Here is a 55,303-nt window from a genome sequence, read left to right on the forward strand (position 1 = left end):
TGGTTCATACCGACGAAGGGCAGAAAACGCTGGCGGACATCGTCGAGATGTCGGCCGACGAAAGCCCCTATTGGCTGGCCTTGATCAACGGCAGCCAAGTGCTCATGGAGCGCGTGAAAGACAAGACACTGGACATTGCCAGAAACGTTTTCGACGTGGTGGACAAATTCCTCGAGGAGCACGCGGCCACGCCGGCTACCAACGCGTTGATCGGCTTGTTGCAGGCACTACCGCCAGAGAGATCCGCTGATGTGCTGGTGCGGCGCATGCGCCACGTGCTCGAAATCCGCTTCAACGCCACCATTGTTCTTTACGAACTCGCGGTCGCCGATTTCCAGCGCTTCCTTTGGGAATTCCAGGGATTCCAGACGCTGGGCGCGGAGCGCATGCGCGGCTGGCAACTGTCTTCGCCCACGGTGATTCATGTGGAAGGGGCAGCACGCGTCGTGTTTTACGACTGGGTCAAGGTTGGCGAAACCACTTTCCGTGAACTGGATCAGGCACCTCCCCAACGACCGGCTTTGCCACCGAAGCGTCCTATCCGGTTGGAAGGGAATCCCTTTGTCAATGCGGTGAATCGTGTGCGGGGGCCGGGGGGGTACGTTTTTACAGGAGTGGGGGGATATCTGGCTTGGAAAGGTCTAAAAGACGCAGGTACCGAGTTCAATATGGCAAGAAACGATGCAGCAAACTTTGCGAGCTTTCTTGGAGCTGGCAGCGCTCTCATTGGCACCGGAATTGAAATGTCGGCAACAGCAGTCGCGTTCGGTGCCGAAAAGCGTATCAACGCGACTCTGGCAGCCAGTGTCAGGGTATTTTCCGCCAAGTACGGTGTTGCCATGTTCGGTGCCGGAGGCGCCGGCCTTGCGGCATTGGCTGACACCGTTCGTGCAGGTAACGCGTTAAGCGACAGCAACACCGTGCAAGCTAGTATGTATCTGACTTCAGGTCTCGCCGGAGGTGTTATGGCGCTCGCTGCGTGGGGCGGGGGCACGGCAACCGTGGCGACTATAGTTGGCGGCACCGGCCCGGCCGCCGCAGTACTGGGTCTCACACCGGCAGGATGGGTCGTGGTGGGCCTGATTGCCTTGGGCGTGGGCATCGCCTTTTCCGTCGGAGCGGATCTTACGAAACATGGGCCAGTGGAGATATGGCTCAAACACAGCGCGTGGGGCGCCAATCACCGCCATTACACCAACAGCGAGGAACTCGATGCCATCCACGGTCTCTATTTCCGCCCGCGCCTAAGCGCGGAATGGGACCAAGCCTCCGGTTATGAGGTCGGCACGCTACGTATCCATTGCCAACTGCCCGGCGTTAACGATCGGCCTGGCGAGCGTTTCCAGGCACGCCTGAAGGTCACCCTTCGGGGCAATCTGCTAACGCGGATCGACGGCCCGATTATGCATCCCATGGGAAGCAATCCCATCAATTACAAAGCTCAATGCTTAGTCACCGCCCTTGGCCATACCGGCAGCGAGTGCGGCTGGGCTATCCAGATGCATGAGGACTCTGTGGTAGCGCTGGAGTACCTGTATCGGCCTGCACCGGAAACGCAGCCTGGTTTAGTCATCGATCAGGCTGGTGCACCAGCCCCGTTGGTATTCACCTCTAGCGGCTTGTTCCGTGGCCCGATCGATCCAGCCAAGCTGGAGCCGGTACGAGCGCCCAAATGAGCGATGCAATCAAACGGTTGCCGGGCAACCTGCGCCTGGGTGGCACGAAGCTGTATCACGGTCAGTGCACAGGCGCATCACCGCAGCCGGATGGCGTGCGGAGAGTCAATATGCAGTGTGTGGAGTTGGAGACCTATGCCAACTTCACGCGTGGAGGAAGCGCAGGATTCGTTGGAATGTCGGTCATTGTGACCATTGCAACCACGATCCTAGGTATTTCCATTGTTGGTCTGGACGAGATGACTGTCCAAATCGCGATGAATATGCTGATTTGCGCTCCACTTCTGACTGGAATGGCTTTTTTGTTTTACTACGCAAGCGGCGCGCACCGCTGCCGCGGCGGCTTCATCCGCATCCATCGCGGCACCCGCAAGCTGTACTTCATCTACCCCAACGACCTCACGCGCTTGCATGTGCTCGACTGGGATCAGCTCGAAGTCCTCGCCGGCTATATCCCTATCGTCTCGGCCAGCGGCTATGCCAGCCGTCATCCCCTCTACCTGATCGGCGTCGATCACGCCATGACCCCGCCCACCGAGATCTGCGCGGCAGCCGGCAATCTCGGCATGGTCGACGGCGATCGCTCCGCTCGATCGTTGTGGGCGTATCTGCAAGCCTTTATGGCACACGGCCCGGAAGGCTTGCCCGAGCCCCCGCCGTTGCCCCCCCGGCTCAGCCGCGGGCAGGCCACGTTGCAACCCTACCGCGACTGGTACGCCGGCTTGCGTCGCACGTTGGCCAGGCCATACGGCAAGCTCTGGGCACCTGTCACCATTCCCCTGTGGCTTGGCTGGCTACTGATCAACGCCTTTCCCGACAGCGTTGGGGCCTGGCTGCAATACCACGTGCCTTATGCCACGTTCTCGAACGAGATCGACGAACTTTGCGGCTTTGCCGAGACACGCAAGCCAGTGATCCGCGTCAACTGCGAGATCATCGAACCATGACAACGACAGTCAAGAACAGGCTGCCATCTGGCTTGTCGATGCACCAGCGGCTGTGCTTACTACGGTAGTGGCACAAACCATCCAACAGTGATCCGCATCAACCGATCCAGATTCGGCAAATACGCGTATTGAGCGCGCGGACGTCGCCGCGCGCATGCCCTTCCAGTTTCTCGCCCCGCCAATCAGAACGCGTGCAGCGGCAGGTTCACGACCAGACGGTACTCGCGGTTCGTCGCGTCCGAGTAGTGAGCCGAACCGTTGTGCCACATCGCGATGAACGTGACCTTCGTGTCCTTCAGCTTGCCGCTCTGGAACGTGTACGACGGGATGAAGCCGAACTCGTGGTGACGGCCCTGCACCGGCGCGCCGTTGCTCCAGTAGATGCTCGACTTGCTCGGGTCGTTCGCCGCCCCCGCGCTGCCGTCCGCCCCCCAGCCCGTCACGCCCCAGACCATCGCCTTGAAGCCCGGCAGGCCCGCTTCCTTGCCGTAGAACGTGTAACGCAGCTGCAGCGATTTTTCGTGCGGCGCGTTGTAGTCGACGTCCATCGAGTTGGTCAGGAAGATGCCGTTCGTTTCGTTCAGGTAGTCGAAGAACTGGTCGCCGAGCACCTGCTGGAAGCCGAGCAGCAGCTCGTGCGGGCCGTGCTGTGCGGCCACTGACAGGCTGTATGCGTTGTTGTCGATCTTGCCCTGCAGCGCATCGCCCGTGTCGTGCGTCGAGTAGACGTTGCCGAAGCCGGTCCACTTGATCGTCTGCGGGCTGCCGATGCTGTGCTTCACCGACGCGTAGTACTGGTGCCACACGTCGTCGGCCTGGTTCGCGTACAGCGCAACTTCGCCGTTCGGCGAGTAGTCCCACGTGCCGCCGACGTACGACAGGCGATTGACGCGCGTGCCGCCGTACTGCGTCGTCAGGTTCGTGAGCGTCGTGTGACCGCGCGCGTCGGTCTTCGTGAAGCTGCCGGCCTCGAGCATCACGTTCTTGAATTCATTGCTGACGATCGTCGCACCGAGGAACGTCGGCGGCAGCGCACGGTTGTCGTGCTGCTCCATGAACGGGTTGTCGACGGCCTGCAGACCGTACTTGACCACCGTGTTCGAGATCCGCGCCTTGATGTCGTAGATGCCGGGGTATGCCCACGCCAGCTGGTTGCCGCCGCCGCCGCCCTTCGCGATGTGCACCATGCTGCCGGCACCCTGGCCGCCGTCGAGCTTGAGTGCCGCATACAGCGATGCGTCGAAGCCGATCCCGATCAGGCCCGTCGTGTAGCCCGACTCGAAGTTCGCCATCGCGCCCTGGACCCATGCGTGGCGATGCGGGCCGCCCTTGCTGTCGAGGACGTCCGAGTAGTTGCGGAACAGGAAGTCGAGGTGGCTGTCGGCGATGAAGCCCTTCGACTTCGACTGCGCCGACGGCTCATCGGGCGGCGTGACGGCCTGGGTCGCTTCGGCGTTGACAATGGCGTTCTGCGTCGGTGCGCCCGTGCCGTTGGCCGGTGCGGCCTGCGCGACCGTCAGCGGCGCGGGGGCCGCGTCGTCGGCGTGCGCGACGCCCGTCAACGAGACGCCGGCGAGTGCCGGCAGTCCCCATGCGAGCAGCATCTTCGATGCCGTCCCGATCGTCTTCTGCTTTTTCATCGTAATTCTCGTCTTGTGTTGATATCGTCCACGCCGGTTGCGATCCGCTTCCGGCCCCCCGGCGAGCCCGGCTAAGGACGCGCCTGTACCCGCGGCGCGAAGATCGTTCGCGCCGCACCTACCCCTGTTGACCTGCCTTGGTTATGTTTGCTGCGTCACTTCACATCACGCCGCGCCCGCGCGGATGCATGCGACGCGCGCCGCCGACCCCCGCCGAACTTCCGGCAGCGGCACGTCCTGCGCACACGCGTCGATCGCGACCGGGCAGCGCGTGCGGAATGCGCAGCCGGACGGCGGGTTGAGCGGCGAGGGCATCTCGCCCGCCAGCAGCATCGGACGGCGAGCACGCTCGCGCGCCGGCTCCGGCGTCGGCGCCGCATCGAGCAGCGCCTTCGTGTACGGGTGTTGAGGCACGCCGTACACGTCATGCCGCGTGCCGAACTCCATCACGCGGCCGAGATACATCACGAGCACACGCTGGCTGATCGCCTTGACCACCGCCAGATCGTGCGCGACGAACAGATAGGACAACGACAGTTCTCGCTGCAGGTCGCGCAGCAGGTTCACGATCTGCGCCTGGATCGACACGTCGAGCGCCGATACCGGTTCGTCGCAGATCACGAGCTTCGGCTCGCCGATCAGCGCACGTGCAATTCCGACGCGCTGGCACTGCCCGCCGGAAAATTCATGGGGATAACGCAACAGGTGATGCGCGTTCAGGCCGACGCGTTCGAGCATCGCGATCACGCGGCGGCGCACTTCGGTGCGGCCGAGGCCGGACTGGTGCGTGACGAGCGGCTCCGCGACGACCTGTTCGATCGTCATGCGCGGGTCGAGCGACGCAAGCGGATCCTGGAAGATCATCTGCACTTCGCGCCGCATCGCGTTGCCGCGCAGGTGATCGGGCGTGACGGCTTCGCCGCGCCATTTCACGGTGCCGGCCGTCATCGGCACGAGGCCGATCAACGCGCGCGCGAGCGTCGACTTCCCACAGCCCGATTCGCCGACGAGCCCCACCGTCTCGCCGCGTTTCACGTCGAACGACACGCCGTCGACCGCGCGCAGCGTGCCCTTCGGCGACCACGGATAGCCGCCGAGCGGCACGCGGAAATGCACCTTCAGATTGTCGACGGACAGCAGCGTGTCGTCCGTCGCGCCGGCATCGCGGCGTTCATTGACGCTCATCGCAAACCTCCCGTCAGATCGGCCACGGGCCGGTGGCATGCGCGCACCGCGCCCACGGCGCCATAGGTTTCGAGCGCGGGGCGCGCGGCGCCGCAGCGTTCTTCCGCATACGTGCAGCGCTTCGCGAACGCGCAGCCGGCCGGCGCGGTGCCGGGCATCGGCGGATTGCCGGGAATCGCGACGAGCGGCGTGTCGTCCGCGTCGGTCAGGCGCGGCAGCGCATTGAGCAGGCCGATCGTGTACGGATGCGACGGCGCCGCGAAGATCGATTCGGCCGGCGCATGTTCGACGGTGCGGCCCGCATACATGACCATCACGTCGTCCGCGAGGCCGGCGACCACGCCCATGTCGTGCGTGATCAACACGATCGCGGTGCCGCGCTCGCGGTTCAGCTCGCGCAGCAGGTCGATGATCTGCGCCTGCACGGTCACGTCGAGCGCGGTGGTCGGCTCGTCGGCGATCAGGATTTCCGGCTCGGACAGCAGCGCCATCGCGATCATCACGCGCTGCCGCATGCCGCCCGAGAACTCGTGCGGATACATGCGGATGCGGCGTGCCGCATCGGGAATGCGCACCGATTCGAGCGCCTCGATCGCGCGCTTGGTCGCTTCCTTGCGCGACAGCTTGCGATGCAGCTGCAGCGTCTCGGTCATCTGCCGCTCGATCGTGAGGAACGGATTGAGCGACGTCATCGGATCCTGGAAGATCATCGCGATCCGGTCGCCGCGCACCGCGTTCAGTGCGCGCGTATCCATCTCGAGCAGGTTGTCGCCGCGGTAGCGGGCGGCGCCCGTCGTCGCGCCGTTGCCGGCCAGCAGGCCGAGCAGCGCCATCACGGTCTGGCTCTTGCCCGAGCCCGATTCGCCGACGATGCCGAGCGTCTTGCCAGCTTCGAGCGAGAATGACACGCCGCTCACGGCGTCGATCGGCGGCGCATCCTTGCGCGTGAAGCGCACGCCGAGGTTGTCGACTTCCAGCAGTGCTGTCATGTCAGCCTCCGCCGGGCCGCCCGGTACTTCGATGGAAACGCCCGGGGGGGCTGCGCGCCCCCGGGCGAGCGAAGCGAACGTGGGAGTTGTTTCATCGTCAGCGATCCTTCGGGTCGAGCGCGTCACGCAGGCCGTCGCCAACGAAGTTCACGCAATAGAGCGTCACGCACAGCATGACGGCCGGAGCCAGCAGCAGCCACGGCATCGATTCCAGTTTCTGCGCGCCGTCCTGGATCAGCACGCCCCAGCTCGTCATCGGTTCCTGCACGCCGAGGCCGAGGAACGACAGCACCGATTCGGTCAGCACGATGTTCGGCACCGAGACCGTCGCGTACACGACGACCACGCCGAGCAGGTTCGGCACGACGTGGCGCAGCACGATCGACGCCGGCGACACGCCGATCGCACGCGCCGCATCGACGAACTCGCGGTTGCGCAGCGACAGCGTCTGGCCGCGCACCACACGCGCCATGTCGATCCACGAGAACGCGCTGATGGTCAGCACGACCAGCATGAACGAGCGGCCGAACAGGGTCATCATCAGGATCGCGATCAGCAGGTACGGGATCGCATACATCATGTCGACGACGCGCATCATCAAGGAGTCGACGCGGCCGCCCGCGAAGCCCGCGGTCGCGCCCCACGCGACGCCGAACAGGCCCGACACGAGCGTGCCGAGCAGGCCGACCTCGATCGACACGCGGCCGCCGATCAGCGTGCGCACGAGCAGATCACGGCCAAGCTCGTCGGTGCCGAACCAGTGCTGGTTCGCCCAGGTCGGCGGCAGGCTGATCGAGCCCCAGTCGCTCGCGGCGGGATCGGCCGCGAGCAGCCACGGGCCGACGAAGCAAGCGAGCGTGATCAGCGCGAGCAGCACGAGGCTGAGCACCGCTGCGCGGTTGTGAAGGAAGCGCGCGAACGCAAGCTCGAGCGGCGAGCGCGAACGCGGCGGCGAATCGGTCTGCACGGGCAGGCCGACGACAGGAGTAGTCGGAGTCATCGCTGTGCCTCGCTCAATAGCGGATGCGCGGATCGAGCCATGCGTACGCAAGGTCGACCAGCAGGTTGAACAGCACGGCGCAGACGGTCGTCAGCACGACGAGGCCGAGCACCAGCGTGTAATCGCGGTTGATGGCACCGTTCACGACGAGCTGCCCGAGGCCCGGCAGCGCGAACACCGATTCGGTGACGACGGCCGCCGTGATCGACGTGATGCAGACCGTGCCGAACAGCGACACGACCGGCATCAGCGCGGGCTTCAGTGCGTGGCGCAGCACGATCGTCGAGCCCGGCAGGCCCTTCGCGCGCGCGGTGCGGATGTAGTTGCTCGACAGCGTCTCGATCATCGAGCCGCGCATCACGCGTGCGAGCAGCGACACGTTGATGAGGGTCAGCAGCGCGATCGGCAGCAGCCGGTAGCGCCAGCCGCCGTCGCCCCAGCCGCCGGCCGGCAGCCAGCCGTTGCCTTCCGACGTCTTCAGCAGGATCGCGAAGATCCACACCATGACGGGACCGAGCACGAACGGCGGCACGACGTTGCCGAAGTTGCCGATCAGCATCACGAAGCGGTCGATCGCGCTGTCGCGGCGCACGGCCGCGACGGTGCCGAGCAGCACGCCGAACACGATCGAGATCGGGATCGACACGCCGCCCACGCCGAGGCTCACGGGCAGCGCCTTCTTCACGAGATCGTTCACCGACCAGTCGACGTAACGGAACGACGGGCCGAGATCACCGTGCAGCAGCGAGCCGAGATACATCAGGTACTGCTTCCACAGCGGCTCGTCGAGGTGGTATTTCGCGTTCAGGTTCGCGAGCGTCGCGGCGGACAGCTGCTTCTCCGTATCGAACGGACCGCCGGGCGTGAAATGCAGCAGCAGGTAGCAGACGGTGATGACCGCGAGGATGGTCGGCACCGCCCACAACGTGCGCCTCAATGCGTAGGCCAGCATGATCGCTCCGCTCAGTGCTTGATCAGGTACATGTCCTGCGAAGCACGCATGTCGATCACGTTCTTCAGCGAGTAGCCGCCCACGTAGGACTTCACGAGACGGTCGGCCGAGTACTGGAACAGCGGCACCATCGGCGTGTCGTTCATCGCTGCGTCGTGCGCCTGCGTGAGCAGTGCGGCGCGCGCCTTGTCGTCGAGCTTCTGGTTGCCTTCCTCGACGTACGTGTCGACCTGCTTGTTGCAGTAGCCGACGGTGTTCTGCGAGCTGCCGCAGCGGATCAGGTCGAAGAAGGTCATCGCGTCGTTGTAGTCGGCGAACCAGCCGTCGCGAGCGATCTGCACCTTGCCGTCATGACGCTCCTTCATCAGCACCTTGAACTCGACGTTCTCGAGCTTCGTGTTGACGCCGAGCTTCGTACGCCATTCCGATGCGGTGAACAGCGCGACCTTCTTGTGCAGGTCGTTGGTGTTGTACGTCAGCGTGAACGACAGCGGCTTCGCATCCGAGTAGCCGGCCTGCTTCAGCAGGTTCTTCGCGGTTTCGACGCGCTTGGCCATCGGCCACGCCGCCCATTCCGGCGTGAACGACTGCACGCCCTTCGTGCCGTTCGGCATCAGGCCGTACATCGGCTTCTCGCCGGCCTGCGTGAGCTTCTGCGTCAGCACGTCGCGATCGATCACCATCGACAGCGCCTGGCGCACGCGCTTGTCCTTCAGCGCCGCGTCGCTGTTGTTCAGGTAGTAGTAGTACGTCGCGAGCTGCAGGCCCGGGCGCAGTTCGCCGCCGAACTGCTTGCTGACCTGCTGGAAGATGCCCGACGGGATCGAGTAGCTGTAGTCGATCTGGCCGGCCTGGTACATGCGCATCGCGGTTTCGTCGCTTTCGATCGGCAGGTACGTGACCTTGTTGATCACGACCTTCGGCGCGTTCCAGTACTTCGCGTCCTTCGACACGACGATACGGTTGTTCGGCTGCCAGTCGACGAGCTGGTATGCGCCGTTGCTGACGATGTTGCCCGGGCGCGTCCATGCGTCGCCGAACTTCGCGACGACGTCCTTGTTCACCGGCACGAGCGGCGCCATCGCGGTCAGTTCGGGGAAGAACGCGACGGGCACGTCGGTCGTCACTTCCAGCGTGTACGGATCGACGGCGCGCACGCCGAGCGTCGACGGCGCGGCCTTGCCCGCAATGATGTCCTTCGAGTTCTTCACGAACTCGACGAGGATCGTGTATTTCGAGCCGGTCTTCGGATCGACGAGGCGCTGCCACGAATAAACGAAATCGGCGGCCGTCACCGGCTGGCCGTTGCTCCACTTCGCGTCATGGCGAAGCTTGAAGATCCACGTCTGCGGCGTCTTGCGTTCCCACGACAGCGCGACGCCCGGCACGACCTGGCCGGATGCATCGATGCGGGCCAGCCCTTCGAACAGGTCGAGGCCGATCGTGTTGCCGGTCCACGATTCGATGTGCGCGGGGTCGAGCGACTCGACTTCGGCGGGCACCTGTCGCGTCAGATCCTGTTGAGGAGCGAGCGCGACGTTCGACGGGACGGTAACGGCGTGGGCAACAGGCGTCGTCAGGGCGAGCGCGGCCAGCACGGCCGACATGGCATGCAAGGATTTCATCGTGGCTGTCTAGAGAAGGTTGGTTCGGGGCGTCGCGCGGCGGATGCCGCGGATTACGCGTGAGACGCTGACGGGTACAGCGATTGAGGAGGCCCGTGATTCTCGTATTGCATATTAGTATTCCTTACGTTTCTTTCGACAGGCATCCCGTCTTGGAAACGAAGGAATACCTGTGCGTTAGAACAGCCTTGGTGTACCGACCCAGACCACCACCGACTCCACTTTCGCGGTGTTGACCCAGCTGTGCGGCACCGTCGACTGATAGTGCGAGCTGTCGCCGGCCTGCAGGACGAACGTCTTGCCTTCCAGCGTCAGCGACACTTCCCCTTCAATCACATACAGGAACTCCTCTCCTGCATGCGTCGTCACCTCCGACCGCTTCTGCCCCGGCGGCATCCTCACGAGGATCGCCTCCAGCTGGCGCCCTTCGGATACGTTCGTCAGCCGCGCGAACAGGTTCGCCGAATCGGCAAACCCGAAGAAGCGCAACTGCTCGCCTCGGCAGACCGAGCGCTCTTCACTCGGCGTATCCACGAAGTACTGCACCGTCACACCGAGCGCGTGCGCGATACCGGCCAGCGATGTCAGGGACGGTGACGCGAGCCCGCGCTCGACTTGAGACAGAAACGGCTTCGAAATCCCCGCGGCGGTAGCGGTGTCGTCGAGCGTGCGCTTGAGTCGTTGGCGCAACGCGCGAATCTTGCTGCCCAGTGCGGCGGCAGCGTCTGCAGACCGCGAGTTTTCAGTGGGGGGAACCATAGCAGGCCGAAAAGTGATCGTCAAAAAATGTTTGATGGAAAATAACTAAGTTAGATCGATATAGCTTAGTCTTCGGGTTCGCACACGTCTTCGGTGTTGAGCCCGGTGCGCTAAACAGGGCACGAGGCGAGCGAAACGACGCGCTATCTTGCCAGACTCGCCCGCTTCACAGGCAAGCTGCAAGCGGCTCTCCGGGAATCTTCGGAGGACCTGCGCGGATTCTTACAAATAGATGATGAGACGAATGTTCCTGAAAGCTGCTGCCAAATCGGGAGTTTCCCTAGGTAGCACACACCTGTCGCACCGGACCGGCAACCGTTACCATGCGCGCGCCGGTCGGGGACCTTCCCCGCCCCACCAGGCGGTGTCCGACCCCGGCCCGGGCTAATCCGCCCGACTGTTCCATCGCCAGCGCAAAGCTTACCCGGCCCATTGCGCACAGGCGCCAGTTCGACCCCAAGACGACGCGCGATCCGTGCCGTCCGTTTCAACCGAGATTGATGATGCATGCACCTGTTTCACAAACCCGATCGTTCACGACGGTCTTCCTCATCGAAATGTGGGAGCGCTTCGGCTACTACGGCATGGCCGCGCTCCTGGTCCTCTTCATGGTCGACCGGCTCGGTTTCACCGACAGCCATGCGAACCTGACCTGGGGTGCGTTCACCGCACTCGTCTATGCCGCGCCGTCGATCGGCGGCTGGATCGGCGACAAGGTGCTCGGCGCCCGCCGCACGATGATCATCGGCGCGTCCGTGCTGTGCGCCGGCTACCTGATGCTCGCGGTACCGAACGATCACCTGACGTACATGTATGCGTCGCTCGGCGTGATCGTCGTCGGCAACGGCCTGTTCAAGGCCAACGCGGCGAACCTCGTGCGCCGCATCTACGAAGGCGACGACGCGCGCATCGACAGCGCGTTCACGATCTACTACATGGCGGTCAACATCGGCTCGACGGTGTCGATGCTCGCGACGCCGTGGATCAAGGATCACTGGGGCTGGCACACCGCGTTCGCAGTCTGCTGCGGCGGCATGCTGCTCGCGATCCTCAACTTCATGCTGATGCACCGCACGCTCGCGCACGTCGGCTCGAAGCCGGACGACGAACCGATCCGCTGGAAGCGCCTCGGCGCGGTCGCGCTGGGTGGCGTCGCGCTCGCGCTGGTCACGCTGTACGTGCTGCAGCACAAGCAGCTCGCGGTCGCCAGCGTGTGGACGGCAGCGTTCGCGATCCTCGCGATCTTCGCATACATGATCGCGAAGTCGGAGCGCTCGGAGCGCGCGGGCCTGATCGCGGCACTCGTGCTGATCGGACAGGTGATCCTGTTCTTCATCTTCTACGTGCAGATGTCGACGTCGCTGACGCTGTTCGCGCTGCGCAACGTCGATCCGCGCTTCATGCTGTTCGGCACGACGCTGTTCACGTGGAGCGCCGCGCAGTTCCAGGCGCTGAACCCGATCTGGATCATGCTGCTGAGCCCGGTGCTCGTGCTGATCTACAACGGCATCGCGAAGGGCGGCCGTGACCTGCCGGTCGCGGCGAAGTACGCGCTCGGTTTCGGCGCGGTCGCCGCGGGCTACCTGGTGTTCACGATCAGCGGCCGCTACGCGGTCGACGGCCGCGTGTCGTCGTGGTTCATGGTGTGGGGCTACGGCCTCTACTCGCTCGGCGAACTGCTGGTGAGCGGCCTCGGCCTCGCGATGATCGCCCGCTACGTGCCGGCGCGCATGAGCGGCTTCATGATGGGCGCGTATTTCGTCGCGACGGGCGTGTCGCAGTACCTGGGCAGCGTCGTCGCGAACTTCGCGCAGATGCCGTCGCACGACCTGCCGGCTACCGATTCGCTGCCGCTCTACCTGTCGCTGTTCGAGAAGCTCGGCTGGCTCGCCGCGATCGGCATGGTGCTCGCGCTGCTGCTGCTGCCGCTGATGAACCGCCTGTCGCGCCAGCATCAACGCTGCGCGGAAGAGCGCCGCGAAGAGGCACTGCAGGCGCAGGGCGTCGCCACGGCGCAGTAAGTAATATCCCTCGGCGTGCGGCCTGCACGCCACATTCTCCCGCCAGGCACGCGAACGCGTCCTACACTGGTTGCAGGACGTGCATCTGCTTCGCACGATGCGCACTGGCGGGAGAAAGCCATGAAAAGCAAGACAACGCGGCTGCTGAGAATACTGTCGGACATTCGGCACGCTCAGCGCTGCACCGCGATGCGCGCCGCCCGGGCCGCAGCCGAAGCCGACGCGGTTCTCGCAGAGCCTGACGATCCGGCGCAGGACGAACGCGACGACACCGAATCCGACGACGCAACCGCCGTTCCCCGCTCCCGTATCGGCTCACCTCACTGACGCCGCGCGGCACATTCCGTGCCGCACGCGCCGCCTTTCGCACCGCTCACGCAGCCGCACTGCGCCACCGCGCGATCCACGTTCCCGAACCGGCCACGGCCATCATCAGCCCGAGCGCGCATGCGTCGGCCACGAGGCCCACGCCGACATGCCGCAGATCGGCGCTGCGCACGACCGGATGCAGCAGCGAATCGACGACGAGCGAGATCGCCGCGCCCGCAACGAAGCAGATCAGCCCGCGCTGGCCGACCGCCACGACGGGCCGCACGCCCTGCGCTATCCGCGCGATCCAGCCGAAGCGCACGCAATCGGCCATCAGCCACGCGACGGCCGCGAAGCTCACGACACGCGGCAGTGCGAGGTCGCGCTTGAGCACGCCTTCGGGCAGCGGCAACCCCGAGAACAGCTTGTAGCTTGCGCAACCGAGCACGACCGCGCACGCGAGCCCGGTTGCCGCCGCGCCCCAGCGCCCGAGCGCGAGGTGCCGGTAAAACGGCTGGCAGCGCGCCAGCACGCCGGCGACGAAAATCAGCTGCCATGCGAACGGGTTGAAGCTCCAGCGGAAGCCGTCGGTGTCCAGCAGCTCGGGGCCGAGCCAGCCCGCCGCGATCCACGATGCGGCGCTGAGCGCGACCAGCAGCCACGGATGACGCCGCGCGAACGGCACGAGCACCGGCGACGCGAGCGCGAACAGCACGTACATCGGCAGCACCGACGCGAGATACGGCTGGCGCTGGAATGTCAGCAGTTCGGCTGCGCCCGTGAGCGGCGACGCGAGCATCACGCTGACGTCGTCGAGTGCGAGGTTCGGCGCGTCGATCCCGTAGTGATCGAGCACGGCCGACACGACGAGCATCAGCGTCGACGTCGCGAGAAACGCGCGGTAGATCTGCATCGCGCGACGCACGAAGCGCTGCTGCGCGGCACGCGCACCGTGCCGTTCGGCGATCGCGCCGTACGCGCTCGCGGTCGCGAAGCCGCCGAGAAACACGAACACCTCGGCCGCATCGCACAGCGCGAACGCGTGCAGCGTCACGCGCGACAGCACGCTCGCGCCGATGTGATCGACGACGATCATCAACAGCACGAGCCCGCGGAAGAAGTCGATTTCGATCAGGCGGCCGCCGCGCGACGGCTGAACCGTGGCGGCAGGCGGCGGGCTCAACGACATGAGCGCACCTGCGCGACGGCGGTGCGACGCGCACCGGGGAAGGAATCGGGAAGGAGAAGGCGAGCGCGATCGGCGGCGATACGCGTATGCTCGCATCGCGCCAACCCGGCCGGCCAGGCACGGAGATGACCGTTCATTGAAAAGCTGCATACGAAGGGAAGTCGGTCAGGCCAGTCTAATGGCCGATCCAGGCAGACCCTAAGTAACAAAGTGCAACCGAATCTTCTGTTCGATTACACGCCCGAGCCTTGTGGAGAGAAGCGGTCAGCGTCGCCAGATTCACGTCAGCGCGACGCCAGTTTGCGGTCAGCCTCGCTGCATGCGCGTGCCGAGCGATCGATGCCCGACCGCTGGATGATGCGCGATGCGCGGCACGTTCCGTGCGGCCGCAGCATCGCGACCGGTGCTTATCCGCGTGCGGGCAGGCGCCGCATCAGCATCGCGCTGTGCCACGCGGTGAGCGCGACGGCAACCCAGATCGGGCCGTAGGTCGCGAGCTTCGCGACGCTCAGCGTCTCGCCGAGCAGCAGCAGCGACACGGCGACGAGCAGCACGGGCTCGACGTAGCCGAGGATCCCGAACAGCGCCATCGGCAGCATCCGGCTCGCCTTCAGGTAGCTCGCGAGCGCGAGCGTGCTGAGGATGCCGAGCCCCGGCAACAGCACGGCCCACAGCACCGGATGCACGGCGACGCGCGTCGTGCTCGTCGAAACCATCGCGAACGCGATCGGGCACAGCAGCGCGATCTCGACCGCGAACGCGGCCAGCGAATCGGCGTTGATCCGCCGGCGCAGCACGAAATACGGCGGATAGCCGAGCGCGACGACGAGCGTCGGCCACGCGAACGCGCGCGTCGCCCACACTTCATGCGCGACGCCGAGCGCGGCGCACGCGACCGCCGCCCATTGCAGCGGATCGAGCCGTTCGTGATAGTAGAAGCGGCCGACGAGCACCATCGTCAGCGGCAGCAAGAAATAGCCGAGCGATACTTCGAGCATGCGGCCGTGCAACGGCGCCCACAGGAACAACCACAGCTGCACGCCGAGCAGCGCCGCGCTCACCGGCAGCGCGATCAGCAGGCGCCAGTCGCGCACGGTGCGCCGCGCGAGCTCGACGAGCGCCGGCCAGCGGCCGCGCAGCGCGATCAACGCAAGCGCGCCCGGCGCGGTCCACAAGACGCGCCACGCGAAGATGTCGAGCCCCGTGAGCGGCGCGAGCAGTTTCGCGTAAGCCGACATCAGCGCGAACAGCGTCGACGCCATCACCGACAGCATGAGGCCGCGCCCGGCTTCCGGATACCCCGTCATGATTGTTCCGCGCCTCTTACTGCTGCTGGAAACGCTCGAAGCGCCGTTCGGTCTGGCGCTCCTCGAACGTCACTTCGGTGACGCGCGCGGCCGGCGGCCCGTGCCGCAGCCACGCGAGCATCCGGTCGATCTGCGCGCCGGGGCCCTGGATCATCGCCTCGACGGTGCCGTCCTCGAGATTCGCGACCCAGCCGCGCAGTTTCAGCGCATGCGCTTCGCGCACCGTCGCATGACGAAAGCCGACGCCCTGCACGACGCCGCGCACCCGCACGTAGTAGGTCTCGATCCGTTCGTCCAGCTCATTGCGGCTCATCGCGTCGCCCTCCCGTTGCATTCAAGCCCGGCATTGTAGTCGCGTCGGCCGCTTCGCACACGCGCCGGCCAGGCGTCGCCGCGCGCGCCGACCACGTACAATCTCGCCGATGCTCAACCGCCGCGCCGCCCGCGCGCGGCCCTGAAGGAAACGCATGACTGATACCTCCCGCGATCTCGTTCTCGTCACCGGCGCGTCCGGTTTCGTCGGCTCGGCCGTCGCACGCATCGCGCAGCAGAAAGGCTATGCGGTGCGCGTGCTCGTGCGCCCGACCAGCCCGCGCACGAACGTCGCGGATCTCGATGCCGAGATCGTCACCGGCGACATGCGCGACGAGGCGTCGATGCGCGCCGCGCTGCGCGGCGTGCGCTACCTGCTGCACGTGGCGGCCGACTACCGGCTGTGGGCGCCCGATCCCGACGAGATCGAGCGCGCGAACCTCGAGGGCGCGGTCGCGACGATGCGCGCGGCCCGCGCGGAAGGCGTCGAGCGAATCGTCTACACGAGCAGCGTTGCGACGCTGAAGGTGACGAGCGCCGGCGATCCGTCCGACGAGAACCGGCCGCTCACGGCCGAGCAGGCGATCGGCGTGTACAAGCGCAGCAAGGTGCTCGCGGAGCGCGCGGTCGAGCGGATGATCGCCGACGAGGGGCTGCCGGCCGTGATCGTCAATCCGTCGACGCCGATCGGCCCGCGCGACGTGAAGCCGACGCCGACCGGCCGCATCATCGTCGAAGCCGCGCTCGGCAAGATTCCCGCGTTCGTCGATACGGGGCTGAACCTCGTGCACGTCGACGACGTCGCACACGGCCACTTCCTCGCGCTCGAGCGCGGCCGGATCGGCGAGCGCTACATCCTCGGCGGCGAGAACCTGCCGCTGCAGCAGATGCTCGCGGACATCGCGCAGATGACGGGCCGCAAGGCGCCGACGATCGCGCTGCCGCGCTGGCCGCTGTACCCGCTCGCGGTCGGCGCCGAAGCGGTCGCGAAGTTCACGAAGAAGGAACCGTTCGTCACCGTGGACGGGCTGCGGATGTCGAAGAACAAGATGTATTTCACGTCCGCGAAGGCCGAACGCGAACTCGGCTACCGCGCGCGTCCGTACCGCGAAGGGCTGCGCGATGCGCTCGACTGGTTCGGCTCGGCGGGCTACCTGAAGTAACACAAAGCGGCGCACCTCGCGCCGCTTTGCGCACTTTGTTACACGACCCGCGCGGCCCGGCACCGGCGCAGCGGGTAAAATCGCGGGTCTTACGCAGAGAAGACACGCATGAACCTGAACGATCAGATCGCTTCGCTCACCACGGGCGTCGATCAGCTCCTCCACGATCACCACGCCGCCCAGCAGGCGGCCCGCAGCGCGGAAGCCTTCGCGCGCGCCGCCGCATCGGAAGCCCAGGCCGCAGCCGAACGTCACGCCGCCGCCGAAACCGAAGCGCAGGCCGCCGCGCAGCGCCACACGGCCGCTGCCGCCGACGCCGACGCCGCGCAACAGCGCCATGCCGACGCGACCGCCGCCGCCGAAGCCGCCGCCCAACGTCATACGGATGCTGCCGCGCAGGCCGAAGCGGCCGTGCAGCGCCATGCGGAAGCCACCGCGCTGACCGAAGCGCTCGCGCAGCGTCACGCGGATGCCGAAGCCGCATCGCAGCGCCACGCGGCTGCGATCGCCGAAGCCGAAGCTGCTGCGCAGCGCCATCACGCCGCCGCGACCGAAGCCGATGCCGCCGCGCAACGTCATGCGGCCGCGACCGTCGAAGCCGGGGCCGCCGCGAAGCGTCACGCGGAAGCGACCACCGAGGCCGAAGCCGCCGCACAGCGTCACACAGCCGCGATCGCGGAAGCCGAGGCGCTTGCGCAACGTCACATGCAAGCAATCGCCGAGGCCGAAGCCACCGCGCAGCGTCACGCCGATGCGGCCGCCGAGGCCGAAGCCGTCACGCAGCGCCACGCGGAAGCGATCGCGCAGGCCGAAGCCGCCGCGCAACGCCACGCCGACGCGACCGCCGAGGCCGAGGCCGTCACGCAACGCCATGCCGCGGCGATCGCACAGGCCGAAGCGGCCGCGCAGCACCATGCGAAGGCCATCGCCGACGCCGAGGCGCTGGTCGAGGCCGTCGTCAAGGAAGCCGCGACGCACACGGCAGCGGCAACGGCCGTAGCCGCCGAAGTCGTCGCCCCGGCGTCGTCGGACACGCCGGCGGCGGAAACCGTCGTGAGCGCAATGGCACCGGCCGAGGCCGAAACGGCCGACGTTTCCGACGCACCGGCCGACGCGGGAACCGCGATCGTCCCGGCCGCACAAGCCGAACCTGCGGTGGAAACCGAAACCGCTGCTGCGCCGGCCGACAAGGCGACGCTGCACGTCGCGCGCCCGTCGCAGAACGAACTCACGCTGACCGTCAACGGCCAGTCGATCACGCTGAATCCGGAGCAACTGGGCCAGCTGATCGAGGAACTCGCGCATGCACGCGCGTCGATGCAGCCGGAGCCGCCGCCCGGCATCCCGGCCGGCTGGCGTTTCGTGACGACGAAGAACCCGATGATGGCCGTGCAGAAGCAGTCGAACGGCGACCGCCTGCTGGTCGCGCGCCACACCGGCTACGGCTGGGTGCCGTTCACGTTCTCGCCGGACGTCGTGATCCAGATGTACATGATGCTGACCCAGCGGTAAGCACACGCGCTGGCGGCAGCCCCCGCCAAAAACGAAACAGCCCGACCGGTTTGCACCGATCGGGCTGTTTCGTTTGCCGGCTGCCGGGAGGCACGCCTCCCGGAACACGCTCAGCGATCCACCGGCGCCTGCACGCGCGCCTTCCACTGGCCGCCCTTGCCGCGCCAGTAGCGCCACGCAGACGCGAACGTCGCGCCGACGTAGAACAGCGCGACGAGCGGCAGCGCGGGCGCCCACAGCGGCGAGCGCCGGTAGTAGCGCAGCATCGGCGCATACGCGGCGCACATCGACGCCCACGCGAGCCAGGCCGGCCACGCACGCGCGCCGTACGCGAGCGCCGCGACGGGCGGCACGAGATAGATGATCGTCATCCCGAGCAGCGTGCCGGCCAGCAGCAGCGGCGAATAGTGCAGCTGCGTGAACGCGGTGCGCGCGATCATGTTCCAGATGTCGCGCCAGCTGTCGTACGGGCGCAACGACACGCTGCGGTCAGCCAGGTCGAGACGGATCGGATGGCGGCCGCTGCCGCGATGCTTGATCTGCGCGGCCAGGCTGCAGTCGTCGATCAGCGCGCCGCGGATCGACTCGATGCCGCCCGCTTCCTCGAGCGCCGTGCGCTTCACGAGCATGCAGCCGCCGGCGGCGCCGGCCGTGCGGTTGCGCGGGTTGTTGATCCACGAGAACGGGTACAGCTTCGCGAAGAAGAACACGAACGCCGGGATCAGCGCCTTTTCCCAGAACGAATCGCAACGCAGCCGCACCATCAGCGACACGAGATCGCGGTTCTCGGCCTGCGCGCGCGTCACGAGCTGCGCGACGGCATCGGGCGGATGGCCGATGTCGGCGTCCGTCAGCAGCAGGTAGTCGGCCGGCAGGCCAAGCGTCTGCACCGCGGCGATCCCCTGCGACTGCGCCCACACCTTGCCCGACCAGCCGGCCGGCAGCGGCTTCGCGGCCAGCACCGTCAGCCGGTCGGCGCGGTTGATCGCGAGCGCGGCCGCGCGGGCCGCGTCGGCAGTGCCATCGTCGCTGTGGTCGTCGACAATGATCAGATGAAATCCGCCCGGGTAATCCTGCTCGAGCAGCGAGGTCGCTGCGCGAGCGATCACGTCGGCTTCGTTACGCGCCGGCACGACCGCAACGACGGCCGGCCAGCCAGCCTCGGCAGCCGCCCCGCGTGCCTCGGGCGGCAGCGGCCGCGCAGGCTGCGCACGCCAGAAACCGCCGCGCGCGACGAGCAGCACGATCCAGATCATCAGCGACAGGCCGGACACCAGGAAAGCAATCACCAGCATCATCGGCATGCCTCCTGCCGGACGCCGGCATGCCCGATATCAATAGGGGTCAGGAACAAAACGCCCGAAACCGCACCGGCGGACGGGCAATACGCGTAAGAATCGACGGTCATCGAATGGCCTTGAAATGAGCGCGACGCCGGGCAGCCGGAGCGGCCGCCCGCGAAACCGCGTAGTTTACTGGGTTCCGCGCACGCCAGCGCCGACGCGGCTCTCCCGCAATTGCAACAGCGCCGACACAGCACCAGAGCAAGGACGGCGCGATAGGGTTAAAATGCGCGATTAATTCGGGGTTCCGGGGCCTGGCCGGCCGGTTCGTTCCTGCCTTCATAACATCAAGCCGGGGCGAGCGAGCAGGTGCCAGCTCCTTGAACCCCGGCGTCTGTCGTCGGAGTTCGCTCACCTATGCGAGTCATCCTTGCCCAGCCCCGCGGCTTTTGTGCGGGGGTTGTCCGCGCGATCGAAATCGTCGATCGCGCGCTGCAACAGCACGGTGCGCCGGTTTATGTACGCCATGAAATCGTGCATAACCGGCACGTCGTAGAAAATCTGCGTAATAAAGGGGCACGATTCGTTGAGGAACTCGACGAGGTGCCGCACGGCGCTGTCGCGATCTTCAGCGCGCACGGTGTCGCCCAAACGGTCGAGCGCGACGCGGAAACGCGCGGGCTCGACGTGCTCGACGCGACCTGCCCGCTCGTCACGAAAGTGCACGTGCAGGGCCGCCAGTATGTCGGGGCGGGCCGCCGGCTGATCCTGATCGGCCACGCGGGCCACCCGGAAGTCGAGGGTACGATCGGCCAGATTCCGGCCGAGGTGATCCTCGTGCAGAGCGAAGCCGAAGTCGATACGCTGACGCTGCCCGTCGACACGCCGGTCGCGTACATCACGCAGACCACGCTGTCGGTCGACGATACGCGCGGCATCATCGAAGCGCTGCAGCGCCGGTTCACCGACATCGTCGGCCCGGACACGCGTGACATCTGCTACGCGACGCAAAATCGCCAGGCCGCCGTGCGCGAGCTGAGCGAACAGGTTGACGTGCTGCTCGTCGTCGGTGCGACGAACAGCTCGAACTCGAACCGCCTGCGCGAGATCGGCACCGAAAGCGGTGTGCCGAGCTATCTCGTCGCCGACGGCTCGGAAGTCAAGGCCGAATGGTTCGCGGGTGTGCAGACGGTCGGCCTGACGGCCGGCGCGTCGGCGCCCGAAGAGATGGTCGAGGATGTAATTGGCGCGCTGCGCGCGCTGGGGCCCGTCGATGTCGCGACGATGGCGGGCCGTGAGGAAAAAGTCGAATTCAAGCTGCCGGCGAAGCTCACGCAAGCTGTCGCCCGCGAAGTTTAAGGAGGACATCCCTTGTCTATTCCGCTGCTCCAGCAAGTCCGTGTCGGCGCCTACATCGTGCGCCAGCACCTGTCCGGCAACAAACGCTATCCGCTCGCGCTGATGCTCGAGCCGCTGTTCCGCTGCAACCTCGCGTGCAACGGCTGCGGCAAGATCGATTATCCGGATCCGATCCTGAACCAGCGCCTGTCCGTCGAGGAATGCCTGCAGGCCGTCGACGAGTGCGGCGCGCCCGTCGTGTCGATCGCCGGTGGCGAACCGCTGCTCCACAAGGAGATGCCGGAAATCGTCAAGGGCATCATGAAGCGCAAGAAGTTCGTGTACCTGTGCACGAACGCGCTGCTGATGGAAAAGAAGATGGACGACTACGAGCCGAGCCCGTATTTCGTCTGGTCGGTCCACCTCGACGGTGACAAGGAAGCGCACGATCACTCGGTGTCGCAGGACGGCGTGTACGACAAGGCCGTCGCGGCAATCAAGGAAGCGAAGCGCCGCGGCTTCCGCGTGAACATCAACTGCACGCTGTTCAACGATGCAGTGCCGGAGCGCGTCGCGAAGTTCTTCGACACGCTGGGCCCGATCGGCGTCGACGGCATCACGGTGTCGCCGGGTTACGCGTACGAACGCGCGCCGGATCAGCAGCACTTCCTGAACCGCGACAAGACGAAGAACCTGTTCCGCGAAATCCTGAAACGCGGCGAAGGCGGCAAGCGCTGGTCGTTCAGCCAGTCGTCGCTGTTCCTCGACTTCCTGGCCGGCAACCAGACGTACAAGTGCACGCCGTGGGGCAACCCGGCGCGTACGGTGTTCGGCTGGCAGAAGCCGTGCTACCTGGTCGGCGAAGGTTACGTGAAGACCTTCAAGGAACTGATGGAAACGACGGAGTGGGACAACTACGGCGTCGGCAACTACGAGAAGTGCGCGGACTGCATGGTCCACTGCGGCTTCGAAGCCACCGCCGTGATGGACACGATCTCGAACCCGCTGAAGGCGCTGCGCGTGAGCCGCAAGGGCATCAAGACCGACGGCCCGTTCGCGCCGGACATCTCGATCGCGAAGCAGCGTCCGGCCGAGTACGTGTTCTCGCGCCACGTCGAGATCAAGCTCGAGGAAATCCAGCGCGCCGGCAAGGGCAAGCTGCAGAAGCCGGCCAAGCCGGCAACCGCGGCTTAAGCGCGGTTGGCCACGCGGAGGCTTGCGCCTCCGCGCCGGCAGGTATCGAAAAAGCGCCACGGAGTTCGCTCCGTGGCGCTTTTGTTTTTCCGGACGCGGTGTCGCGCATTGCGCTTGCGCGCAGCGTGCCGGGGGCGAACGCCGGTTGCCTAGCTTCGCGACTCCGCCGCCGCGATCAGCTGCCACGCGGTCGGGCCCGGATCGCGTGCCGGGTCGGACGGCGGATCGAGATCGTGGCGATGCGCTTCGTCGGATGGCAATGCCTGCGACTTCGCGATGCCGATCTCGTCGCCGCATACGGTGCATCGATAAATGCCCGCAACGGTCACCTGACTGCCCGGTGACAGGTTCTCGCTGAATGCGCGACCGCTTCCGCACGTGAAGTAGCCGCCGATCCTGTATAGCGCCATCGCTCCTCCTGACCAAAACGAATGCGTTCACGTCGACACGCACGATCGTCGCAAACGCGAGGATGGACCGTCATCGACCGAACGCATCCGGGCTCCAGTGATGACATTAGACGGCGAGCGTCGGCACGATGAAATGGGACGCGTATGAAACACGCCCCACGGCCGGTCACTCAATGCAGAACGGCGGGCGCGCGCATCTTCGCCGCCGCCTGCGCGACCAGTGCCGGCTGTTCGGCCGACGCGAACGTGCAGACATGACGCCACAGCTCGGCGAGCCGATGCCGGGTGAGCGTCGCGACGCAGGCGTCGTTCGCGGCGAGCACGGGTTCGAGTACCGCGCATTCGTCGTCGTACAGCGTCCATGCGCCGCTTTGCGCGGCGCGCGCCACGCTCGCGTCGAGCGCGCGCTCCGCGTCGACGCACAGGTCGATGCTCGCTTCGGGAGAAACCGCATCGTCGAGCGCGAGAAAAACCAGATACACGCTCGTGCGCAGCCGCATCAGCAACGTTTCGCTGCCGTGCTCGCCGCGCAGCGCGACGAGCGCCATGTGGCATTTCAGCGAGATGTCGCGTGCATGCGCGGGCGGCAGCGGCAGCAGCCATTCGCGGGTCAATGGCGGATGGCGACGGACTTTCCGGGCGGCCTTCATGATTCGGCCTCGCTCGCGGCCCCGTCGTCCGCCGCAAATGCCGGCCACGCGGAGCGGCACGCGACGGCGCCGCGGCCCGCGCCGCGAAGGCCGCTCGCGCGGCGCCGACCGCCGTGCACATCGGCCCGCTGCCGCGTCGCGCATGCTTCCGGCAGCCTGCGTATCGCCGACGCGCACAACGCGCCGGCCAACCGGTTGGGGCATGCCATGTTCGTCTCCTGCATCAGAACGTGTTCTCGCCCTTCAGGTAGTACGCGGTTTTCACGAAGAACGCCTTCACCGGATGACCGCCCTGCGCGTCGCGGGCTGCCTGCGCTTGCATCGCGGCCTTCTCTTCGCGCGAACGGTCTGGCACCGGATCGTGCACACGCTGGAGCGCGCGCTGCATCTCGAGCGGATAGTTCTGGTTGCCGACCGACGTCGCGCGATAACCGGCACGTGTCATCTGCATCAGCTGCGCATCGGTTTCGGCACGCGCCGCCGACCAGGTCATCCGCGCGGCATTCGGGGTGTCGCCGGTACCCATCGACTGCGCAAAACCGACGGCGGGCAGCGCAGCGAGTGCGCAGGAAAGAACAGCAACGGGAACGAGGGATCGCATAGTGGCCTCCAGATGGTTGTCCCCGCATCGATCGTTCATCGTCGATGCGTTGAAATCATCGTATGCCGCGCCGCATGCCGCTTGAATAGACGAATCCGCAATTGATATTTTCGGCTTCGGAATCGGGCGCGCGAGTCGTGTCATTCGCGAATCCCGTCGAAATGGAATTTCTTTATTCCATTCAACGACCTGATCGCATTTTTGCGAGCGATCAGAAGCGCCATGCCCACCGCTTTTTCAATTTCCGAAATGACGTGTTGCCGGTGCGATTCCGGCCGGCACCCGTGCCGGCAGGGCTTCCGGCGTGATATCGCGCACGCGGATAGCGTGACAATGATTTCATCGGATCAAACGGTTCTTCTGATACAGGACAAATCATCTGCTTCGGATTGCCGGATCGCGACACGACGGTCGCAGCAAGGACGCGCGATAATCACGCATCGGCCGTTTCGCACGGCATCTCACGCATTCCTTTTTTATCGAGTCCTTCCATGGCAGCCCTCGACACCACCGCCATCGCCAGCTGGCATGCACACGTCTATTTCGATGCGGCCAGCCGCGACGCAGCCTGGGCATTTCGCCAGGTCGTCGACGAACGGTTCGGCGCGGTCATCGAACTCGGCCGCTTTCACGAGCGCCTCGTCGGCCCGCATCCGGCCTGGTCGTACCAGATTGCGTTCGACGCCGCGCGATTCGACGACATCGTGCCGTGGCTCGTACTGAACCACGGCGCGCTCGACATCTTCCTGCATCCGAATACGAACGACGAACTGCGCGACCATCGCGATTGCGCGGTGTGGATCGGGAAGTCGTATGCACTGAATCTCGACGCGCTGGCCGGATAAGGGCCCGCGGCGACCAGCGACCAGCGACCGGCGACGGCGACGGCGACGGCGACGGCGACGGCGACGCAGCCGGCGATCGCGATCAATCGATGTCGTTCGCGCGCTCGATTCCGGCCATCCGTTCGAGATTCGCATTCACGCGGCCGAGCAACGCCGCCAGCTGTTCTCGCTCCGCGTCGCTCAACCCCGCCAGCGCCTGCTCGCTCGCACCGTCCATCACGGCCCGCCCCTTCGCAAGCCCCTTCGTCGCCGAATCCGTCAGCGAGATCAGGCGGCTACGCCGGTCGTCCGGATCGGGCACGCGCAGCACGAGGCCGTCGCGCTCCATCCGGTTCAGCAACTGCGCCATGCTCGGCTGCTCGACCTGCGCACGCCGCGCGAGCTCCGTCTGCGACAGCGCGCCCGCCTTCTTCAACGACACCAGCACCGGGACCTGGCTCATCGCGAAACCCAGTTCACGCAGCGGCCGATCGACCACGCGCGCGAACAGCCGGTAAGTGAAGCCGATCAGCGGCAACGGATTCGTCTTCGTCGTCTCGGGAGCACTCATATTGACATTCCATAGGTGGCTATGATTTTATATAGGCACCTATATTATCAAACCGTGAGCGCACCATGAAGCCGGGTTTCCGCATTGCCATCGTCGGGGGTGGGCCGGGCGGCCTCACGCTCGCCCGCCTGCTGACCCTCGGCGGAATCGACGCAGTCGTGTACGAACGCGACGCGCATCCGCTCGAACGCCCGCAGGGCGGCACGCTGGACCTGCACGAGGAGTCGGGCCTGCTGGCGCTCGCGCAGGCAGGCCTCACCGGCGCGTTCCTGGCCGTCGCGCGCTACGAGGATCAGAGCTCGCGCCTGCTCGATCGCGCGGGCCGCGTGCTGTTCGACGACGACGGCGCCGGCGGCAACCGGCCCGAGGTCGACCGCACCGCGTTGCGCGCGCTGCTGCTCGACGCATTGCCGCCGGGCTGCGTGCAATGGGACCGCCCGGTACGCGAGGTCCGGATGGCGTCCGACGGGCGCGCGACGCTCGTGTTCGAGCACGGGACGGAGGGACCGTTCGACCTCGTGGTCGGCGCCGACGGCGCATGGTCGCGCCTTCGCCCGCTGCTGTCGCCGTACCAGCCGCAGTACAGCGGCCTCACGTTCATCGAATTCGGCATCGACGACATCGATCGCCAGCATCCCGCGCTGTCGCAGCTCGTCGGCCGCGGCAAGATCGGCGTGCACGGGAACGGCAAGGCAATCATCGCGCAACGCAACGGGCATGCGCACGTGCGCGGCTATGCGATCTTTCGCGTGCCGCTCGACTGGGTCGCACGGCGCTTCGACTGCGCATCACCCGAGGCGATGCGTGCCGCGCTGATCGCCGAATTCGACGGCTTCGCCGACGCCTTCCACGACCTGTTTCGCGCCAGCGGCGACCGCTTCGCCAACCGGCCGATCGTCGCGCTGCCGGTCGGACATTGCTGGGCGCATCGTCGCGGTGTCACGCTGATCGGCGACGCCGCGCATGTGATGTCGCCGTTCGGCGGCGAAGGCGTAAACAACGCGATGCGGGACGCAGCCGAACTCGCGGCCGGCCTCATCGCCCACGCCGATCGCGACGCGGCCGTCGCGGCATTCGAGCAGCAGATGTTCGTGCGCGTGACCGAATCGGCACGGGGAGCGGCCGACGCCGCCGCCACCCAGCTTTCGCACGACGCCGAAGCCCTGACCCTCGCGCGGTATCGCGCCCTGCACGCGGCTTGAGCGGCGCGCACATCGCGCGCCGGCATCCACGTTTCGGGTTGGCGTGAAACGTCTCGCGGTGGCGCGCCCATACAGTGGGTTTCCGTTATCGACGCTTCCGGAAACCCGCCATGACACCCGCAGACACCGACGCCGACGCCCGGCGCATCCATGAAAACTGGCACGCGGCCGTCGTCGCCCGCGACCTCGACGCGCTGATGGCGCTGTATGCCGACGACGCGGTGCTCGAAACGCCGCTCGTCGTCGTCACGCTGCCCGCGCACGGCTCCGGCGTGCTGCACGGCAAAGCCGCGATCGGCGAATTCTTCGCGGCCGGCCTGCGCAATCCGGGCAGCCGGCTTGGACGCTGGTACCGGACCGGACTGTTCTTCTCGAACGGCCGCCAGCTGACATGGGAATATCCGCGCGCCACACCGGACGGCGATCAGGTCGATCTCGTCGAAGTGATGGATCTGCGCGACGGGCTGATCGCGCATCATCGCGTGTATTGGGGATGGGTCGGCTTTCTCGCGCTGCGGGCCGCCACGCCGTCGCCCGGCCGCGCATGACGGCCGCCGCGCCGGACCGGGCCGCCGCCCGTCGCGTGCTCGCCGCGACCTGCGTGAGCTACACGCTCGTGCTGCTCGACGCGTCCATCGTCAACGTCGCGCTCACCGACATCGCACACACGTTCGGCAGCCATGTGGCCGGCCTGCAGTGGATAGTGAACGCTTACACGCTCGCGTTCGCAAGCCTGCTGCTGACGGGCGGCACGCTCGGCGACCGGTTCGGCGACCGCACGGTCTATGTCGCCGGGCTCGCGGTATTCGTCGTCGCGTCGGCGCTGTGCGGCATCGCGCCGACCCTCCCGGCACTTGCCGCCGCCCGCGCGTTGCAAGGCGTCGGCAGCGCGATGCTGGTGCCCTGCTCGCTCGCGCTGATCAACCGCGCCTTCCCCGAGCCGGCCGCGCGCGCGTCGGCGATCAGCCTGTGGATGGGGTGCGGCGGCATCGCCATGGCGTCCGGCCCGCTGATCGGCGGGCTGCTGATCCACCTGTCCGGATGGCGCAGCCTCTTCTTCGTGAACCTGCCGCTCGGGCTCGCCGGCATCTGGCTCGGCCGCACGGTCGCGCGCGCCGCCGTCGACCGGTCGCGGCATTTCGACTGGGGCGGCCAGGCCGCGGCCATCGTCGCGATCGCGGCGCTGATCGGTACGCTGATCGAAGGCCCGTCGCTCGGCTGGCGCTCGGCGCCGATCGTCGGCGGGGCCGTGACGAGCGTCGCCGCATGGATCGCGTTCGTCGCGATCGAAGCGCGACGCCGCGAACCGATGCTGCCGCTCGCGTTCTTCCGCAACCGGTTGTTCGCGGGGTCGACATTCGTGTCGATGGTGTCGGCGTTCGTGTTCTACGGCCTGCTGTTCGTGCTCAGCCTGTTCTATCGGCAGGTTCGCGGCGCGAGCCCGCTCGACACGGGGCTCGCGTTCCTGCCGATGACTGCGATGGTCGCGCTCGGCGGGCTGTGTTCGGGGCGGATCGTGGCACGCTTCGGCGCACGCGGCACGATGTGCGCGGCGTTCGGGCTCTATGCGGCCGGCGCGCTCGGGATGACGGGCATCGGTGCAACGACGCCCGCGTGGCTCGCCGTCGCGCCGATGCTCGCGATCGGCTTCGCGTCGGGATTCATCTCGCCGGCCGCGACATCGCCGGCGCTCGGGACGGTCGACCGGCGCCGCGCCGGCGTGGCGGCAGCCGCGCTGAACGCGGCGCGGCAGAGCGGATCGGCGCTCGGCGTGGCGGACTTCGGCGCGTGCATCGCGACGCTGCAGCCGTTTCCGGCTGCGATGCGGGTAGCGCTGGTCATGGCGATCGCGTTGTCGGCGCTCGCCGCGGCAACGTGGTGGATCACGGCCGGGCGGGCACCGGCAACCGGCGCAACGGCCGCGCACCTGCAAGCCGCCACGCGCCGTTAGCGAATGCGCCAGCCGATGCGCCGCCCGAGCGTGGTCATCGGCTCACCGCCGCGTTCCGGTCACGCGACATACATCGCGACACTGACGAACTGGCACAGGCTGCCGGCCAGTACGAAAAGGTGCCAGATGCCATGCCCGTGGCGGATGCGTTCGTCGTTGATGAAGAAGTAGATCCCCGCGCTGTAGATCAGGCCGCCGGCCAAGAGCCACGCGGTACCGACCGGCGGCAGCGCGTGGATCAGCGGCCGCACCGCGACGAGCGCGAGCCAGCCCATGGCCACGTACAGGATCATCGACAGCAAGCGCGTACGCCGCCCGAGCGTCAACTCCTGCACGATGCCGAACACGGCGAGCCCCCAGCTCACGCCGAACAGCGACCAGCCCCACGGGCCGCGCAGCGTGACGAGTGTGAACGGCGTATAGCTGCCGGCGATCAGCAGGTAGATTGCCGAGTGGTCGCATTTCTGCAGGATCGCCTTCAGGCGCGGGTTGCGCACGCTGTGATACAGCGTCGAGATCGCGTAAAGCAGGAACAGCATCGCGCCGTACACGCTGAAGCTCACCACCTTGTACGGATCGCCTTCGAGCGCGCCCATCGTCACGAGCGCCACGAGGCCTGCCACCGACAGCACCGCGCCGATGAGATGGGAAATACTGTTGAAACGCTCACCGACATGCACGACGTGTTCTCCTGCGGGTCCATCGGGAAAAGAGATAACCCTATGATACCGGCGGCCGGATTTCGCCGTGCTGCGCTCGGGCAAACGGCGACGCGGCCGCTGCGCCGCCGCTCCAAAGAAAAAAGCGCCGCGATCTCCATCGCGGCGCTTCCCTTTCGATTACCGAACGGCTTGAACAGCCCGGTTCAACAGCACTTCCCCGCCCCCGACCCGTACCGCGCATTCTGGCGTTCGCGGAAAAATTCCTCGTACGTCATCGGCTCGCGGTCCGGATGGGTTTCGCGCATGTGCGCGACGTAGGTGTCGTAGTCGGGCAGGCCGACCATCAGCCGCAACGCCTGCCCGAGGTAACGCCCCGCGCTGCGCAGGTCGCTGCCAAGATCGCTGAACATCGCGGCCTCCCCTTAGCGTCCGCTGCCGAGCGCCTGCGCGGCCGGCATCGCTTCGTACGGCGTCTCGCGCACGGTCGGCTTCGACTCGCGGCGCGCGCGCAGCACGGCGATGACGCCGTACACCGCGATCGCCACGACGACGAAGATGAACAACCCGGCCAGCGCCGCATCGATGTAGTCGTTGAAGATGATCCGCTGCATCTGCGCGATCGACTTCGCCGGGGCGAGCACCTTGCCTTCGTCCACCGCGGCCTGCAGCTTCGCGGCGTGCGCGAGGAAGCTGACCTTCGGGTTCGAGTCGAAAATCTTCTGCCAGCCGGCCGTCAGCGTGCAGATCAGCAGCCACGCCGTCGGCACGATCGTCACCCACGCATAGCGCTCGCGCTTCATCTTGAACAGCACGACGGTACCGAGCACCAGCGCGATCGCGGCGAGCATCTGGTTCGAGATGCCGAACAGCGGCCACAGCGTGTTGATGCCGCCGAGCGGATCGACCACGCCCTGGTACAGGAAGTAGCCCCACGCGGCCACGCACAGCGCGGTGGCGACGAGGTTCGCGGGCAGCGACTCCGTACGCTTGAGCGCCGGATGGAACGTGCCGAGCAGGTCCTGCAGCATGAAGCGGCCCGCACGCGTACCGGCGTCGACGGCCGTCAGGATGAACAGCGCTTCGAACAGGATCGCGAAGTGATACCAGAACGCCATCATCGCTTCGCCGCCGATCACCTGGTGCAGGATGTGCGCCATGCCGACGGCCAGCGTCGGCGCGCCGCCCGCGCGCGCGATGATCGTCGTTTCGCCGACGGCCTTCGCGGTCTGCGTCAGCATGTCGGGCGTCAGCACGAAGCCCCACTGCGTGACGGTGTTCGCGACGGCCTCAGGCGTCGAGCCGAGCACGGCGGCCGGCGCGTTCATCGCGAAGTAGATGCCCGGCTCGATCACGCAGGCGGCGACCAACGCCATGATCGCGACGAACGATTCCATCAGCATCGCGCCGTAACCGATGAAGCGCGCGTTGGTTTCGTTGTCGATCAGCTTCGGCGTCGTGCCCGACGAGATCAGTGCGTGGAAGCCCGACACCGCGCCGCATGCGATCGTGATGAACAGGAACGGGAACAGGTTGCCCGACCACACCGGGCCCGTGCCGTCGACGAACTTCGTCAGCGCGGGCATCTTCAGTTCCGGTGCGACGACCAGGATGCCGATCGCGAGGCCGAGGATCGTGCCGATCTTCAGGAACGTCGACAGGTAGTCGCGCGGCGCGAGCAGCAGCCACACCGGCAGCACCGACGCGACGAAGCCGTAGCCGATCAGGATCCACGTGAGCTGCGTGCCGGTGAACGTGAACCACGCGGCAAGCGTCGGCGAATCGTGCACATGCTGGCCGAACGCGATCGACGCCATCAGCAGCACGAAGCCGATGATCGACACTTCGCCGATGCGGCCCGGACGGATGTAGCGCGTATAGACGCCCATGAACAGCGCGATCGGAATCGTCGCGGCGACGGTGAACGTGCCCCACGGCGAGTTGGTCAGTGCCTTCACGACGATCAGCGCGAGCACCGCGAGGATGATCACCATGATCAGGAACGCGCCGAACAGCGCGATCACGCCGGGCACCGTGCCAAGCTCCATCTTGACGAGATCGCCGAGCGAGCGGCCGTCGCGGCGCGTCGAGATGAACAGCACGATGAAGTCCTGCACCGCGCCGGCGAACACGACGCCGGCCAGGATCCACAGCATGCCGGGCGTGTAGCCCATCTGCGCGGCGAGCACGGGCCCGACGAGCGGGCCGGCGCCGGCAATCGCGGCGAAGTGATGACCGAACAACACGTACTTGTTGGTCGGCACGTAGTCGAGGCCGTCGTTGTACTTCACCGCCGGCGTCATTCGCAGCCCGTCGAGCTGCATGACCTTGCTGGCGATGAAACGGCTGTAGAAGCGATACGCGATCAGATACACGCAGACTGCGGCGATCACGATCCAGAGGGCACTCACGCGCTCGCCGTGTGCGAGTGCGATCGTCCCGAACGAGAACGCGCCGAGCAGCGCGACCGCGATCCAGAGCAGGGTACTGGAAGCCCGATTCATGGCGTCTCCTGGTCTCCAATGTGGTTTTAGATGGCATGCGGCGAGGGTGCCGCACACGCGTGACGTCGATGCGTCGTGCCACGGTCTCGCTGAGACCGGGGCGATGGGCCGTAGTATTCCGCGCGACCGGGGCCGCTTACAAGCGGATAACTACGTATGCGGGGCTACGTAGAATTACGTAGACACCGGTTGCGTGTGCATCGTCCGGCGCGCGATTGATCGCGGCCGGCGAGCCACGTACAGTATTCGCCTGCCTCCATGCCGGAACCGCCATGCCGATCGGATTTCAGAAGATGCACGCAAACGGCGATGACTTCGTCATCGTCGACCTGCGCGGTCAGGATCACGTGCCGCGCATCGACCGCGACCTCGTGCGACGCATGGGCGACCGGCATAACGGCATCGGCTTCAACCAGCTCGCGGTGATGTCGGACTGCGACGACGCGGCCGCGCGCGTCGCGTTCTGGAATCCCGACGGCTCGACGCTCGATACGTGCGGCAGCGCGACACGCGGCGTCGCGTGGAAGCTGATGCGGGAAACCGGTACGGCGTCGGTCTTGCTGCGCACGAATCGCGGGCGCCTGCTGTGCGCGCACGATACGCACGGGTTGATCAAGGTCGAGATGGGCGCGCCGCGTGTCGGCTGGCAGGACGTGCCCGTCGCCGAAGCGGTCGATACGCTCGCGCTGCCGCTGCCCGGCGCACCGGCCGCGTGCAGCATGGGCAATCCGCACTGCACGTTCTTCGTCGACGCGGTCGATGCGCTCGACCTCGAAGCGTTCGGCCCGTCGATCGAAACGCATCCGCTGTTTCCGCTGAAAACCAACGTGCATGTCGTGCAGGTCATCGACCGTTCGCACATTCGCCTGCGCATCTGGGAGCGCGGCGGCAGCGTGCCGCTCGGTTCCGGCTCGTGTTCGTGCGGCGCGGTGGTCAACGGCATCCGGCGCGGGCTGCTCGACGATACCGTGCGGGTGACATGCGACGGCGGCGACGTCACCGTTCAATGGGATGGCGCCGGCAGCGTGTTCCTGAGCGGGCCGGTTGCGTTCGGGTTCGGCGCGGTGTGGGTGGACGGGGAGGCGGCGGCGAGCTGATCGCCGGTGTGTGCGGCATTCATGGCGTGTTGCGGATCACCGCGCCGATTCGCGCACGATGCGCAACCGCGTCGCCATCGATCGTCGAGACAATTCGTCCGGCGCCATGATGCGACGCCATGCCTCCGCCGTTTCGCGCCGACCCGCATGGCGATCGACGGCCGGCGATCGCCAGCCCGGGCGCAATGCGCGCCGGGCTGCGATACATCGAATCGATGCTCAGTGCTTGTCGTCGAGCTTCTTCGGCTTCGGCGGCGACGGCACCTTCGCGTACTGGAACGCGGGCGTCGCCTTCAGCGCGTCCTTCGTCGCGCCCGGCAGGTAGATGTTGCCGTTGCGCACGTCGAGCGACGCGATCGGCACCGCGACGCCGTGCGCGGCCACGCCAAGGAACCCGCCCGCCGACACGATCGCCGCCGACACCGAGCCGTCCGGCGCGACGATCAGGTCGCGCACGGTGCCGACCTTCTTGTTTTCGTCGTTGTAGACGGCCTTGCCGAGCACGCTCTTCTTCACGCTCCAGCCTTCGAGCAGCGCCTGCGATTGCTCGACGGTCACGCTGAGCGGCTGGGCGCCGGCGATCTGCGCGTGCGCGCTGACGCTCGAGGCGAGGATGGTTGCTGCGATGAGGGTCTTGTAGAAAGCCATGCTGTTATGCACTCCGGTGAATTGTTGTCGGTATCGGCGGACGGCCTCTCCGCCTCCGTATGCGCGACACATCGCACCGGCCCATGTTAGCGCCACTCGCACAATGCTGCATCGAACACGATGACGCAGCCCGCGCGATCGCAGCATTACGGACAACGCAGCAAATCGCAAACCTGCACGAATTCAGGCAGATAGCGTGCGCGATTGACTGCCGGTGCGAGGTAGTCCGGCGCGCAGGTCTTCGTGTTGCCGGACGTCGGCACGGCCGCCTGATGCACGATTTCGTCGGTGAGCGTGCCCCAGTGCTCGCACATCACGGCGGGCCGTCTGCCTTGCCGCTGCCGGTCACGCGTTTCGCGAATACACGCGCCGATGCCGCACCGCCTCCGCCAGCACGTCCAGCACCGGCTCCGTCTGCGTCCAGCTCAAACACGCGTCGGTGATCGACACCCCGTACTTCAACGGCACGCCCGGCTTCAGATCCTGCCGCCCCGCCTCGAGATGGCTCTCGACCATCACGCCGACGATCCGGTGCTCGCCCTGCGCGAGCTGCCGCGCGAGATCCTGCGCGACGTCGATCTGCCGCTCATGCGACTTGTTCGAGTTCGCGTGCGAGCAGTCGACCATCACCTGCTCGCGCAAGCCGGCCTTGCGCAGCACCGCGCAGCACGCCTCGACATGCTCGGCGTCGTAGTTCGGGCCGTTCTTGCCGCCGCGCAGGATCACGTGCGCGTCGTCGTTGCCGCGCGTCTCGAAGATCGCGGCCATCCCCATCTTCGTCATCCCCATGAACGCATGGCTCGCGGCCGCGGCGACGATCGCGTCGGACGCGACCTGCACGCCGCCGTCCGTGCCGTTCTTGAAGCCGATCGGGCAGCTCAGGCCCGACGCGAGCTGCCGATGGCTCTGGCTCTCCGTCGTGCGCGCGCCGATCGCGCCCCACGCGATCAGGTCGGCGATGTACTGCGGGCTCAGCAGGTCGAGGAATTCGGTCGATGCCGGCAGGCCGAGCGCATTGATGTCGAGCAGCAGTTGCCGCGCGGCGCGCAGCCCCTCGTTGATGCGGAAGCTGCCGTCGAGGCGCGGATCGTTGATGTAGCCCTTCCAGCCGACCGTCGTGCGCGGCTTCTCGAAGTAGACGCGCATCGTGATCAGCAGGTCGTCCTTCAGCGCATCGGCCGCGACCTTCAGGCGGCGTGCGTATTCGAGCGCCTGGTCGTGATCGTGGATCGAGCACGGGCCGACGACGAGCAGCAGCCGGTCGTCGCGGCCGTGCAGGATGTCGCCGATCGCGCGGCGCGTGTCCTCGACGAGCGTCTGCGTGCCGGCCGGCACCGGCAGCTCGTCCAGCAGCAGCGCGGGCGAAATCAGCGGGCGCACGGCGCCGATGCGGACGTCGTCGATACGCGTGGTGTCCTGCGTCGCGTCGGCGCTGCCTACCTCGCGATCATGGGAAGGATTGTCGAGGTTCTGCATGGTGATTCTCCGGGGGACGTCTGGAATGATGGGCAGGCTCGATTATGGCACCCGGAGGCGGCAGCAGCGGGTTACCGTGCGCGCATGCGGGTGGCGACGGCGGCGGTCATGCGGCCGGCACGAGACCCGCAAAGAAAAAGGCGACCCGTCGCGGGTCGCCCGGCCATTCGCCGCGTTGCGCGGCGCGTCTAGTGCAGCGTCTCCGGCGCCAGCGAGTTGCTCGGCAGCAGCGACGTCAGCCAGCAATTGCTCGGCGCGGCTTTCCCGTTGAAGCGGTCGTAGAGCCAGGGCAGCATCCCGGCCACCCACGGCACGATCGCGCCTGCATGTTCCAGCGGATACTCGTTGTACGTGACCCGTGTGCCGCTCGCGCAAAACTTCTGCGCGAGTGCGCGCACGTCGTACGCGAGCATCACGCCGTCGCCCACCTGGCTGCTGAAGGTGCCGTCCAGCGCGCCCGCGGTGCCCTGGCCGATGAACATCGGGATCGTCGGCGACGCGGCCAGCCCCGCATTCACCTTGTTCGCATACGTCACGTACGCCGGAATGCTATTGATGTCGTTCGCGTATTGCGGCTTGAACAGCGTGCTCCAGTGCAGACCCGTGTACTTCGGCAGGATGTACGCGAGCGACTGGTTCTGGATGTCCTTGAACACGGCGACGCCCGTATCGCTGAGATACGGCGTCAGGTCGAAGTTGTAGCCGCGCGACAACCCGGCCAGCGCGGCCGCGGCCACGCCGCCCCACACGATGCTGCCGTCGACATAGCGCAGGTTGTGCGCCGGGTCGACCAGCACGCCGCCCTCCGCCGCGCCAACGAGCTGCTTGTTGATCTCGGGCGCATAGCTCGGCGCGAGCTGCGCGGCCCAGTTCGTCGCGATCGCGCCGCCGGAGTAGCCGATCATCGCGACCTTGCTCGACGGATTCAGGCCGGTCGACGGCGTATTGAGCGCCGCGCGGATCGAATCGAGCGTCGTCATCCCGTATTCGGGGCCGGCCGCGAAGTCGGCCGTCTGGCCTTCCGTATCGGGCACGATGATGTTGTAGCCGAGCAGCAGCAGCGTCGACAGCGGAATCGATTCCGCGCTGTAGAGCAGCGTGCCGATGTTGATGATCTTGGTCACGTCGCGGTCGCCGGCGATCACCTGCGACGGCTCGTCGTACGGGTTCAGCGAATCGTAGGCCGACTGGTACGAGATGGCCTGGCCGTTGCTGACCTGGCTGCGGATCACCGACGTCACGTTGACGACCGGCTGGTTCTGCGCGTTGTTGGTGCGGTACAGCAGCTGCTGCGCGGTCACGGCGGTCGGAATGCCGGCCACGTGATAGGTGACGTTGCGCGTCTTCAGCACCGTGCCCGGTGGAACCGATGCCAGCGGCGTGGTGCCGGTGTACGTGTAGAACGGATCGGGCACGGTCGGCGCGGCGGCGTTGACCGGCGGTGCGGCAATGGCCAGCGCAGCGCACACGGCGGCCGCGACGGTCATGAATCGTCTGGAGGACATGGGTGGGGGCCCCTGGGATAACCTGCTTTCATCGAAGGAAGTTCGCGGTGTTGCAGACCATCGTGTGCCGCTTCAAAGCCGTTTCCGAGCCATCGACTGTCTCCTGTGATTGAATAATCCGGCTTGTTCTGAATCTGTAATTTTAGTAGGAGTACAAACCGGATTAATTGAAGCACAACGAGAACGCAATCGAAGGGCGTTTTCCATTGTTTGAAGGTAAACGTCTAAACCCGCCGTCGCACGATGCGGGTCGCGTCGGCCATTCGGCCGACTGTCCTCGCTTTGCCGAAGTGCCGTACGATCACGGCTGTCCGGTGCCGAAGCGGCCGCGTCGTGCGACGCCGGTCGCGCCGCACGCCGTCTGCCAGCAACCGATCGTTCCCTGCCCGACCGACACGCCACGATGACCGTCTCCGAACTGCTCCGCGCCATCCGCCAACCGTATGCCGACCTGCTCGCGAAAGCGGCTGCACAACCGGCCATGATCGTCGAACCGGCCTACCGGCGCCCCGACGGCACGCTCGCCACCGAAGGGCCGCTCGCGCTGCCGTGCCGGGCCGACATCATCGCGACCGAAGGCGAATCGGCCGGCCAGCCGACGATGGTCGATTCCGCCGCGCAACTGGCGTTCGAGCCGCTGGCGTTCAACCTCGAAACGGCGGCCGTGTCGATCCGTCCGTTCGTATGGGACTGGGCCACGATCGAGGCCGATGGTCTCGACGAAAGCGCGGCGGCCGATGCGTTCAAGACGTGGTTCTTCGCGTGGTTCGACGTCGACGACGAGAACACGCCGGCCGAAGACGGCCTGCATGGCATCGTTCATTATTTGTCGGAACCGGTTCGCACGGAACAGGGGTGGCGCGTCAATGCGGATCTCGGCTCCGCGCCCGAGACGGCCGTCGAGGATCTGCTTTTCCGGCTCGTCGACGCGGGCGCTTCGCGGATCAGCGTCGGTTGACGCACCGCTTCATTTCTCTCGCTCCATCATGAAAAAAGTCCTCGCAGCCGTGCTGCTCTGCGTGTCGCTACCGGCACTCGCCAAGGTGTCCACCGACGTGTTCTGCTTCCGGTCGGACGGCGACAAACCCGTGCGCTTCGAGATGCGCACCTATTATGACGATGCGGTCAAGTGGTCGGGCGGCATGGTCCGGTATGCGCAATCGAAAACGGCCCTGCCGCTGGTGATCGAGCACGAGGAGGACGAAGTGCTCGACGAAAGCCGTCCGCACCAGTACACGACGACCTGGGTCGAAGTGGTCGGCGGCAGGATCAACGGGCGCTACGAAATGATGACCCAGGGCGCGATGGTCTATTCGATGACCTACACCAATGCGCGCACCGGCAAGCAGACGGCGTTCGGCCGCGCGCTGGATGTCGACGCATCCGAACAGACCGGGTGCCGCTGGTGATGCGCCCGCTGATCCGAATCGCGGGGTTGCTGGCCGCGCTGCACGCGGGCTTCGCCAATGGCGCGCCGCGCGCCGTCTACGAAGGAACGCTGCAGGGCGCCGGCACCGTCGTCATGGAGCTCGACGATCACCCTTCCAAGGACGGTTCAATCTCCGGCCGCTACTTCTATGCGCAGCACGGCGTCGATATTCCGCTGCACGGCACGCCCGCGCAACTGATCGAACCGCTCGTGCGAACGCAGTTGCCGGACGATGCCCGCAGTCCATTGGGATTCCGCGAGCAAGCCGATTTCGATCATGCTGCGGCCACCTGGCAGGGCACGCGGGACAAGGCCGGCTATCGCGGCCGCTGGACCGATGCACGCTCCGTCAAAACGCGCAGCTTCACGCTGCGACGCATCGCTGAATACGATCCCGACGCGGTTGCGCCCGGCTCCGTCGAAGCCGTCACCAACAGCATCGCCGGCGGCGTCGGCAGCGGTATCGCAAGCGGCGTGGCCATCGACATGCGGCAGGCGCCTTATGCCACGCTGAAGCTTGCCGGGCACGCGGAGCCGGCTGGCCCCGAGATCGGAGACGGCACCGTCGCGTACCGAATGTGGCGCGACCCGCGCACGAAGCTCATGTATCCGCGTCTGAGCCGCCATCCCGATCCAGCGGTCATGGCACGGGTCAACCTCCTGCTCGAACAGCAGCACTGGCAGATGAATCTCGCCGCGCTCGAATGCGCGTCGACCCGCTATTCCGACGACGGGCCGGCCGCCGGTTCGCTCGGCGGCTACGACGACGAACAGGTGACGGTCACGTGGCTGTCACCTGCGGCACTCGGCATTGTGGCATCGGGCAGTACGTACTGCGGCGGCGCTCATCCAAACAATCACTACGATCCGGTCACGTTCGACCTGCTGCGTGGTACGTACCTCGATTGGAATCGCGTGATCGACGCGGCTACGGCAGGCAAGGACGGCGACCCGGGAACGAGCCCCGCGCTGGTGAGTTTCATTACGCAGTTGCGCGACAAGGCAACACACGGTCAGCAAGTGACGGACGGCGAAGGCGATTCGCTGTCGTGTGCCGACGTGTTCCCGCAGTATCTGACGTTCGAGCTCGATGCGCCCGGCAAGCTGTCGTTCGTCGTATCCGGAATCGGTCATGCGATGGGCGCCTGTCTCGGGCCACAACTCGATGTGCCGTTTGCGGCGCTCGCGCCGATCCTGAGACCGGACGGCGCACGCTATCTGGTACCGGGCGTCAAGCTGAAGTAACGCGGCGGCGCAGCCGGTATCCGCAGCGCGCTCCGGCCCGGCCGCGTGGCGACGGGGCCGGGCGATGCACACGCACCGCAGGCGCTCGTGTCAGGACGCGTCGCCTTGCGCGTCGACGTCGATGCCCAGCTCGCCGGCCATCCGCAGGACCAGCGCATTCAGCCGCGCCACGTCATCCACGAGGCGCTTCTGTTCGGCCTTCAGCGCTTCGAATTCCGAAGGCGGCACCGAATCCGCGCCGCCGCCGGCCTCCGCGCTTGCGAAGTCCGCGATGTTCACTTCACCGCACATCAGGTGCATCCAGCGGTTCTCGCGCGCCCCCGGTGCACGCGGCAGCCGGATGACGAGCGCCTGCGAGCGTGCCGCGAGTTCGTCGAGAAACGCCTCGACCGACGAGATATCCGCGAAGCCGTGCAGGCGCGCGCTGTTCAGGCGCAGTTCGGCGGCCGTCTGCGGGCCGCGCAACAACAGGATCGTCAGCAGCGCGATCGCCTGGCTCGGGATACCGAGCACGCGGTTCATGTTGTGCTCGAAACGCGGCACGCGGCTGCTGCTGCCCTCCATCACGAGGCTCAGGCGCTTCAGTTCGTCGAGCGCGGTCGTGACCTCGTCCTCGCTGACACTCATCACGGGCAAGCGCGCGGTTTTCTGGTTGCAGCCCGCGGTCAGCGCGTTCAGCGACAGCGGGTAAGTATCCGGCACAGTGTGCTGTTTCTCGACGAGCACGCCGAGAATGCGGGCCTCGAGGGGCGTGAGTTCGCGAAGGGCGCGAGGCGTAGGCGTATCCGGCGTGGTGTTCATGAGTGGCGTCGCAGCGTGCAGCAGGTGAAGGGAAACGATCGCGGCCCGTCCGGCATCGCGCACGGGCGAGCCATATGATAGCTCGCGGCGCGCGGCCCGGCTCCGCTCGCTGCACCGGCGCGCGCACTTGCCGCAGCGCGCTCTTGTCCAACCTATCGGGCCGCCCGGTGCCGCGCGGCGATGCGTGTGCGCGGCGGCGCACGTTCACCCGTCACGTGCGCCCCGGCGTTTGCGCGACGCGCATGCCGGCGCTACGATATGCGTTCGTTCCGATATCCGCGGCGCCGCGCGCCACCGTCTTCGCGCGCCGGCTCCACGCATCGCCCGTCCTTATCGTGCTGCCGCCGCGCATGCACTCCGCTCGTCAACATCGTTCCCCCCATCACCGGTTCACCGCCATGACTGCATCCTCTACCGCGCACGTGCGCGCCATCGTCACCGGACATACTCGCGGCCTCGGCGCGTCGCTCGCCGAACAACTGCTGCTGGAAGGCATCGCCGTGCTCGGCGTGTCGCGCAGCCGTCACCCGTCGCTCGGTTCGCAAGCCGGCGACCGCTTCTCCGAAGTCGAACTCGACCTGTCCGACTCCGCGGCAGTCGCGACCTGGCTCGCCGGCGATACGCTACGCGGCTTCGTCGACGGCGCATCGCTCGTGCTGCTGTTCAACAACGCAGGCATCGTCGATCCGATCGGTCCGCTCGCCGCGCAAGACCCGGCGATCGTCGCCCGCGCGGTCGGCCTGAACGTCGCAGCGCCGCTGATGCTGTCGGCCGCACTCGCACAAGCGGCTTCGGCCACGACCGAATGCCGGATCCTGCACCTGTCGAGCGGCGCAGCCCGCAACGCATACGCGGGCTGGAGCATCTACTGCGCGACCAAGGCCGCGCTCGATCACCATGCGCGCGCGGTCGCGCTCGACGCGAACGGCGCGCTGCGAATCTGCAGCGTCGCGCCGGGCGTCGTCGATACGGGCATGCAGGCCACGATCCGCTCGACCAGCGACGACAACTTCCCGATGCGCGATAAATTCGACCAGTTGAAGTCGAGCGGCGCGCTCGCGACACCCGAGGCAGCCGCGCGTCAGCTGATCGGCTATGCGCTGAGCGACGCATTCGGCGCCGAGCCGACGGCCGACGTGCGGAACCTGCCGGCCCGATAAGCCGCGGCGCGGCCCGTCAACCTTCGAGCCGCTTCGTCCAGTCTTCGACCTGCCGCTCCGTCCGGCGCTTTTCAAGCATCTTGCGCCAGCCGGGCGGCAGCAACGGCACATCGCACAGCGCATCGAGCGCGGCCATGTCGAGCGTGCGCCGGTACAGCACATCGAGCACCGCCGACAGCGACCATTGCGGATACGGGCGCGCGTGCAGCGTCAGACCATCCCCCGCCTCGACCCAGCCTTCCTGCAGCACGCGGTAATACCAACCGGTCCGGCCGCTCTGCTGCACGAGCGCGGCCATCCTCGGATGATCGAAGCGTGCGTTGAGTTTCCAGCACGGCTGCCGCGACTGCGACACCTGAAGCGCCGTACCGCCCAGCGTGAACACATCGCCGAGACAGACGTCGCGCTCGGTCACGCCGTGCGTCGACAGGTTCTCGCCGAACGCGCCCGGCTGCGCGAGCACGCGGCGCGCGCCGATCTGCTCCGACCACCACGCATAGTGGTCGTGTGCATAGTGGTGGACCGCCTTGTCCGGGCCGCCGTGATGCCGCGCATCGGCCTGTTCGTCGCCGGCGAAGCCGAGCGCGCCCAGCCATAGGCGTGCATCGACCGGCTGCTTGTCGATCGCGCTCGCATGCGGCGTGCCGGCCAGCGGCCGGCTCGTGCCGACGCGCACCGCGCCGATGGCGGCCGCGATCGCCGGCCGTGCGTCTTCGCTCATGCCGTCACACCGTCCGGCAATGCTGCAAGCAAGCGTTCGAGTTCGCGTGTGCGTGCTTCGCCAAGCGGCAGCAGCGGCTTCCTCGGCTCGCCGGCGTCAAAGCCGCGCAGCCGGAGACCGGCCTTCACGGTCACCGGCAACCCGCCGTTGACGATGAACTGCAGCAACGGCAACTGCGCGTGAAACACCGCCCTGGCACGCGCCAGATCGCCCGTCCGCATCGCGTCGACCAGCGCCAGCGGCAACGCGGCATTCAGGTTCGGCGCGGCCGTGCACCATCCGGCCGCACCGGCGGCCAGCGCGGCGAGCGCCATCGGATTGCTGCCGTTGTAGAACGGGATCGTCCCGTCGCTCAACTGCGCGAGCCGGTGCATCCGGCCGATGTCTCCGGTACTCTCCTTGACCATCGTCACGTTGTCGACGCTCCGGCAGATCGTCGCGATCAGGTCAGGCAGCATGTCGACGCCGCTCGTCGCCGGGTTGTTGTACAGCATGATCGGGATGCCGATCGCGTCGCCGATCGCGCGGTAGTGCGCGACGATCTCGTCGTTGCCGAGCTTCCAGTACGACACCGGCAGCACCATCACCGCATCGGCGCCGGCCTGCTCGGCGAAACGTGCACGGCGCACCGCACCCGCCGTGGTGAGGTCGGAAATCCCGACGACGGTCGGCACGCGCCGGCGCACCGCGCGAATCGACGCGGTGGCGACGGCCTCCCATTCGGCGTCGGACAGGTATGCGCTTTCGCCGGTACTGCCCAGCGGGGCGATCGCGTGAACGCCGTCGGCAATGAGTCGCTCGATCAGCGCGTCGAGCGTTTTCAGGTCGACGCCGCCATCAGCGGCGAACGGCGTGACCGGGTAGGCAATGATGCCTTGCAGCAGGATGGACACGATGTGTATTCCTCAATGATTGTCTGACAAGGTGGAAACGACGCACGCATTCACGCGACGCAGTCCCGATGTGTACGCAACGCGCGGCGCGCGTAGTAGTCGAACGTCACCGCATCGCGCTTCGGCTTCGAGATCCAGTCGTGCGCTTCCCTCGCCAGCGCGGGCGGCACCGGCTTGATCTCGCCGGCCGACATCGCGAGCAGTTGCAGTTTCGCGGCCCGCTCGATCAGCAGCGCGAGAATGCAGGCCTCTTCGATGGTCTTGCCGGCCACGAGCTGGCCGTGATGCGACAGCAGGATCGCGCGCTTGCTGCCCAGCGCCTTCGAGATGATCTCGCCCTCCTCGTTGCCGACCGGCACGCCCGGCCAGTCCTTCAGGAACGCGCAATCGTCGTACAGCGGGCAGGTGTCCATGTGCGACACGACGAGCGGCTGCTCGAGCATCGACAGCGCCGCGACGTGCGCCGGATGCGTATGGATGATGCAGTTCACGTCCGGGCGCTCACGGTAGATCCACGTATGGAACCGGTTGGCCGGGTTCGGAATCCCTTCGCCGTCGACCACGTCGAGATCCTCGTTGACGTGCAGCAGGTTCGCGGCCGAGATCTCGTCGAACCCGAGCCCGAGCCGCTGCGTGTAATACGTGCCGGCGTCGGCCGCACGGCAGGTGATCTGTCCGGCCAGGCCCGAGTCGTGACCGGCGTCGAACAGGATCCGGCACGTGAGCGCGAGCTTCTGCCGCGCGGACCAGCCGCTGTCGCCCACTTCGCTCTCAAGCCGCCGCTCCGCCAGCGCGACCAGCGCTTCCTTCGTCAAATGCAGCGTTTCCGCCATGTTCGCCTCCTGATTGGATCGGGTCTGCCGCGCCGTCCGCGGCCGTTTCCCCGGCACCACGTGACACACGATACACCACAGGACACTTTGTGTCATGCGTTACAATCGGTTTTTCGAAGGACACCTGGCGCCCCATGACGATTCGCCTGAAGCTGCTCAGAAAACAGAAGGGCTGGACGCTCGATGTGCTGGCCGACGAGACGGGCCTCACCAAGAGCTACCTGTCGAAGGTCGAGCGCGGCCTGAGCGTGCCGTCGATCGCGGTCGCGCTGAAGCTGTCGAAGGCGCTGAACGTCGACGTCGAGCAGCTGTTCTCGGAAAGCCACAACCGCGAGCTGATCACGGTCACGCGCGCCGGCGAGCGCACGGCGATGGGCGCGGCGGCCGACAGCCACGCGCACCGCTTCGAAAGCATTGCGGCCGGCGTCGCGCCGAAGAAGATGCTGCCATTCGTCGTGCACCCGCCGCACGAATTCGTCGCGTCGACGTTCCGCGAGCACGAGGGCGAGGAATTCCTGTTCGTGCACAAGGGGCGCGTCGAAATCGAATTTCCGAACGAGACGGTGCAACTCAAGACCGGCGATTCAGTCTATTTCAACGCACTCATCCCGCACCGCACGCGCAGCCTCGGCACCGCGCAGGCGGAGATCCTGGTCATCGTCAGTCACGACGACTAGCCTCGTCACTTCTTCGCGCAAGGATCCCCGATGGTCACGAAGGCCACCGCCCCGTTCCAGCAGATCAAGACGCTCGTTCGCCAGAACGTCGAGTCCGGCGACTGGCGCCCCGGCGATCGCATCCCGTCCGAGCTCGATCTCGCCGCGCAGTTCGGCGTCGCGCGCATGACGGTCAACCGCGCGCTGCGCGAGCTGACCGAGGAAGGCGTGCTCAAGCGCATCGCGGGCGTCGGCACTTTCGTCGCCGAGGTGAAGCCGCAGTCGAACCTGCTGATGATCGCGCACATCCGCGACGAAATCCGCGCACGCGGGCACGAATATCGCTGTCGCGTGCTGAGCCGGTCGAGCGAGCCTGCGTCGTTCGACGTTGCGGCCGCGTTCGGCCTGGCGGTCAACACGCCGGTCTTCCATGTGGTGTGCGTGCATGAGGAAAACGGCCGCCCGATCCAGCTCGAGGACCGCTACGTGAACCCGGCCGCCGCGCCCGGCTTCATCGACCAGGATTTCCAGGCCGAGCCGCCGTCCGAGTACCTGTTCAACAACGTGTCGCACTACGAACTGGAAATCGAGCACGTTGTCGACGCGTCGCTGCCGACCGCCGAGCAGGCGCGCCTGCTCGACATGCGCGCCGACGAGCCGTGCCTCACGCTCACGCGCCGCACCTGGACGGACGGGCTGCCCGTCACGTTCGTGCATTTCCTGCATCCGGGCAACCGCTACCGGCTCGGCTCGCGCTTCAAGCCGGGCGCCGGGCGCCACCCGACCTGACCGTTCGTCATCCGCAACAAGCACCGGGCGGCCGTTTCGTGATGAAACGGCCGCCGTGTTCGTGATGAAACGGCCGCCGTGTTCGTGACCGGCGCGGCTCAGATCGCGCCAACCTGCCCCGCGCCGCGCGACCACACGACCGGAAACAGCGGGTGGTCGAGCGTTGCGCCGTCGGCCAGCTGCTCCGCGAGCCCGGGGAAATCGGGCGACGTCTTCCAGCGGCGCGGCGCGTGACGGACATCGTCGCCGACGAAGCGGATCGAGAACGCTCGCCGGCGGTTCTGCGTCCCGCCCGACGCGTGCAGCGTCAGCATCCGGAAACACACCATGTCGCCGGGCTCGAGCGCCCAGTGGCGGATCGGGAACGCCGCGCGATCGGCTTCGATGTCGGGCAGGTCCGCGAGGCTGCCTTCGGGAAACCACTTCGCCTCCTTGTCCATGAACGTGCGCGGCATCAGCCACGGCCCGCGATGCGAGCCCGCGACGAACTCCAGCGTCGATTCGAGCGGCACCGGATCGACCGGAATCCACATGCTGACGTTGTCGTCGCCTTCGATGTTGTAGTACGGCTGGTCCTGGTGCCACGGCGTGCGCTGCCGCGTGCCGGGCTCCTTCACGAGCAGGTGGTCGTGATGCAGCCGCACGTTCTCGGTCCCCATCAGCGCGGCGGCGACCGACGGCGCCGGCGAGCGCACGATGAAATCGCGATACGCGTCGTTGTGCTGCCAGTTGCAGAAATCCTCGAAGAACCAGCCCGGATCGTCGGGCCGGCTCGCCACTTTCGCGCGTTCGCTCGGCTGCGCGAGATTCGTATCGATGCCGGCCCGCAGCGCGGCCACTTCGTCGGGCGAAAAGATGCCCTTGATGCAGACCGCACCTTCCTCGCGGAACGCGGCGATCAGTTCGGGCGTCACGGCTTGCGCGACGCGATCGTGGATACTCGTCATGGTGTGCCTGTCGATGGAATGAGTCACGGAATCACGGTGCCGAAGTCAGCTGCTGCTTCGTGCCGTAGATGTCGAAGTCGAAGTATTTCGCGGCGATCTTCTGATATGTGCCGTTCGCGCGGATCGCGACGATCGCGTCGTTCAGCCGCTTCTTCATGTCGGCGTCGCCCTTGCGCACGCCCATCGCGACGCCGTAGCCGGTGATCCGCACGTCGGTCACGTCGGGGCCCGCGAACGCGTAGCCCTTGCCGCGCGGCGTCTTCAGGAACGAGTAGCCGGCCTGCGTCTTGTCCTGGAACGTCGCGTCGAGGCGGCCGTTGACGAGATCCTGGTACACCTGGTCCTGATTCTGGTACGAGACGATCGTCACGCCCTGGGTCGCCCATTCGGCCTTCGCATACGCCTCCTGCGTCGTGCCCTGGTCGATCCCGATGCGCTTGCCCGCGAGCGACGCGGCGGTCGGCAGCAGCTTCGAGCCGACCGGCGCAACGAGCGCGCCCGGTGACGCATACAGCTTGTTCGAGAAGTCGATCTGCTTGAGCCGCTCGTCGGTGGCCGTCATCGCGGACATGATCACGTCGAACTTGCGCGCGCGCAGCGCCGGAATCATCCCGTCGAAGCCCTGCTCGACCCACACGCACTTCGCATGCAGTTGCTCGCAGATCGCATTGCGCAGGTCGATGTCGAAGCCGGCGAGCGACCCGTCGGGCTGCTTCGCCTCGAACGGCGGATACGTGGGGTCGATACCCCAGCGGATCGTCGACGTGTCCTGGGCGAACGACACGAGCGGCGCGAACGCCAGCGCGGTAACGAGGAGCTTTGCAGTGCGGTTCATGGCGTGTCCTTGAAGGTCTCGACGCGGCGGGCAGCGCCGGCGTCCGGTGGTGGGCGCCGCGCCGGGACGCCGGCACGGTGCGCGAAAGACGGGACTTCGATGAAACTGCGATGCAGTCTAGACCGCTCAATTTATGAGCGCAAGCGGAGGAATGCGGGGACGTGGCGGATTGACGGGCGAGGGGGATCGGGCAAGCGGGATCGCGCTTGATTGGCGGCCTTATCGCGGGGTTTTCGGGTGTTTACCCTGCGCGACGCCCCTCAGCCACAGAGCGCGTTTTTCCGGATGTTCGCTGGATTAGGGTGTCTATACCGGAGATCGACGTGAAGGCGCGCCCGATGCTGAATCGGCGGCGTTGACAACGCGCCCTATACCGTATGGCAAATCGCTCGAACACGATAACGCGTTCGACGATGCAAGATAGCCCTTATATTCATGCGCTGCTGAATCCGTGCCTGGGGGCCCGCATGCAACTCAATGAGATCGGTCAGGCCGTGGCGAAACGGAGAGCGGAACTCGCCCTCACACAGGCCCGATTGGCCAAGCTCGCCGGGCTGTCTCGCCTCACCGTCAACCAGCTCGAATCGGGCAAGCTCAACGAGCTCGGCATCAACAAGCTGATTCCGTTGCTCGCATTGCTCGGCATCGAACTCGTGACCCGTGCGCGGCCCGCTCAAAGGGACCTCTACAAGGCCGTCGTGAGTGCAAACGTCAGTTGCAAAGGTGAATTGACCGAGCGGCGACTGGTCGACGCATTGGCCACCGGGCACATCCCGGCAGGGTATGCATCGCAGTTCGCCGTCATTCTCGACGAGGTGCCGCTACCCGTCGTCGTGCAGGCGGCCGAGGAAGCCGCGGAACGCTCTGGCACCCCGCTGCTGTCCATCTGGAAAAACCTTGCCGCATGGTCGCAGGCGCTGCACCTCTATCGGAAAGTGTGGATCTAACCGCAGCACCTTCCTGCCCCCGCTAAACCCTACCGCGCCCCCGCCGCCGCCAGCACCCGCTCGATCGCGCCATACCCGCGCTGCCGCGCATGCTGCAGCGGCGTCACACCGTTCGAATCGGCCAGATCGACGTCCGCGTGCCCGTCGACGAGCAACTGCACGATCCGCACAAAGCGCTCGCTGCCGTCGCCGAGCATGATTGCCTCCAGCAGCGCGGTCCAGCCGAGCCGATTCACGTGGTCGACGTTCACGCCCGCATCGATCAGCGTGCGCACCGTCTCCACATGGCCGCGCTCCGACGCAGGAATCAGCGCGGTGCCGCGATACCGGTTCGTGCTGCGCAAATCGGCGCCGTGCGCGAGCGTCATCCGCAGGATGTCGAGATAGCCGCGCGCCCCCGCATACAGGTACGGACTGTCCTGGATCGCATCCTTCGCATTGACGTCCGCGCCCGCGTCGATCAGCACGCGCGCCGCCTCGGCGTGATTGCCGTGCGTCGCGATCAGCAGCGCGGTACGGCCCTGCCCGTCGCGCGAATCGATCTGTGCGCCGTGCTCGAGCAGCGTGCGCACTTCGCCCGCGTCGCCACGGTCGGCCGCGCTGCGCAGCCGGTTCTCGGGCGCGCCGCCGTCGGCGGCGGCCACGGCCGACGTCAGCGTCGTCAACGCAAACGAGCCGACGATCGCGATCCGTTTGAAAAACATCCCGTTTCCTCCTTGCGCGCCGCGCACGCCGATGCGCGGCCGATGCGATGCGTCAGGCGCCGGCACGGCACCCCACCACGCCGCGCCGGGTCCGGCGAAACCGCGATTGCCCGCGGCGTCCGGTCATGTTAAAAGTCGTCGCAGGCATTTGGAAATGAAATGTTCGAATCCACAGAAGTGCAGAAATGAATAGACCCCTGTTCGACATCGACCTGTTGCGCGCGCTCGTGATGGTCGCCGACTGCGGCAGTTTCACGACGGCTTCCGCGCGCCTGCATTCGACGCAGTCGACGGTCAGCCAGAAGGTGCGCCGGCTCGAGGAAATCGCCGGCCACCGCCTGCTCGACCGCGGTACGCGCGACGTGCGGCCGACCGATGCGGGCGTGACGGTGCTCAGCTATGCACGGCGCATGCTTGCGCTGAACGACGAGATGCTGGAAGCGCTGTCGGGCGCGACGGTCGCGCTGACGATCCGGCTCGGCGTGCCCGACGATTTCGCGGCGGGCCGGACGACGCACGCGCTCGCGGCGTTCAAGCGCGAGCATCCGCAGGTCAAGCTCGAAGTGATGTGCGGGTTGAGCCGTGACATCAGCGCCGCATACGACCGCGGCGAACTCGACCTCGTCTTGATCAAGCAGCGGCGCGACAGCCGCGAAGCCGTCGTGCGCTGGCCCGAGAAGCTGCGCTGGATCGACAGCGCGAAGCATCCGTCGATCGATCTCGACCCGGTGCCGATCGTCGTGTTTCCACCGCGCGGGCTCTACCGCGACGACATGATCAAGGCGATCGAGGAGCGCGGCCGCCGCTGGCGGATCAGCTTCACGACGTCGAGCCTGAGCGGCATCCAGGCCGCCGTCGCGGACGGGCTCGGCATCAGCGTGCTGCCCGCGCGCGTGGTGACCGACGAGCACGTCGTGCTGACCGCGAAACAGGGCTTCGAGCCGATCGAGAACATGGACATCGCGATCCTGCACCGCCCGACCGCCGACCCGATGGTCAGCGAACTGACGAAGACGCTCGCGGCCATGCTGGAACTCGAGAGGCAGTAGGCGCTGCGTGTTTCATTCGGCAGCAGGGAACCGGGCGCGGCGTGCTGCGCCCCGCTTGCATCAGAACATCGTGTTGCCGTTCGCGGCCTGCTCGGGCACCGGCTGGTTCACGTCCCAGTGCTCGACGATCTTGCCGTTCTCGAGCTTGAAGATATCCATGATCGCGCTGCCGCGCGTGCCCGGTTCGCGCACCGCATGCACGTGCAGGATCACGTAGTCGCCGTCGACGAACGAGCGCTTGATCTCGCTATGCGACTGCGGGTATTTGTCGCGCAGAAAGGCGACGAACTTGCGGAAGCCGTCGCGGCCGTCGGCCGCATTCGGGTTGTGCTGCACGTAGCGATCGCCGACATACGCGAGCGCGGCGTCGGCGTCCTTCTCGTTCAGGCCTTTCTCGTAGAACGCGAGCACCGTCCGCCGGTTGGCTTCCTGCTGCGCGTCCGCCGGGCCGGCCGCCACCGCATGCGCGGCCGTCACGGCGAACAGGGTCGCCGCCATCCATCGTGCGGCCCGTGCCGCTGTCGTGCGTCGCATCGTCGTCTCCCCGGAGATCCGGCTGAAAACCGGATCATACCGGGGCGACGCGACGCTCAGACCAGTGCGCCGTTGCGCGCGACGATCTTCCCGGACGACACGACGAGACGCCGCACCGGCCGCGCGACGACGGCCTCGGCGAACCTCAGCGCGTCGACGAGCACGACATCCGCGCGGCTGCCCGGCTGCAGCCCGTAATCCGCGAAACCGCAGCCGCGCGCCGCGCTGTGCGTCACGCAGTCGAGCGCGACTTCCAGCGCATCGTCGCGGCGGAAATCGTTGCGCATGCCGATCAGCATCGCGCGTTCGAGCATGTCGGGCGAACCGTACGGCGACCACGTGTCGCGCACGCCGTCGTTGCCGCCGATCACCGTCACCCCCGCTGCGCGGCACGCGACCACCGACGGCACCGGCACCGCCGCCGGCGCGGTCGTGACGATGGCCACGCCGAGTTCGGCCATCCGCGCGAGCAGCGCATCGCGCTCACGTTCGGCGATATCGCCGAGACAGAAGCCGTGGCTGATCGTGACTTTCCCCTGCATGCCGTGCGCGGCCGTGCGCTGCAGGATCAGGTCGAGCGAGTACGCGCCCATCGATGCGCGCTCGTGCAGGTGGATATCGAGCCCGCGGCCGTGGCGCTCGGCGATCGCGAACAGCACGTCCACCGCCTCGACCGGATCGCCTTCGATCGCGCACGGATCGAGCCCGCCGAGCAGGTCGGCGCCCGCGCCGAGCGCGTCGGACAGCAGCGCATCGGTGCCCGGCCGCTTGAGCACGCCCGATTGCGGAAACGCGACGATCTGGATTTCAACCTGCCCGCGCAGCGTCTCGCGCGTCGCGAGCACGCCGTGCAGATGGCGCAGCCCCGCTTCGGTATCGACGTCGACGTGCGTACGGATGCGCGTCGTGCCGGCCGCGAGGAATGCGCGCGCCAGCGCGAGCGATGCGGCACCCGCGTCGTGGCCGCTCGTCGCGCGATAGTGGCGTTCGTTCTCGATGCGGTCGACGAGGCGCGGCCCGACCTGGTTGCGATACCACGGCAGCCCCCAATGGGTCTTGTCGAGGTGCGTGTGGCCTTCGACGAGGCCAGGCAGCGCAAGCGCGCCCGCGCCGTCCTCGATCGCGCAGCCCGCAGGCGCGTCGAGCGACGGGCCGACGCGCGCGATGCGGTCGCCTTCGATCAGGATGTCGAGCGCCGTGTCGGCGCTCGTGCGGACGTTGCGGATCAGCAGGTTCGTCATGTCGGTTCCGGTGAGGTCGGTCAGTGCGAAGCAGGCACGGCGCATGCCGTGCCGCCGGTCAATGGGTCAGCGCGTGAAGCGCAGCGACGGGGCGAACGGCGCGCCCGTATCGCTTTCGCCGCGGCGGAATACCCAGCGCTCGGCCGGCACGCCCGCGACGGCGGCGGCCGCGTTCGGCGCGCGCACCGCGACGAAGCTCGCGTCGCAGCCGACCGCGATGCCGTAGTGTTCCTTGCCGATCGCGCGCGCGCCCGCGTGCGTCGCCATGTCGAGCGCGACGCCGAGCGCTTCGTCGGTGTAGAAACCCGACCGGTAGCCGACCATCATCGCGCGCTGCAGCATGTCGCCGTTGCCGTACGGCCACCACGCGTCGCGGATGTTGTCGTTGCCCGCGAACACGTGCACGCCCGCGCCGCGCAGTTGCTGCACCGGCGGGAATGCGCAGTCGCCCGGCGCGTTCGTCAGGATCGACACGCCCGCTTCGGCCAGTGCCGCGGCAGTGCGCTGCACGTCGTCATCGCTCACCTCGCCGAGCGCGTACGCATGGCTCACGTTCACGCGCCCGCCGAGCCCGGCCGCGCGCGTGCGCGCCGCGATCCGCAGCAGCTGCGCGATGCCGGTTTCGCCCGGCTCGTGCAGGTGGATGTCGATCTTCGCGCCGCGCTTCTCGGCGATGCCGAACACGATGTCGAGCTGGCCGTCAGCGTCGCCGTCGAGCGTCGTCGGGTCGATTCCGCCGACCACGTCCGCGCCTTCGCGCACCGCTGCGTCGAGAATCCCGGCGGTGCCCGGGCACGTCACGACGCCGGCCTGCGGAAACGCGACCAGCTCGATGTCGACGATCCCGCGCCATTGTTCGCGCGCGGCCATCACGGCCTGCAGGTTCGACAGGCCCGTCGTCGCATCGACGTCGACATGGCTGCGCATCGCGATCGTGCCGAACGCGGCGGCCTGCGCGATCAGCGCGTTGGCGCGCTCGACGATCGGCGGCGCGGCGGCGAGCTGGCGCTTCTCGACCGCGAGCCGCTCGCGCAGCGAGCCGACCGATTCGTGCGGCACCCAGCGATCGCCGACGAAGCTCTTGTCGAGGTGGATGTGACCGTCGACGAAACCGGGCAGCACGACGCGGCCGTCGAGGTCGATCGTCTCCGCGCCCGGCGCGGCTGCGCAATCGGCGCCGATCGCGGTAAAGCGGCCGTCACGGACGACGAGGTTGATGGGCTGGCCGCCGGCATCGACGGCGTTGATGAAAATACGTTCGGTCATGGCTTGGAATGTGGGGCGGTCGCTGCGCGACACCGGCGCGGACAGGGGAAGGAACCGCAGCCGGCGCGGCGCGACCATCGGCAGGGAATGCGGCCACGATATCGGACGGTACCGCCCGAGGCCAATTAAATGTCGCGATGCCGCGCATTCGATTTCGCGATGTGTGGCGCGCATGCCCGCCGGGCCTGGCGCGGCGATGGGGTTCGATCGCAGGGGAAAACGACGGATTGGCCGCCTGAAACGCGCGGGCCGCATGGCCGGCACGCGGATGACCGGAAGCCGCTTCGCGCCCTTGCTGGCGATGGCTCGAACGCCCCGCCCGACCGGCGATTTACGCGGCAACAGACTTTACACGTTGTTACCCGGCCGCACCGGACGTGCATCCGGCCATTCCTTATACTCACGCCGAGTTCGCCACCCGTGACGGGAATCCATCGGCGGACACGTCGCCGATGCAGGAAACATCATGATGCGCATGCCCTCCACGAAAACCGTTCTGTTCGCCTCGCTCGTCGCCGTGGCGGCGCTTCCGCTGACCGCCTGCGTCGCGCCGGGTTACTACGGCGCGCAACCGGGCTATCCGCAGCAGCAGCAATACGCGACGCCCGGCTACGCGCAGCCCGCGTATTCGCAACCGGGCTACGTGCAGCAACAGCCGGCGTATCCGAACCAGGCGCCGCAGCCGTACGATCAGTATGGCAACCAGTCGCAGTACGGCACGCAGCCGTATGACCAGTACGGCAATCAGCAACAGCAATACGCGAACCCGTACGGCGCGCAATACGGCACCGTCGCGAACATCCAGCCGGTCAACGGCTCGGTCGGCCCGTCGGGCGTGGCCGGCACCGTCGTCGGCGCGCTGATCGGCGGCGTGCTCGGCAACCAGGTCGGCCGCGGTCACGGCCGCGATGCGGCGACCGTGATCGGCGCGCTCGGCGGTGCGGTGGCAGGCAACCAGATCGGCCAGCAGATGGGCGCCGCGCAAGGACCGAGCAGCTACCGGATCGACGTGCAGGTCAGCGACGGCTCGATGCGCTCGTTCGACGTGCAGTCGCCGGGCAACCTGCGTCCGGGCGACCGCGTGCAGATCAACGGCAACCAGCTGTCGCGTTATTGATGCCGCTGGCGTGCGCGTGACCTGATCGCGCGCACGTCGGACGTTCGACGTCGGGCGCAGCGGATTCGGCGCGGCGTCGGCGTTGCCTTCACACGCGCCCGGCCCCGGGTGCGACGCGCGCCGACCGCGCAGCGGCCTGCAGATGCCGCGAACGCCGGTAAGCGATCGCCATCAGCGCCATCACCACCGCACCGGCCACCAGCGAGCCGCGCGTCGACGGATCGACGCCGAGCATCACGAACACGAACGCGACGAACACCAGGCAGATCCACGACGTGACCGGGGCCCCCGGCAAGCGGAACGCCACCGTCTCGCCGCGCGCGGCCAGCGCGCGCCGGAACCGCATGTGCGTCAGCACGATCATCGCCCAGATCACGGCCACGTCGAACGACAGGAACGACATCAGCCAGCCGAACACCCGCGCGGGAATCACGTAGTTCAGCACCACCCCGACCGACATGAACAGCACCGTCGCCCGCACCGCGCGCGACGGCGAGCCGCTCGCGCTCAGCGCCGCGAACGACGCGGGGGCAAGGCCGTTCTCCGCCATGCTCGACAGCATGCGCGCCCCGCTGAACACGATGCAGTTGAAGCTCGACAGCGCCGCGGTCACCACCACGAAGTTGACGATGCCGGCCGCCTGCCGCAACCCGAGCGATTCGAACGTCGTGACGAACGGGCTGCCGTGCTCGCCGAGTTCATTCCACGGATACAGCGCCATGATGATGAACAGCGCGCCGACGTAGAAGATCAGGATGCGCCACAGCACCGAGTTGATCGCGCGCGGGATCATCTTCTGCGGCTCGCGCGCCTCGCCGGCCGTGAGGCCGATCATCTCGACGCCCGCGAACGAATACGCGACGATCGGCAGCGCGCTCACGACACCGAGCACGCCGTGCGGGAACACGCCGCCGTGGCGCCACAGGTTCGACAGCCCGACCGGCTCGCCGTGATGGCCGATCCCCGTGAACACGATCAGCGCGCCGCCCGCGATCATCAGCACGATCGTCACGACCTTCACGATCGCGAACCAGAACTCCAGCTCGCCGTACACCTTCACGTTGAGCAGGTTGAAGCCCGAGATCGCGGCGATCGCCGACACGACCCACAGCCACTGCGGCACGTCCGGAAACCAGAAACCCATGTAGATGCCGATGGCGGTCGTCTCCGCGACGCCGACACCGACCATCAGCAGCCAGTAGCTCCAGCCGACCACGTAGCCGGCGAACGGCCCGACGTATTCGAACGCATACGCGCCGAACGAGCCGGACACCGGCCGGTGCACGGCCATCTCGCCGAGCGCGCGCATGATCAGGAAGATCATCGCGCCGCCGATCAGGTACGCGACGAGCGCGCCGGGCCCGGCCGCCTTGATCGCGGACGCCGAGCCGAGGAACAGGCCGACGCCGATGGCCATGCCGAGCGCCATGAACGAAATCTGGCGCGCGCCGCATCGTGTGCTGTTGCATGTTGTCTCCAGTCGTTGATCGTTGCGGCGAGCCGGATGGGCCGGCCGCTGGACGGAGCGGCCGGCGTCGTGTGCCGGCCGCCCTGCTGCAGCGCACGGTCGCCGGTTCAGCGGCCGTGAAGGAAACGTTCGACGCGAAACGGCGCCGGATCGACGAACGGTTGCGCGC

Annotated in this window: 56 protein-coding genes (2 of these 56 only partly in view); 22 read left to right on the top strand and 34 right to left on the bottom strand. The window is 67.0% G+C overall.

Features of this window, described 5'->3' with window-relative positions; genetic code table 11:
* Both BLA15945_RS04920 and BLA15945_RS04925 read left to right on the top strand, forming a co-directional pair.
* A protein-coding gene (locus tag BLA15945_RS04920; protein ID WP_174991655.1) for a toxin VasX crosses the window boundary here: on the top strand, positions 1-1,676 show its 3' portion. Its footprint begins 1,153 nt before the window's first position; 1,676 of the gene's 2,829 nt are visible here — the last part of the coding sequence; the start codon falls outside the window, past its left edge; its stop codon occupies positions 1,674-1,676.
* Complete coding sequence (locus tag BLA15945_RS04925) at positions 1,673-2,623, top strand: DUF6708 domain-containing protein (RefSeq protein ID WP_174991656.1); 951 nt, start codon at positions 1,673-1,675, stop codon at positions 2,621-2,623. Before BLA15945_RS04920 ends, BLA15945_RS04925 begins: the two co-directional genes overlap by 4 nt.
* 182 nt (positions 2,624-2,805) lie before the next feature.
* Here BLA15945_RS04925 and BLA15945_RS04930 read toward each other — a convergent pair whose 3' ends face one another.
* From BLA15945_RS04930 to BLA15945_RS04960, 7 genes are all read right to left on the bottom strand, one after another.
* Positions 2,806-4,263, bottom strand: coding sequence for an OprD family outer membrane porin (locus tag BLA15945_RS04930; protein ID WP_059238522.1), 1,458 nt, complete (start codon positions 4,261-4,263; stop codon positions 2,806-2,808).
* A gap of 165 nt (positions 4,264-4,428) precedes the next feature.
* Positions 4,429-5,448, bottom strand: a complete 1,020-nt coding sequence (locus tag BLA15945_RS04935) for an ABC transporter ATP-binding protein (RefSeq protein WP_174991657.1) — start codon at positions 5,446-5,448, stop codon at positions 4,429-4,431.
* Positions 5,445-6,437 (bottom strand): ABC transporter ATP-binding protein, encoded by a 993-nt coding sequence (locus tag BLA15945_RS04940; protein WP_174991658.1) that lies wholly within the window; start codon positions 6,435-6,437, stop codon positions 5,445-5,447. Before BLA15945_RS04940 ends, BLA15945_RS04935 begins: the two co-directional genes overlap by 4 nt.
* 97 nt (positions 6,438-6,534) lie before the next feature.
* Complete coding sequence (locus BLA15945_RS04945) at positions 6,535-7,437, bottom strand: ABC transporter permease (protein ID WP_059238516.1); 903 nt, start codon at positions 7,435-7,437, stop codon at positions 6,535-6,537.
* Positions 7,438-7,450: 13 nt separating this feature from the next.
* On the bottom strand, positions 7,451-8,389 hold the full coding sequence (locus BLA15945_RS04950) for an ABC transporter permease subunit (RefSeq protein ID WP_059238514.1): 939 nt from the start codon (positions 8,387-8,389) through the stop codon (positions 7,451-7,453).
* A gap of 11 nt (positions 8,390-8,400) precedes the next feature.
* A complete protein-coding gene (locus tag BLA15945_RS04955) occupies positions 8,401-10,014 on the bottom strand; it encodes a peptide ABC transporter substrate-binding protein (protein WP_174991659.1) in 1,614 nt (537 codons plus the stop codon).
* 177 nt (positions 10,015-10,191) lie between these two features.
* Positions 10,192-10,773 (bottom strand): cupin domain-containing protein, encoded by a 582-nt coding sequence (locus BLA15945_RS04960; RefSeq protein WP_059238510.1) that lies wholly within the window; start codon positions 10,771-10,773, stop codon positions 10,192-10,194.
* A gap of 500 nt (positions 10,774-11,273) precedes the next feature.
* On the opposite strand from BLA15945_RS04960, the gene BLA15945_RS04965 reads away from it, so the two are divergent.
* Complete coding sequence (locus BLA15945_RS04965; protein WP_059238508.1) at positions 11,274-12,794, top strand: peptide MFS transporter; 1,521 nt, start codon at positions 11,274-11,276, stop codon at positions 12,792-12,794.
* Between the two features lie 120 nt (positions 12,795-12,914).
* Positions 12,915-13,121 carry a hypothetical protein gene (locus tag BLA15945_RS04970; RefSeq protein WP_059238506.1) on the top strand — a complete coding sequence of 69 codons (207 nt, stop codon included), beginning with the start codon at positions 12,915-12,917 and terminating at the stop codon, positions 13,119-13,121.
* 46 nt (positions 13,122-13,167) lie between these two features.
* Here the strand turns inward: BLA15945_RS04970 and BLA15945_RS04975 are convergent, their stop codons facing one another.
* From BLA15945_RS04975 to BLA15945_RS04985, 3 genes are all read right to left on the bottom strand, one after another.
* Positions 13,168-14,292 (bottom strand): OpgC domain-containing protein, encoded by a 1,125-nt coding sequence (locus tag BLA15945_RS04975; protein ID WP_174991660.1) that lies wholly within the window; start codon positions 14,290-14,292, stop codon positions 13,168-13,170.
* A 407-nt stretch (positions 14,293-14,699) separates the two neighbouring features.
* On the bottom strand, positions 14,700-15,599 hold the full coding sequence (gene rarD, locus BLA15945_RS04980; protein ID WP_059238502.1) for an EamA family transporter RarD: 900 nt from the start codon (positions 15,597-15,599) through the stop codon (positions 14,700-14,702).
* Between the two features lie 16 nt (positions 15,600-15,615).
* Positions 15,616-15,912 (bottom strand): acylphosphatase, encoded by a 297-nt coding sequence (locus tag BLA15945_RS04985; protein ID WP_034205906.1) that lies wholly within the window; start codon positions 15,910-15,912, stop codon positions 15,616-15,618.
* 154 nt (positions 15,913-16,066) lie between these two features.
* Between BLA15945_RS04985 and hpnA the strand changes: the two genes are divergently transcribed.
* Together hpnA and BLA15945_RS04995 are read left to right on the top strand one after the other, a co-directional pair.
* On the top strand, positions 16,067-17,074 hold the full coding sequence (gene hpnA, locus BLA15945_RS04990; protein ID WP_011353724.1) for a hopanoid-associated sugar epimerase: 1,008 nt from the start codon (positions 16,067-16,069) through the stop codon (positions 17,072-17,074).
* A 108-nt stretch (positions 17,075-17,182) separates the two neighbouring features.
* Positions 17,183-18,586: a phage tail protein gene (locus BLA15945_RS04995; protein WP_174991661.1), complete on the top strand. Its 1,404-nt coding sequence runs from the start codon at positions 17,183-17,185 to the stop codon at positions 18,584-18,586.
* 110 nt (positions 18,587-18,696) lie between these two features.
* Here the strand turns inward: BLA15945_RS04995 and BLA15945_RS05000 are convergent, their stop codons facing one another.
* A complete protein-coding gene (locus BLA15945_RS05000; RefSeq protein ID WP_174991662.1) occupies positions 18,697-19,884 on the bottom strand; it encodes a glycosyltransferase in 1,188 nt (395 codons plus the stop codon).
* 402 nt (positions 19,885-20,286) lie between these two features.
* Between BLA15945_RS05000 and ispH the strand changes: the two genes are divergently transcribed.
* Together ispH and hpnH are read left to right on the top strand one after the other, a co-directional pair.
* Positions 20,287-21,228, top strand: a complete 942-nt coding sequence (gene ispH / locus BLA15945_RS05005) for a 4-hydroxy-3-methylbut-2-enyl diphosphate reductase (protein ID WP_059238498.1) — start codon at positions 20,287-20,289, stop codon at positions 21,226-21,228.
* Between the two features lie 12 nt (positions 21,229-21,240).
* Positions 21,241-22,401: an adenosyl-hopene transferase HpnH gene (gene hpnH, locus BLA15945_RS05010; RefSeq protein ID WP_059238496.1), complete on the top strand. Its 1,161-nt coding sequence runs from the start codon at positions 21,241-21,243 to the stop codon at positions 22,399-22,401.
* A 149-nt stretch (positions 22,402-22,550) separates the two neighbouring features.
* On the opposite strand, the gene BLA15945_RS05015 is transcribed toward hpnH, so the two are convergent.
* The 3 genes from BLA15945_RS05015 to BLA15945_RS05025 form a co-directional block, all read right to left on the bottom strand.
* Positions 22,551-22,811 carry a hypothetical protein gene (locus BLA15945_RS05015; protein WP_174991663.1) on the bottom strand — a complete coding sequence of 87 codons (261 nt, stop codon included), beginning with the start codon at positions 22,809-22,811 and terminating at the stop codon, positions 22,551-22,553.
* 170 nt (positions 22,812-22,981) lie between these two features.
* Positions 22,982-23,461 carry a hypothetical protein gene (locus BLA15945_RS05020; protein ID WP_174991664.1) on the bottom strand — a complete coding sequence of 160 codons (480 nt, stop codon included), beginning with the start codon at positions 23,459-23,461 and terminating at the stop codon, positions 22,982-22,984.
* A gap of 223 nt (positions 23,462-23,684) precedes the next feature.
* Positions 23,685-24,062, bottom strand: a complete 378-nt coding sequence (locus BLA15945_RS05025) for a hypothetical protein (RefSeq protein ID WP_174991665.1) — start codon at positions 24,060-24,062, stop codon at positions 23,685-23,687.
* A 491-nt stretch (positions 24,063-24,553) separates the two neighbouring features.
* On the opposite strand from BLA15945_RS05025, the gene BLA15945_RS05030 reads away from it, so the two are divergent.
* Positions 24,554-24,907 carry a DOPA 4,5-dioxygenase family protein gene (locus tag BLA15945_RS05030; RefSeq protein WP_059238488.1) on the top strand — a complete coding sequence of 118 codons (354 nt, stop codon included), beginning with the start codon at positions 24,554-24,556 and terminating at the stop codon, positions 24,905-24,907.
* 82 nt (positions 24,908-24,989) lie between these two features.
* On the opposite strand, the gene BLA15945_RS05035 is transcribed toward BLA15945_RS05030, so the two are convergent.
* Positions 24,990-25,457, bottom strand: a complete 468-nt coding sequence (locus tag BLA15945_RS05035; RefSeq protein WP_059238486.1) for a MarR family winged helix-turn-helix transcriptional regulator — start codon at positions 25,455-25,457, stop codon at positions 24,990-24,992.
* 65 nt (positions 25,458-25,522) lie between these two features.
* On the opposite strand from BLA15945_RS05035, the gene BLA15945_RS05040 reads away from it, so the two are divergent.
* From BLA15945_RS05040 to BLA15945_RS05050, 3 genes are all read left to right on the top strand, one after another.
* Positions 25,523-26,659 carry an FAD-dependent oxidoreductase gene (locus BLA15945_RS05040; RefSeq protein WP_174991666.1) on the top strand — a complete coding sequence of 379 codons (1,137 nt, stop codon included), beginning with the start codon at positions 25,523-25,525 and terminating at the stop codon, positions 26,657-26,659.
* Between the two features lie 110 nt (positions 26,660-26,769).
* Complete coding sequence (locus BLA15945_RS05045) at positions 26,770-27,207, top strand: nuclear transport factor 2 family protein (protein ID WP_059238483.1); 438 nt, start codon at positions 26,770-26,772, stop codon at positions 27,205-27,207.
* Positions 27,204-28,610, top strand: coding sequence for an MFS transporter (locus BLA15945_RS05050; RefSeq protein WP_174991667.1), 1,407 nt, complete (start codon positions 27,204-27,206; stop codon positions 28,608-28,610). The genes BLA15945_RS05045 and BLA15945_RS05050 overlap by 4 nt, the downstream gene beginning before the upstream one ends.
* 59 nt (positions 28,611-28,669) lie before the next feature.
* Here BLA15945_RS05050 and trhA read toward each other — a convergent pair whose 3' ends face one another.
* The 3 genes from trhA to BLA15945_RS05065 form a co-directional block, all read right to left on the bottom strand.
* The gene (gene trhA, locus BLA15945_RS05055) at positions 28,670-29,290 is read right to left on the bottom strand and encodes a PAQR family membrane homeostasis protein TrhA (protein ID WP_174991668.1); all 621 of its coding nucleotides are present in this window, start codon (positions 29,288-29,290) and stop codon (positions 28,670-28,672) included.
* Between the two features lie 185 nt (positions 29,291-29,475).
* The gene (locus BLA15945_RS05060) at positions 29,476-29,682 is read right to left on the bottom strand and encodes a YbdD/YjiX family protein (RefSeq protein ID WP_006480280.1); all 207 of its coding nucleotides are present in this window, start codon (positions 29,680-29,682) and stop codon (positions 29,476-29,478) included.
* A gap of 12 nt (positions 29,683-29,694) precedes the next feature.
* Positions 29,695-31,773, bottom strand: coding sequence for a carbon starvation CstA family protein (locus BLA15945_RS05065; RefSeq protein ID WP_059238477.1), 2,079 nt, complete (start codon positions 31,771-31,773; stop codon positions 29,695-29,697).
* A gap of 272 nt (positions 31,774-32,045) precedes the next feature.
* On the opposite strand from BLA15945_RS05065, the gene dapF reads away from it, so the two are divergent.
* On the top strand, positions 32,046-32,870 hold the full coding sequence (gene dapF / locus BLA15945_RS05070) for a diaminopimelate epimerase (protein WP_174991669.1): 825 nt from the start codon (positions 32,046-32,048) through the stop codon (positions 32,868-32,870).
* 219 nt (positions 32,871-33,089) lie between these two features.
* Here dapF and BLA15945_RS05075 read toward each other — a convergent pair whose 3' ends face one another.
* The 4 genes from BLA15945_RS05075 to BLA15945_RS05090 form a co-directional block, all read right to left on the bottom strand.
* The gene (locus BLA15945_RS05075) at positions 33,090-33,518 is read right to left on the bottom strand and encodes a PRC-barrel domain-containing protein (protein WP_174991670.1); all 429 of its coding nucleotides are present in this window, start codon (positions 33,516-33,518) and stop codon (positions 33,090-33,092) included.
* A 146-nt stretch (positions 33,519-33,664) separates the two neighbouring features.
* On the bottom strand, positions 33,665-33,832 hold the full coding sequence (locus BLA15945_RS05080; protein WP_174991671.1) for a hypothetical protein: 168 nt from the start codon (positions 33,830-33,832) through the stop codon (positions 33,665-33,667).
* 31 nt (positions 33,833-33,863) lie between these two features.
* Positions 33,864-34,994, bottom strand: a complete 1,131-nt coding sequence (locus BLA15945_RS05085) for a 3-deoxy-7-phosphoheptulonate synthase (RefSeq protein WP_059238468.1) — start codon at positions 34,992-34,994, stop codon at positions 33,864-33,866.
* Between the two features lie 188 nt (positions 34,995-35,182).
* On the bottom strand, positions 35,183-36,499 hold the full coding sequence (locus BLA15945_RS05090; RefSeq protein WP_059238466.1) for a lipase family protein: 1,317 nt from the start codon (positions 36,497-36,499) through the stop codon (positions 35,183-35,185).
* A gap of 403 nt (positions 36,500-36,902) precedes the next feature.
* Here BLA15945_RS05090 and BLA15945_RS05095 point away from each other — a divergent pair, with 403 nt between their 5' ends.
* The 3 genes from BLA15945_RS05095 to BLA15945_RS05105 are packed head-to-tail and all read left to right on the top strand — an operon-like array spanning position 36,903 to position 39,173.
* Entirely contained in the window at positions 36,903-37,457 is a 555-nt protein-coding gene (locus BLA15945_RS05095) for a hypothetical protein (RefSeq protein ID WP_174991672.1), read from the top strand.
* Positions 37,458-37,485: 28 nt separating this feature from the next.
* A complete protein-coding gene (locus BLA15945_RS05100; protein ID WP_059238462.1) occupies positions 37,486-37,908 on the top strand; it encodes a hypothetical protein in 423 nt (140 codons plus the stop codon).
* Positions 37,908-39,173, top strand: coding sequence for a hypothetical protein (locus BLA15945_RS05105; protein ID WP_174991673.1), 1,266 nt, complete (start codon positions 37,908-37,910; stop codon positions 39,171-39,173). The genes BLA15945_RS05100 and BLA15945_RS05105 overlap by 1 nt, the downstream gene beginning before the upstream one ends.
* 90 nt (positions 39,174-39,263) lie before the next feature.
* Here the strand turns inward: BLA15945_RS05105 and BLA15945_RS05110 are convergent, their stop codons facing one another.
* Complete coding sequence (locus tag BLA15945_RS05110; protein WP_059238460.1) at positions 39,264-39,974, bottom strand: YceH family protein; 711 nt, start codon at positions 39,972-39,974, stop codon at positions 39,264-39,266.
* A 398-nt stretch (positions 39,975-40,372) separates the two neighbouring features.
* Here BLA15945_RS05110 and BLA15945_RS05115 point away from each other — a divergent pair, with 398 nt between their 5' ends.
* Positions 40,373-41,134 (top strand): SDR family oxidoreductase, encoded by a 762-nt coding sequence (locus BLA15945_RS05115; protein WP_059238458.1) that lies wholly within the window; start codon positions 40,373-40,375, stop codon positions 41,132-41,134.
* Positions 41,135-41,150: 16 nt separating this feature from the next.
* Here the strand turns inward: BLA15945_RS05115 and BLA15945_RS05120 are convergent, their stop codons facing one another.
* The 3 genes from BLA15945_RS05120 to BLA15945_RS05130 are packed head-to-tail and all read right to left on the bottom strand — an operon-like array spanning position 41,151 to position 43,581.
* Positions 41,151-41,855 (bottom strand): MOSC domain-containing protein, encoded by a 705-nt coding sequence (locus tag BLA15945_RS05120; RefSeq protein WP_174991674.1) that lies wholly within the window; start codon positions 41,853-41,855, stop codon positions 41,151-41,153.
* Complete coding sequence (locus BLA15945_RS05125) at positions 41,852-42,748, bottom strand: dihydrodipicolinate synthase family protein (protein WP_059238454.1); 897 nt, start codon at positions 42,746-42,748, stop codon at positions 41,852-41,854. The genes BLA15945_RS05120 and BLA15945_RS05125 overlap by 4 nt, the downstream gene beginning before the upstream one ends.
* 50 nt (positions 42,749-42,798) lie before the next feature.
* Positions 42,799-43,581, bottom strand: coding sequence for an aldolase (locus tag BLA15945_RS05130; protein ID WP_174991675.1), 783 nt, complete (start codon positions 43,579-43,581; stop codon positions 42,799-42,801).
* Between the two features lie 134 nt (positions 43,582-43,715).
* Between BLA15945_RS05130 and BLA15945_RS05135 the strand changes: the two genes are divergently transcribed.
* Both BLA15945_RS05135 and hutC read left to right on the top strand, forming a co-directional pair.
* Positions 43,716-44,258, top strand: coding sequence for a helix-turn-helix domain-containing protein (locus tag BLA15945_RS05135; RefSeq protein ID WP_048246144.1), 543 nt, complete (start codon positions 43,716-43,718; stop codon positions 44,256-44,258).
* A gap of 30 nt (positions 44,259-44,288) precedes the next feature.
* The gene (gene hutC, locus BLA15945_RS05140; RefSeq protein WP_174991676.1) at positions 44,289-45,026 is read left to right on the top strand and encodes a histidine utilization repressor; all 738 of its coding nucleotides are present in this window, start codon (positions 44,289-44,291) and stop codon (positions 45,024-45,026) included.
* Positions 45,027-45,124: 98 nt separating this feature from the next.
* On the opposite strand, the gene BLA15945_RS05145 is transcribed toward hutC, so the two are convergent.
* A complete protein-coding gene (locus tag BLA15945_RS05145) occupies positions 45,125-45,973 on the bottom strand; it encodes a phytanoyl-CoA dioxygenase family protein (protein WP_174991677.1) in 849 nt (282 codons plus the stop codon).
* Between the two features lie 31 nt (positions 45,974-46,004).
* A complete protein-coding gene (locus BLA15945_RS05150) occupies positions 46,005-46,808 on the bottom strand; it encodes an ABC transporter substrate-binding protein (RefSeq protein ID WP_059238446.1) in 804 nt (267 codons plus the stop codon).
* A gap of 413 nt (positions 46,809-47,221) precedes the next feature.
* Here BLA15945_RS05150 and BLA15945_RS05155 point away from each other — a divergent pair, with 413 nt between their 5' ends.
* Positions 47,222-47,755 carry a helix-turn-helix domain-containing protein gene (locus BLA15945_RS05155; RefSeq protein WP_233464123.1) on the top strand — a complete coding sequence of 178 codons (534 nt, stop codon included), beginning with the start codon at positions 47,222-47,224 and terminating at the stop codon, positions 47,753-47,755.
* Positions 47,756-47,784: 29 nt separating this feature from the next.
* Here BLA15945_RS05155 and BLA15945_RS05160 read toward each other — a convergent pair whose 3' ends face one another.
* A complete protein-coding gene (locus tag BLA15945_RS05160; protein WP_174991678.1) occupies positions 47,785-48,459 on the bottom strand; it encodes an ankyrin repeat domain-containing protein in 675 nt (224 codons plus the stop codon).
* 185 nt (positions 48,460-48,644) lie between these two features.
* Between BLA15945_RS05160 and BLA15945_RS05165 the strand changes: the two genes are divergently transcribed.
* Positions 48,645-49,508 (top strand): LysR family transcriptional regulator, encoded by an 864-nt coding sequence (locus BLA15945_RS05165; RefSeq protein WP_059238442.1) that lies wholly within the window; start codon positions 48,645-48,647, stop codon positions 49,506-49,508.
* Between the two features lie 60 nt (positions 49,509-49,568).
* On the opposite strand, the gene BLA15945_RS05170 is transcribed toward BLA15945_RS05165, so the two are convergent.
* The 3 genes from BLA15945_RS05170 to BLA15945_RS05180 form a co-directional block, all read right to left on the bottom strand.
* Positions 49,569-50,042 carry a nuclear transport factor 2 family protein gene (locus BLA15945_RS05170; RefSeq protein ID WP_059238440.1) on the bottom strand — a complete coding sequence of 158 codons (474 nt, stop codon included), beginning with the start codon at positions 50,040-50,042 and terminating at the stop codon, positions 49,569-49,571.
* Positions 50,043-50,098: 56 nt separating this feature from the next.
* Entirely contained in the window at positions 50,099-51,283 is a 1,185-nt protein-coding gene (locus BLA15945_RS05175) for an amidohydrolase family protein (RefSeq protein ID WP_174991679.1), read from the bottom strand.
* A gap of 66 nt (positions 51,284-51,349) precedes the next feature.
* Positions 51,350-52,549, bottom strand: a complete 1,200-nt coding sequence (locus tag BLA15945_RS05180; protein WP_174991680.1) for an amidohydrolase family protein — start codon at positions 52,547-52,549, stop codon at positions 51,350-51,352.
* A gap of 466 nt (positions 52,550-53,015) precedes the next feature.
* Between BLA15945_RS05180 and BLA15945_RS05185 the strand changes: the two genes are divergently transcribed.
* Positions 53,016-53,666, top strand: coding sequence for an outer membrane lipoprotein (locus BLA15945_RS05185; RefSeq protein ID WP_059238436.1), 651 nt, complete (start codon positions 53,016-53,018; stop codon positions 53,664-53,666).
* An 88-nt stretch (positions 53,667-53,754) separates the two neighbouring features.
* Here BLA15945_RS05185 and BLA15945_RS05190 read toward each other — a convergent pair whose 3' ends face one another.
* Together BLA15945_RS05190 and BLA15945_RS05195 are read right to left on the bottom strand one after the other, a co-directional pair.
* Complete coding sequence (locus BLA15945_RS05190) at positions 53,755-55,095, bottom strand: amino acid permease (protein ID WP_217468143.1); 1,341 nt, start codon at positions 55,093-55,095, stop codon at positions 53,755-53,757.
* 146 nt (positions 55,096-55,241) lie between these two features.
* A protein-coding gene (locus tag BLA15945_RS05195; RefSeq protein WP_059238433.1) for an NAD(P)/FAD-dependent oxidoreductase crosses the window boundary here: on the bottom strand, positions 55,242-55,303 show its 3' portion. 1,189 nt of this gene lie beyond the right edge of the window; only the last 62 of its 1,251 coding nucleotides appear in the window; its start codon lies beyond the right edge, outside the window; it ends in the stop codon at positions 55,242-55,244.

This window comes from Burkholderia arboris (genome assembly GCF_902499125.1).
Classification (GTDB): domain Bacteria; phylum Pseudomonadota; class Gammaproteobacteria; order Burkholderiales; family Burkholderiaceae; genus Burkholderia; species Burkholderia arboris.

Bases quoted from the DNA above. Each gene is read 5' to 3' on its own strand.
- BLA15945_RS04925 (WP_174991656.1), top strand. From the start codon at position 1,673: ATGAGCGATGCAATCAAACGGTTGCCGGGCAACCTGCGCCTGGGTGGC.
- BLA15945_RS04930 (WP_059238522.1), bottom strand. From the start codon at position 4,263: ATGAAAAAGCAGAAGACGATCGGGACGGCATCGAAGATGCTGCTCGCA.
- BLA15945_RS04935 (WP_174991657.1), bottom strand. From the start codon at position 5,448: ATGAGCGTCAATGAACGCCGCGATGCCGGCGCGACGGACGACACGCTG.
- BLA15945_RS04940 (WP_174991658.1), bottom strand. From the start codon at position 6,437: ATGACAGCACTGCTGGAAGTCGACAACCTCGGCGTGCGCTTCACGCGC.
- BLA15945_RS04945 (WP_059238516.1), bottom strand. From the start codon at position 7,437: ATGACTCCGACTACTCCTGTCGTCGGCCTGCCCGTGCAGACCGATTCG.
- BLA15945_RS04950 (WP_059238514.1), bottom strand. From the start codon at position 8,389: ATGCTGGCCTACGCATTGAGGCGCACGTTGTGGGCGGTGCCGACCATC.
- BLA15945_RS04955 (WP_174991659.1), bottom strand. From the start codon at position 10,014: ATGAAATCCTTGCATGCCATGTCGGCCGTGCTGGCCGCGCTCGCCCTG.
- BLA15945_RS04960 (WP_059238510.1), bottom strand. From the start codon at position 10,773: ATGGTTCCCCCCACTGAAAACTCGCGGTCTGCAGACGCTGCCGCCGCA.
- BLA15945_RS04965 (WP_059238508.1), top strand. From the start codon at position 11,274: ATGATGCATGCACCTGTTTCACAAACCCGATCGTTCACGACGGTCTTC.
- BLA15945_RS04970 (WP_059238506.1), top strand. From the start codon at position 12,915: ATGAAAAGCAAGACAACGCGGCTGCTGAGAATACTGTCGGACATTCGG.
- BLA15945_RS04975 (WP_174991660.1), bottom strand. From the start codon at position 14,292: ATGTCGTTGAGCCCGCCGCCTGCCGCCACGGTTCAGCCGTCGCGCGGC.
- rarD (WP_059238502.1), bottom strand. From the start codon at position 15,599: ATGACGGGGTATCCGGAAGCCGGGCGCGGCCTCATGCTGTCGGTGATG.
- BLA15945_RS04985 (WP_034205906.1), bottom strand. From the start codon at position 15,912: ATGAGCCGCAATGAGCTGGACGAACGGATCGAGACCTACTACGTGCGG.
- hpnA (WP_011353724.1), top strand. From the start codon at position 16,067: ATGACTGATACCTCCCGCGATCTCGTTCTCGTCACCGGCGCGTCCGGT.
- BLA15945_RS04995 (WP_174991661.1), top strand. From the start codon at position 17,183: ATGAACCTGAACGATCAGATCGCTTCGCTCACCACGGGCGTCGATCAG.
- BLA15945_RS05000 (WP_174991662.1), bottom strand. From the start codon at position 19,884: ATGATGCTGGTGATTGCTTTCCTGGTGTCCGGCCTGTCGCTGATGATC.
- ispH (WP_059238498.1), top strand. From the start codon at position 20,287: ATGCGAGTCATCCTTGCCCAGCCCCGCGGCTTTTGTGCGGGGGTTGTC.
- BLA15945_RS05015 (WP_174991663.1), bottom strand. From the start codon at position 22,811: ATGGCGCTATACAGGATCGGCGGCTACTTCACGTGCGGAAGCGGTCGC.
- BLA15945_RS05020 (WP_174991664.1), bottom strand. From the start codon at position 23,461: ATGAAGGCCGCCCGGAAAGTCCGTCGCCATCCGCCATTGACCCGCGAA.
- BLA15945_RS05025 (WP_174991665.1), bottom strand. From the start codon at position 24,062: ATGCGATCCCTCGTTCCCGTTGCTGTTCTTTCCTGCGCACTCGCTGCG.
- BLA15945_RS05030 (WP_059238488.1), top strand. From the start codon at position 24,554: ATGGCAGCCCTCGACACCACCGCCATCGCCAGCTGGCATGCACACGTC.
- BLA15945_RS05035 (WP_059238486.1), bottom strand. From the start codon at position 25,457: ATGAGTGCTCCCGAGACGACGAAGACGAATCCGTTGCCGCTGATCGGC.
- BLA15945_RS05040 (WP_174991666.1), top strand. From the start codon at position 25,523: ATGAAGCCGGGTTTCCGCATTGCCATCGTCGGGGGTGGGCCGGGCGGC.
- BLA15945_RS05045 (WP_059238483.1), top strand. From the start codon at position 26,770: ATGACACCCGCAGACACCGACGCCGACGCCCGGCGCATCCATGAAAAC.
- BLA15945_RS05050 (WP_174991667.1), top strand. From the start codon at position 27,204: ATGACGGCCGCCGCGCCGGACCGGGCCGCCGCCCGTCGCGTGCTCGCC.
- BLA15945_RS05060 (WP_006480280.1), bottom strand. From the start codon at position 29,682: ATGTTCAGCGATCTTGGCAGCGACCTGCGCAGCGCGGGGCGTTACCTC.
- BLA15945_RS05065 (WP_059238477.1), bottom strand. From the start codon at position 31,773: ATGAATCGGGCTTCCAGTACCCTGCTCTGGATCGCGGTCGCGCTGCTC.
- dapF (WP_174991669.1), top strand. From the start codon at position 32,046: ATGCCGATCGGATTTCAGAAGATGCACGCAAACGGCGATGACTTCGTC.
- BLA15945_RS05075 (WP_174991670.1), bottom strand. From the start codon at position 33,518: ATGGCTTTCTACAAGACCCTCATCGCAGCAACCATCCTCGCCTCGAGC.
- BLA15945_RS05080 (WP_174991671.1), bottom strand. From the start codon at position 33,832: ATGTGCGAGCACTGGGGCACGCTCACCGACGAAATCGTGCATCAGGCG.
- BLA15945_RS05085 (WP_059238468.1), bottom strand. From the start codon at position 34,994: ATGCAGAACCTCGACAATCCTTCCCATGATCGCGAGGTAGGCAGCGCC.
- BLA15945_RS05090 (WP_059238466.1), bottom strand. From the start codon at position 36,499: ATGTCCTCCAGACGATTCATGACCGTCGCGGCCGCCGTGTGCGCTGCG.
- BLA15945_RS05095 (WP_174991672.1), top strand. From the start codon at position 36,903: ATGACCGTCTCCGAACTGCTCCGCGCCATCCGCCAACCGTATGCCGAC.
- BLA15945_RS05100 (WP_059238462.1), top strand. From the start codon at position 37,486: ATGAAAAAAGTCCTCGCAGCCGTGCTGCTCTGCGTGTCGCTACCGGCA.
- BLA15945_RS05105 (WP_174991673.1), top strand. From the start codon at position 37,908: ATGCGCCCGCTGATCCGAATCGCGGGGTTGCTGGCCGCGCTGCACGCG.
- BLA15945_RS05110 (WP_059238460.1), bottom strand. From the start codon at position 39,974: ATGAACACCACGCCGGATACGCCTACGCCTCGCGCCCTTCGCGAACTC.
- BLA15945_RS05115 (WP_059238458.1), top strand. From the start codon at position 40,373: ATGACTGCATCCTCTACCGCGCACGTGCGCGCCATCGTCACCGGACAT.
- BLA15945_RS05120 (WP_174991674.1), bottom strand. From the start codon at position 41,855: ATGAGCGAAGACGCACGGCCGGCGATCGCGGCCGCCATCGGCGCGGTG.
- BLA15945_RS05130 (WP_174991675.1), bottom strand. From the start codon at position 43,581: ATGGCGGAAACGCTGCATTTGACGAAGGAAGCGCTGGTCGCGCTGGCG.
- BLA15945_RS05135 (WP_048246144.1), top strand. From the start codon at position 43,716: ATGACGATTCGCCTGAAGCTGCTCAGAAAACAGAAGGGCTGGACGCTC.
- hutC (WP_174991676.1), top strand. From the start codon at position 44,289: ATGGTCACGAAGGCCACCGCCCCGTTCCAGCAGATCAAGACGCTCGTT.
- BLA15945_RS05145 (WP_174991677.1), bottom strand. From the start codon at position 45,973: ATGACGAGTATCCACGATCGCGTCGCGCAAGCCGTGACGCCCGAACTG.
- BLA15945_RS05150 (WP_059238446.1), bottom strand. From the start codon at position 46,808: ATGAACCGCACTGCAAAGCTCCTCGTTACCGCGCTGGCGTTCGCGCCG.
- BLA15945_RS05155 (WP_233464123.1), top strand. From the start codon at position 47,222: ATGCAAGATAGCCCTTATATTCATGCGCTGCTGAATCCGTGCCTGGGG.
- BLA15945_RS05160 (WP_174991678.1), bottom strand. From the start codon at position 48,459: ATGTTTTTCAAACGGATCGCGATCGTCGGCTCGTTTGCGTTGACGACG.
- BLA15945_RS05165 (WP_059238442.1), top strand. From the start codon at position 48,645: ATGAATAGACCCCTGTTCGACATCGACCTGTTGCGCGCGCTCGTGATG.
- BLA15945_RS05170 (WP_059238440.1), bottom strand. From the start codon at position 50,042: ATGCGACGCACGACAGCGGCACGGGCCGCACGATGGATGGCGGCGACC.
- BLA15945_RS05175 (WP_174991679.1), bottom strand. From the start codon at position 51,283: ATGACGAACCTGCTGATCCGCAACGTCCGCACGAGCGCCGACACGGCG.
- BLA15945_RS05180 (WP_174991680.1), bottom strand. From the start codon at position 52,549: ATGACCGAACGTATTTTCATCAACGCCGTCGATGCCGGCGGCCAGCCC.
- BLA15945_RS05185 (WP_059238436.1), top strand. From the start codon at position 53,016: ATGATGCGCATGCCCTCCACGAAAACCGTTCTGTTCGCCTCGCTCGTC.
- BLA15945_RS05190 (WP_217468143.1), bottom strand. From the start codon at position 55,095: ATGGCGCTCGGCATGGCCATCGGCGTCGGCCTGTTCCTCGGCTCGGCG.